The following is a 56,098-nucleotide window of genomic DNA, read 5'->3' as shown; positions in this document are numbered from 1 at the left end:
ATCGCCCACCAGCACCAAACCCGGCCGCTGCGGGGCGCCGAACTTGGCGCCGATGCCGGCGGGCAAGCCATAGCCCAATGTCCCGTAACCCGTTGGGTGCAGCCAACTGCGCGGCGCACGGCTCGGGTAGGCGTAGTTGCCGGTGTAGGCGAGTTGAGTCATGTCGCTGCTGATGAAGGCGTTGGCGGGCAGTTCGGCTTCAATGCGGTCGAGGATGGCTTGGTGAATCGACTGCAGGGGGCCGTGACCCAGCTCAACGGCCTGATGCAATGCCGCCACTTTTTCACTCGCTGCCTGCGGGCTGCGCGGCGTAGTCGGCAAAAGGTCCAACAAGGCCAGCAGCGTTTGATTGGCATCACCGCGCAGCGCCACGGCACAGGGGTAAAAGTCATTGAATTTGCGCGGGTCGATGTCCACCCGCAGCAGCTCGCCGGTGATGGGCAAACGCTCGCGCCAGTAATCGGTGTCGGCCATTTCCGTGCCGACGGCCAGCACCACGTCCGCCTCGCTGATCAGTTGCCAGCCGGGCTCGACGCACAGGGTGGAACCGGCATTCAACGGATCGTTCACCGGCAGCAACCCTTTACCCGCCACGCTGGTGAAAAACGGCGCGGCCAACAGCGTGCTCAAACGCTGCAACGCGTCGCCAGCCTCCAGCGCACCACCACCGGCAATGATCATCGGGCGCTTGGCTGTCGAGAGCCTGGCAGCGGCCTGCTCCAGCGCCTCGTTCGAAGGCAGCCCACGCCCAGGCCGGCGCACTACATCGTTGCTCCAGTCTCTTTTGATCGGCGCGGCCAACACATCCAGCGGCACCGAAATATGCACGGGCCGTGGCCGCTCGCTATCGAATACTGCGTAGGCACGGGCGACCAACTCGGGCAAATCCTCAGCACTGGCCGCCACCGCCGAAAACGCCGTGATCGGCGCGGTGATTGCGCGCTGGTCCTGGGTCTCATGCAGGCTGCCCCAACCCTTGCCGAGGCTAACGGTGCTGTTGACGCTGGAGATCACCAGCATCGGGATCGAGTCGGCATACGCTTGGCCGATGGCAGTGGCGGCGTTGGTTACGCCGGGCCCGGTGATTACAAAGCACACGCCCGGCTTGCCACTGACCCGTGCGTAACCGTCGGCCATAAACCCGGCGCCCTGTTCGTGGCGCGTGAGCACATGGCGAATGCCGCTGCCGGGCAGGCCGCGATACAGCTCCAGGGTGTGCACGCCGGGGATGCCAAACACGGTGTCGACGCCGTAGTGGGCCAGCAAACGCACCAGGGCCTGGCCGCCGGTGAGGGTTTTATCGTGCATGGTTTTCTCCTAGACGAATCAATGCGTCGACCGCCGTGGCGCCCTGGGCACTGACCAGCAATGGGTTCACATCCAGCTCCAGCAACTGCCCGGCGTTGGCGCAGGCGTAGTCGGCCACCGCACGAATCGCCGCGACCAGTGCGTTCATGTCCGCCACCTCACGCCCGCGAAAGCCCTGCAGCAAAGGGGCACTGCGCAGGCTGAGCAAGGCGTGGCGGATGGCATCGTCGGTGGTGGGCAACAACAGGCTGCGGCTGTCTTTGAGCAGTTCCACCAGTATGCCGCCAGCGCCGATGACCAACGCCAGGCCAAAATCGTTTTCGCGCTTGATGCCCACGATCAATTCAGCCAGCGGCGGTGTGGCCATGGCTTCGAGCAATAATTGATCAAAGACCACACCCGGTGCATAGGCCGCGATCTGCCTGCGCATATGGTCCAGCGCCGCTGTCAGCGCGAAGCCATCCTGCAGGTTCAACGCCACAGCGCCCGCTTCGGTTTTGTGCGGTAAATCGGCGCTGACCGCCTTGAGCACCAGCGGGTAGCCCAACAATTTGGCATCGGCAATTGCGCGCCCGGGGGTGCTTAACACCGCCGCTGGCGTGCTTAGGCCGAATGCGCGCAGCGCCTGTTTGGACGCCCACTCATCCAGGGCCAGCCCCTGTCCTTTAAGGATTTGCGGGCAGAGCGGTTCGAGAATCGACTCGCCCCGCGCCAGCAACACGCGACGGTTGTTTTGATAGTCGGCAACCCGGCCCCAGGCGACGAACGCATCTTCTACGCCTTGCAGCGCGGCAATACCGTGAGCATGCAGTTGCTCGCGGGCGTGCGCCGGAAGCAACTCGGGAAACGCCGAGGTGACGAAACCGGTCTTGCCATGACGGCTCAGCGCTGTGCAAAACAGCTCAAGCAGCAGGTCACATTCCTTGCGTTCGCCGGTAAATGGCGCCGGGTAATCCAGCACCAGCATCGCGGCATCCGCGTCGGTGCGCAGGGCGATGTCGAGCATGACCGTAAGCGCCTCACGGTCGCCCCAGATGGCGGTGGTGAAGTCCAGCGGGTTGACCAGGTTGGCGTAGCTCGGCAGCACGCGGGCCAGCTCGCCGCGTTGGTCTTCGTCAAGTTTGGGCAGGGCCAGAGCGTTGCGTTCGGCGTAATCGGCGATCAGCCCTGCATCGCCACCGGAACAGGCCAGTGCGATCAGGCGGTTACCCTTCGGCAAATTGCCGCACGCGGCAGCCTTGAGGGTTTCGACAAAACTCACCGGCCCGCTGACGCGGATCACCCCCAACCGGGCAAACAGGCTGTCGTATAACGCGTCGGAGCCGGACAGCGAGCTGGTATGGCTCAGCGCAAGCTCCGCACCGATCTGCGAAACCCCGGTTTTCAGCGCGATGATCGGGATACCCTTCTCCAGCGCCTTGTGCGCCGCGCGGGCAAACCCCGGTACGTTTTTCAAGCCTTCCAGGTGCAGGCCGATGGCAGTCACGCGTGGCTCATCAAGCAACACGTCCATCAGCTCGGCCACGCCCAGTTGCGCCTGGTTGCCGACCGAGGCCATATAGGCCACCGGCAACGAGCGGTCGCTCATCGACAGGTTGTAGGCGAAGTTGCCACTTTGGGTCAGCACGGCCACGCCCTTCTCCACTGCCTTGCCGCCATGGGCCACCGGCCCCAAGGCCGAGCTATGCAAGTAGTCGAGCAGGCCGTAGCAATTGGGGCCGAGCAAGGCCATGTCGCCTGCGGCGCTCAGCAGTTGCTGTTGCAAGGCTGCACCGCTGGCGCCGGTCTCGGCAAACCCCGAGGCGTAGCAAATGGCGCCGCCGGTGCCGATGGCCGCGAGTTCAGCGACGCAGGTCAACGTCAGCTCGCGGTTGGTGGCGATGAATACGGCATCGGGGCCACAGGGCAAATCGGCAACGCGGCGCACGCAGGGAATGCCGTCGAGGCTGTCATGCTGCGGGTTGACCAGCCACATCTGCCCGTCAAACCCTCCGTCGGCGCAGCGTTTGAGCGCACGCGCCATGCTGCGCCCACCGACGAAGGCCAGGTGCCGGGGCGCCAGCAGCCGCTTGAGATTGTCGCGAATAGCCTGGGACATAAGCGTTCCTCGCGCGATCAGCGCAACAATGGCCGCAACAGCTCACGGGCGATGATATGGCGCTGGATTTCCGAGGTGCCTTCCCAGATTCGTTCGATCCGCGCATTGCGCCAGATGCGCTCCACCGGCCCTTCGTCCATCAAGCCCATGCCGCCGAAAATCTGCACGGCTTCGTCGGCGACCTTGCCGAGGGTTTCGCTGGCGAACAGCTTGGCCATGCCGGCCTCGCCGTCGGTCATGCTGCCCTGGTCCATTTTCCACGCGGTATGCAGGGTCAGCAGCTCCGCGGCGCGGATCTGTGTGGCCATGTCGGCGAGCTTGAAGCTCACGCCTTGATAGGTGCCGATGGGCTGGCCGAATTGCTTGCGGTCCGCGGCCCATTGCAGCGACACATCCAGCGCGCGCTGGGCCTGGCCGACGCAGTTGGCGGCGACCATCACGCGGCCGGCGGTGAGCCAGGCATTGGCGACCTCCCAACCTTTGCCCACCTCGCCAAGCACCTTGGACGCGGGCACGCGGCAGTCGTCGAAGAACATTTCATAGGTGTGATAGCCGCGGTTGCTCACGCACTTGGGGCCACGGCGAATGGTCATGCCGGGGGTGCCACGGTCCACCAGGAACGAGGTCACCGCATTACGCTGGCGGCCGTTGTGTTCGTAGGTGTCGGTGACGGCAAACACGATGGCAAAATCGGCGCTGCCGGCATGGCTGATAAAGTGCTTGCTGCCGTTGATCACAAAGTCATCGCCACTGCGCACGGCGCGGGTCTTGATGGCGTTGGCGTCGGAGCCTGCGCCCGGTTCAGTCAGGGCGAAGCAGTCGATTTTCCGGCCCTGGACACAGGGCAGCAGGTAGTCCTCAATCTGCGCGCCGGTGCAGGCCATCAAGATCTTTGAGGGCCGCGCGACAAACACATGCAACGCCCACGAAACCTTGGACAACTCGCGCTCAATCAGCGCCTGAGACAGATAATCCAGACCTCCGCCACCCACTTCCTCAGGCATGTTGAAGGCATAGAAACCGGCAGTAATTGCCTTATCGCGGATCTGCGCGGCCAGCTGCGGCGAGACCTCATCGGCACGGTCCACGGCTTCCTCATGGGGCAACAATTCCCTGGCAACAAAACTGCGAACCGCGTCCACCAACATGTCTTGTTCTTGGCTGAGCTGGAAATTCATGGCGTTACCTGCGTGGTGTTTTTATTTGCCGGAGAAAGTCGGAACGCGTTTTTCGAGGGATGCGCGCAGTGCTTCGGCGCCGTCAGCGCTGCGCCCGCACAACAGGCCTGCGGCGAGCTCCGCTTGCAACTGGTCGGGCAGGTTGCGCGCGGCGCCTTCGCGGATCAGGGTCTTGGTCTGGGCGAAGGCGAACGTGGGTCCGTTGGCCAGGCGGGCGGCCAACTCGGCGGTGTGGGCGTGCAGTTGGTCATCGGCGACCACTTCACCCACCAGCCCGGCGGCCAGGGCGCGGTCGGCATTCCACATTTCATCGAGGAACAGCAGGCGCTTGGCATTTTCGGTACCGATCAGGCGCGGCAAGTGCCAGCTGGCGCCGGCGTCCGGCGAGTAAGCCATGCCTGTGTAACCGGCCTTGAAACGTGCCGATTGCGCGGCGACACGCAGGTCGCAGCACAGCGTCAGGTCCATGCCGGCACCGACCGCGGTGCCGTTGATTGCGGCAATGGTGGGTTTGTCGAGAGTGTGCAGGCGCGTCATCAAGGCGTGGGCGGTTTCGGTCCAGCCGTAGGTTTCCAGCGCGCCACGGGCCTCGGCGTCAGCCCATTCGGCCAGATCGGCACCGGCGCAGAAGCTGCGCCCGCTGGCGGTCAGCACCACCACGCGCACGGCGGGGTCGACGTTGAATGCGTCGAGCAAGCTGTGCAGGTGTTTGAGGGTCGGGATATCCAGCGCATTGCGTTGCGGGCCACGGTTGAGGGTGATCCAGGCAACGCCTGCTTGCACTTGAGTGAGCACGGGCGAATCGGTGGTCATGGCGTCCTCGAATTATTTTATTTGGCGTGAGGGGTGCGACATGGCGAGATACTAAACGAGTGTTCAGTAAGGTAGCAATCGGCAAACTGCAATTATTTTCAGAAGGGAAAACCGGCCTGAACGCAACGCTCAGGCAGCGAGGAAGGGCTCAGGGTTTGAGCAGGTAGCGCTGGCGACCGCCGCTTTGGAGGCCATCGACCCAGGCCTCGCAGATCTGGATACCCTGCTCCGGGGTAAAGGTGCCGGGGTTGAGCCCGGATTCCAGCCACAGCCCGTCAAGCAAGGCGCTCAAGCCGATGGCCGCGAGATCGGCGTCGAATTGCGCCCACCCCTCCTCCCTGGCCATGTCGGTCAGAGCCGAGCGCATGATCGTGCGATATTCGCCGTAGGAGTGTTCATGGGCCTGGTTGATGGCGGGCGCCGTCTTGACCGCACCCCAGAACACCAACCACGCATCGAGCAGTTGCGGGTCGAGCAACTCCGCCGAAAAGGAGCCGCGGAACAACGCCGACAGCCGCTCGCGCGGGTCGGGCGGGGCCTTGGCCATCGTTTCGCGCAGCAGGCTCATGACCTGGCCGGTAATCGTGCGGTAGGCCTCGGCCACCAGCTCATCCTTGCCCGAATAGTGGTGGCTGATCAGCCCTACCGACACCCCGGCCTCTGCGCTGATTTTGCGGATCGATGCGCCCTGAAAACCGTCGCGCTTGAGACACGTGAGCGTCGCCTGGACCAGGTTGGCCTTACGCAATTGCGGGTCCATCCGGGAAAAGCGGGATTCCTGGGTCATGCGGCGATTTCCTGCGGTTGAGTCGGCTGCACGACTCTACATCAGTCGCGATAGCCCGGCGACATTCGAACCCGCATCCGCAGCTACGCTGCCCAGGCAGGTTGCATGGCATCTGCCCCGCCTCCCGTGGTCGCCCGGGGTTGTTGAATCGTTGACGGTGTTGATCTGGGTGATTACGCAGCCGCCGTTTTAAGCCGATCGGGCAAATGCAGACGTTTCCTACGGGAACTGGCGATAGAGGCGCGGCGGCCATCAGTGGCTGGTGGTGGATTCGCTTGCTATAAAAATGACTACTTCTTTTTCGAGGTTGTTGCCATGTCGTTATTGCATTTGCTGTTTGGGGAGCCGACCCAGGATGACCGAGAGCGGGTGAAGGCCGTTCAATCCTATAAAACCTGGAAGCTCAATGATTGCGGCATTGGTGTCGACGCTGCGGAAATCGCGGAATCGGCGCATTACAAGGAGGCGATGCGCCAAGCCGCACAGATCGAGGTCGACGACTCATGGGCTTGCTGATCATCGTGCCGTTACTGGTCAGTGGCTACATGGTCTGTCTCAGGCATCCTTTCTTCTACAACCGTTTACACCGATTTCAAGGTCAACTGCTCTATTTGCAGGTTGCGAGATTGGGCATGATTTGCCTGATCGTCGCGACACTCCTCAGTGCGTTCATATTTGCTCTGTCAAAGCAGAATATCCAGGTCGCGGGGCACCAGCTCGCGACGGACTACAGTGACTATCTGGGCTCGCTGCTGGTACAACTCGACATTGCCAACGAAAAAAACGGCGCACTGTGGGTATTTCTTATCCAAGCCGGGCTCACGGCCATGCTCCTCCCTGTCTTGTGGGCGAAGCTTTACATTCGTGTGAGAAAGAAACTGCTGAAACTGCAAACGGACGAGCAGTTCCATTACTTGTTGTCACTGGGCGTTCTTGAAGGCAACCCCTTCAGGCGTTTGTTGCGAGAGTCGATCGAGCACCGCGTCGCCTGCATGTTCAGTCTGAATGATCGCAAGGTGTACGTGGGATTTGTAATGTTCATCGGCGTGCCAACCGAGTCCGAAGGTATGGATCACGGCTTTACCTTGCTCCCGATTCTCAGCGGCTACAGGGACAAGGACACGCTGGAGGTCACGTTCACCACCTTTTACGCCAATACACACTGCCCGCCACCCATCCTGCTGATTCAGGAAAACGTCGTCTCCGCCACCCGCTTCGACTTCGCCACCTGGCGTACTTTCCAGGCCCGCAAAAACCGCAAGACGCGACAGGGTCACGTTTTCCAACATCGCCCTGCGCGCCCGGTAAAAGCCCCACGCGCCTGCGCATGAGGCCCCTTAACACGGTTAATCAAACTTCCAGTTCAACCCCACACGCAACATCTGCCCGTCGTTTTTGAACTTGGAGTCATACCCGGTGCCCGCACCGCCGCTGCCCGGGATCACCGCCACGTTCAGCTTGTCTTGACCCAGGTCGTAGTACAGGTATTCGGTCTTGAACGACAGGTTCTTTGTGATCGATTGCTCGATACCCGCGCCCACGGTGTAGCCCATCTTGAAGTGGCTTTGGTCACCGCTGAACTGGGTGTTGCCGGTTGGGCCGAACATGTCGACGCTTTGGCTCGTTTCACCGTACGCCAAACCGGCGGTGCCGTAGATCAGGGTGTGATCGAAGGCATAACCAAAGCGACCGCGCAGGGTGCCGAGGTATTTGATCTTCGATTCGAATTTGTTGTTAAGCGCCAAATGGGTGTTGAGTTGCGCAGTGCCGATATTGCGGCTGTCCTGCAGGTCGGTGTGGGAAATATCCGCCTCGACACCGGCGACCCACTGGCCGAACTGGTAGTTGTAGCCGATCTGCGCGCCACCCAGCAGGCCGTTGCGGTCCAGGTTGACCCGGCCCGGGCGTGCGCCGCCATTGATATTGGCGATGTTCGGGGCAGCCTGGCCCTTGGTGTTGACGTCACCATCGCCGCCAAAACCGTAGCCGGCGCTCAAGCCGCCGTAGAAACCGGTCCAGTCGGTGGGGCCTTCGGACGAATAGGCATCCGCTGCCTGAACAGCTGACGAGGCGGCAACAGTGAGTGCGGTAACAGCAAGTAAACGAGTGATCATGTGAAGCTCCTGAGTTTTTTGGTTTTTGACAGGCACAGCGTTGCCGCACGCCGATGGCTATCGGCGCGAAGCGAAAATTCAAATCAAGGGGTATTCGATACCGGGCCGAGCGGCCCGTTCAGGTATTACTGGCCGAGAAAACGGTAGTCGGCGCTGTAAGGCTCGACGTGCAGTTCACCGGCCTGCTCGCAACTGCCGCTGAACACGCCACCAGAGGTGTGCAGACGCTCAACCGCAACTACTTGCGCCAACCCGCCTGTACCCTGATGTGTCACCACATCCAGGCGCAGCAGCGGGATATCTTTGGTACTTTGGCCCGGCGCCTGGGCGATGACTTTACCGACGACCGCACTGTGGTCATCCAGTTGCCAGGTCGGCCCGGCGAAGTGTCGGCCGACGGTCTTGCCGTTGATCATCAACGTCGCCAACGGCTCGCGAAACTGCCAGGTCAATTGGCCGCTGCTGTCCTTGGTACAGGTGTAGATCTGAACGCCGGTGGCCTGAACCGTCATCAACACTTTTTTCGCAGCGCCGGCGGCAGGTTCCGGCAAATCCTGAGCCTGTGCGCGCTGCGCATCGAACGCGCAGATCACCAGCACAATCAGGCCGATCACCTGCAAAACCAGAAGCGCCAGGCGATTGCGGCGCGCCTCAACATCAGGGTCGGTGCTGCTCATTTTGCCTCTGCCGGCGGAAGGGTCGAGAAGGGTCTGGTTCATCATGTTGGATCCATCAGTAGTCGATAACAGCTGGTTATCAGCGTCTGCAGGATGAACAACCGACCCGAAGTGTTTATTCCCGACTATTTTCCAGCCTGGGCAAAAAACCCTTCGTCTACCAGACCTCGACTTTCAGTTCAAGGCGTTGGCTGGCCGGCATTGCCAGCGCCTTGCCGCTGTGCACCACGCCATGGCGCGGCGATTCACGTTTGAGGTTGGGGACCGGTATCCGCCCACCGCCGCGCACGGTTTGCGCACCGTTCATTTGGAACTTGCCATAGGCAAAGTTCAGCCCTACGCCGTTCTGGCGCTGGAAGTAAATCCACCAACGCCCCTCCTCGAACTTCATGAAGGCAAAGCCCCGTGGGTAAGCATCTTCGCCATAGTCATCAAACGTCATCGCCGTGGCAAAACCCAGTCCGTGGCCGTCGAAACGGTTGAGGTATTCCTTGTTCAGGTAATCGCTGCCACCTTGAACGTGGAAGACGCGGTACGTAGTGTCATCGATATGGTCGATCAGGATCGAACATCCGCTGAAGTCCGGTGTGAACACATACCCGGTGGCACCGGGGTTGGCCGGGATGTCGCAAAAACTGCCCTGAGGCACCCAATGCCCCATCAGCGGCCGCTCGACCTTGCCATGCTCACCTGGCTTGTCCAGGGTGGCCAGGCGATAACCGCCGGCCTTGTGATCATTGACGTCGAATACATTGAGGCCGGCGATCACACCTGTGGGTATACGCTTGGCGGTCATGAAGTGCTGTTGCAGGAAGGTCTTGGTGGAGGAAAACTTGTTCATGCACTTTGTAGTCATAAAGACTCCAGGCAAGGGGAGGATGCAGACGTCTCTCCGATCCCTGAAAACGCCGTTCGAACATCAGAAGAACACCCTCCTGCGATGCTTTATTCCATGATTTCGCTTAATCGAAATCAGCCTTTTCCATGCAGATAATTGTCTTCTTCCTACACCCCTCCAGCCGGTAGCCTTCGGCCCTGCGGCGCCTTGCGCACGCACGAACACCGGCTGCAGATGCAGCATCGGTGCCTGACCCCAAGAGTTCGATAGATGGCGCCCCCGTGAAGAAACGTTCGATAGCCCTGCTCCTCGCCGGCCTGCTCCAGCTATCGCTGGCCCATGCAGCGCCCGCCAACATTGCTGTGATCGCCTATGCGGAAAAACCGCTGAAGCTGATTCGCGCCACCACCCTCTATACCGTGGGGCCCGGCACCCGGTTGCAAGGCGGCGATATTCTGCAAACCGGTGCCGCGGGCATCCAGATCGAAGGCCTTGCGGCTGCCACCCTGGCATTGGGGCCGGACACGCGCATCCTCATCGCCACCAACAGCAAGGCCGCGCAGATCAACCTGCTCAATGGCTGGCTGAAACTGCAACCGGTTGCCGGCAGCAGCCACGCCAACCTCGCCGTCACCACCGGTGGCCTGGCGTTTACCTTGACCAACAGCGCCAGCGTGATCCACGTGGGCAAACGTCAGACCGAAATATTCGTCGAAGACGGCAGCCAAGTGGTCAGCGAGCTGGACAGCCACGGCAAGGCTGACCACAGCGTAACCCTTGGCCACGAAGACTTTGCACAACGTGTGGGCGACGCAGCGCTCAAGATCGTCCCGCGCCCCGAGCAGGCTTTTATCGACGCACTGCCCCCGCAGTTCCTTGACCCGCTGGTGCCACTGGGCAAGAAAACCCCCAAGGCGGCAGAGCCCAACAAAGAACGTGACGTGAGCTATGAAGACATCGCGCCATGGGTCGTCAGCCCGCTGAACCTCAGCCAGCAAATGCTTGCCAGCCGCTTTGCACCGCGACTTAACGACCCGGCGTTCCTGCAGGCGGTGAAAGCCAACCGCGGCGGGGTGCTGGCGTGGGAGCTGGAGCTGCTGCGCCTGGAGCGTCGCAAAAATGCGCGCTGATCCTCTTTACGCCGGTCCCCGAAGGTCCTTATGAAATTGTCACTCGCGGTTAAATTCAACGTGGTGTTTCTGGCGGTATTTATCGTCGGTTTTATTGCCACCAGCCTCTCCACTAACTACATGCTGCAGCAAAGTGCGCGCAGGGAAACCCTGGAAACTGCGCGCATGCTGATGCGCTCGGCCTCCGCCGCCAGCACCTACACCGCCGAGCAAATCGTGCCGCTGCTGGAAAACCGCCTGAAATTCCAGTTCCTGCCGCAGTCAGTGCCGGACTTCGCGGCCATTTCGCACCTGCAGGAACTGCTCAAGTCCTACCCGGACTACGCCTATAAAGAGGCCACGCTCAACCCGACAAACCCACGCGACCTGGCCAACGACTGGGAGAAATCCCTGATCAATAACCTGCGCAGCCAGCCGCAAACTGACGAAATGGTTGGCGAGCGCAACGACGATAAAGGCGCGGCGCTGTACATCGCACGGCCCATCCAGATCAAGGACGGCGCCTGCCTGGCATGCCACAGCACCCCGGACGCGGCGCCGAAAACCATGGTCGATATCTACGGCGCGGTGAACGGCTTTGGCTGGAAACTCAACGACACCATCGGTGCGCAACTGGTCACGGTGCCACTCGACCTGCCACTGCAACGCGCCCGAAGCATGCTGCACAGCTACATGCTGTCGATGCTGGGGATTTTCGCTGTGCTGTTCGTCGCGTTAAACGTGGCCGTGCACCTGTTCGTCACCCGCCGCCTGCGACAGATGTCGGCACTGGCCGACCGGGTCAGCCTGGGTGAAACCGACGTACCGGAGATGGACATCAGCGGCAAGGACGAGTTGGCGCGCCTGGGCCAGTCGTTCGGCCGCATGCGCACCAGCCTGGTCAGCGCCATGAAGATGCTTGAGGAATAGGTCCGCGATCATGCTTGAACAACTGGGCAAATACCGCATCGACAGCGTGCTCGGCAAAGGCGCCATGGGCACGGTGTACAAAGCCTTCGACCCGAACATTGCGCGCACCGTGGCGCTCAAGACCATTCGCAAGGAGCTGTTCGGCGACAGCCAGCACGCCGAACTGGTCAGCCGTTTCAAGAATGAAGCCCAGGCCGCCGGCCGGTTGATGCACCCCAACATTGTCGGGGTGTACGACTACGGTGAGGATGAAGGCTCGGCCTACATCGCCATGGAGTTCGTCGAAGGAACGCCGCTCAACACCTTGCTCGCCGCGCAAACGCCTCGCGACCTGAGCCATAGCCTTGGCTGGATGCGCCAATTGCTGTCGGCGCTGGAGTACGCGCACTCCAAAGGCGTGGTGCACCGCGACATCAAGCCGGCCAACCTGCTGATCACCGCCGAGGGCAAGGTCAAGGTCACCGACTTCGGTGTAGCGCGCCTGGACTCCTCCACCCTGACCCAAACCGGCTCGATGATCGGCACACCCAGTTACATGTCACCCGAGCAATTCTGCGGCGAGTTGATCGACGGCCGCTCCGACGTGTTTTCCGCCGGTATTGTGCTGTACCAGTTGTTGACCGGCGAGCGGCCATTCTCAGGCTCGGCCACCATGGTCATGCAACAGATCCTCAACCAGACGCCCGTGGCACCCTCGAGCCTGAACCTGGCGCTCGACCCGGCCCTCGACGCCGTAATCGTGCGTGCCCTGGCCAAACGCCCCGCCGAACGTTACCCCTCGGCCCAGGCTTTTCTGGATGACCTGGACGCCTTGCTCGGCACGGCTACCGGCACCTGGATCAACGCCGAGATCGACGACGATCGTACCGTGCTGATGCGTCCCAACCAGCCATTGAGCAGTGGCGTCACCCCGCTGCCCACGGCAACGGTGACGATGACCGAGGCGGTGGAAAGCCTGACGCCGTGGAAGCTTGCAGTGATGCCCGAGCTGGAGTCGCTGCTGTCCCATCAGATCGGCCCGTTGGCGCGTTTTCTGGTGCGCAAAAGCCTCAACGGCGCAGACGATTTCGACGCAATCTGCGCGGCGTTACTGCCGCACATTCCGTCCGAGCGCGGCCGTGAGCAGTTTGCCAGTGCCAGCCAGTCACTGTTCCAGCGCCTTAACCCGCCAACCGCCATGCCCGAGCCCGAGCCTGTCAGCACGCCCACTGTCATCGAAACATCTGCCGAGCCCACCCAAGCCACTGACGGTGCACCCGCAGAGATCGACCCAGGCTTTGCGCACATGGCGGAACGCCGCCTGGCCGAACTGATCGGCCCCATCGCGCGCATCATTGTCAGCCGTGCCCTGCGCGCCACGACCCAACGGCAACCGTTCCTGCAACGGCTGGCCGAGCCTATCGAGAGCGAGGCCCAGCGCCTGGCATTCCTCAACAGCTTTGAGCCCCTTCCATGACTGATTCCCCACTCAGCGCCTGCGGGCCGCACTCTCTGGCCACCGCGGTGGCCTATGGGGTCAGCGATGTCGGTTCGGTGCGCCAGAGTAATGAAGACAATTTTCTGGTAGAGCCCGACCTGGGGCTGCTGGCTGTGGCCGACGGCATGGGCGGCCATGAGGCGGGCGCGCTGGCCAGCGCCCAGGCACTGATCAGCCTGCGCCAGGCCCTGAAAGCCCATTCGGTCAACCCGGTGGACCCCGACGCCGACCCGGACGCCACTTGGTCGGACCCGGACATGCAAGCCGCCAGCCAGTTGCACAACGCCCTCGACCAGGTGAACCAGTGCGTCTTCCAGCAGAACGTGGCACGCCACATGAGCGAAGGCAGCGGGATGGGCACCACGCTCACCGGGGTGTGGCGCCCACAGGCCGACGGCCCGTTGCTGGTGTTTCACGTGGGTGACAGTCGTTTATACCGTTACCGCGAAGGAGAATTGAGCCTGTTGACCCGCGACCAGACCTGGTACCAGCAAGCCCTCGAAGCCGGCAAGGTCGATCGACTGCCCGCACGCAACCTGTTGCTGCAAGCGATAGGGCCGGGGCCACGGGTGGAGCCGCAAGTACGTGTGCAACCTGTACAGCCGGGCGACCTGCTGATGCTGTGCAGCGACGGCCTGCACGGCTGCGTACCGCACCTGGAAATGCTCGAGGTGCTCGCCATCGCCCGTCGCGACTCGCTGGACATCGCCTGTCAGCGGCTGATCGACCTCACCCGCGAGTATGCCGGGCGCGATAACGTGACGGTGCTACTCGCCTGGCTCGACCGCTGACCGGGCTCATGGCAGCTTGAACGCCTCGTCCACCGGCACACGATAGCCGGTGGCCAGGCGGTTGGTTTCATTGGCCATGCCCACCACCGCCTGCAGCTCGCCAAACATCGCATCGGTCATGCCGGCCTTGCGCGCCGCAGCGGTGTGGGACGCGATGCAGTACGGGCAATTGTTGGTCACGCTCACGGCCACGTAAAGCAGCTCCTTGGTCAACGGGTCCAGGGCACCCGGCGCCATGATTTCCTTGAGGCTTTCCCAGGTGCGGCGCAAGGTCGGCGGGTGGGCCGCCAGGCATTTCCAGAAGTTGTTCACCTGGTCGACCTTGCGCGTTTGCATGATGTCGTCATAGACCGCGCGCACTTCAGGGCTGGCGTCGGCGTATTCGGTGAGGTGTTGGGTCATGGCGAGTTCCGGGCTGATAGGGGGAGTTCTGAAATACCGCGCAATACCCGTTCCTGGCAAGTGAAGCCGTGGATTTTCTGACGTAATCGACACTCGTGACTTCAGGTCAAAAGTCCTTTTCGGGTTCGACGGTTTTTCCGAAGGAACGACGGGCGGATACTCGACTCCATTGTTCACACCCCCTTCAGGAGTTACTGATGTCTATCCCCAACCCACACGTTCCCGCCTTTGGCCTCGGCACCTTTCGCCTGCAAGGCCAGGTGGTGATCGACTCTGTCAGCACCGGCCTGGAGCTGGGCTACCGCGTGGTCGACACCGCGCAGATTTATGAGAACGAAGCCGATGTGGGCCAAGCCATCGCCGACAGCGGCGTGCCACGCGACGAGCTGTTCATCACCAGCAAAATCTGGGTCTCCCACTTCGCCGAAGGCCAGTTGATTCCAAGCCTTAAAGAGAGCCTGCGCAAACTGCAGACCGACTACCTGGACCTCACACTGATCCACTGGCCATCACCGGAAGATCAGGTACCCGTCGCCGAGTTCATGGGCCAGTTGCTGGAGGCCAAACGCTTGGGCCTGACGCGTCAGATCGGTATTTCCAACTTCACCATCGATCTGATGAAGCAGGCGATTGCCGCAGTGGGTGCCGAAAACATCGCCACCAACCAGATCGAACTGCACCCCTACCTGCAAAACCGCGAGGTGGTGGATTTCGCCACCGCCAATGGCATCCAGATCACTTCGTACATGACCCTCGCCTACGGCGAAGTGCTGAAAGACCCGGTAATCGAGCAAATCGCCGAACGCCATCAGGCCACGCCGGCGCAAGTCACCCTGGCCTGGGCCATGCAATTGGGCTATGCGGTGATCCCGTCATCGACCAAACGCGCCAACCTGGAAAGCAACCTCAAGGCCCCGCAACTGACCTTGAGCGCTGCCGACATCGCACAGATCGCCAGCCTCGAGCGCGGCCACCGCTTGACCAGCCCCAAGGGCCTTGCGCCGAAGTGGGATTAAACCCCGGCCACGGGGGTGCGGGATAATTCCCGCAGCCACGGCAACACCCGCAGGCCTTGAGTGGCCTCGGGTGGGTCGATGAAATCCATGAAATGTTCGAGGTTGACGTTGTCGGGCACCCCGGGCAGCCGCACCTGCACTGCTGGCGTTGCGCCGGCGCGCGCCCCCAGGTCCACGTGGTCGTAGACCAGCACATGGCGCACCTGGGGCTGCGGCTCGCACGTATCGGCCGTCAACCCGGCATTGATGATCAGCACATCAAAAGGCTCGGCCGGGATGGCGGTCAGAATCTGGATTTCTTCGAAGGTTTGCACCGGGACAATTCGGTGATACCCCAATCGGTTCAGCATTTTCTCGATGTACAAACGTTGCAGGTGTTGTTCATCGGCAATCAGGATGGTCAGTGCTTTGTTCGGCATGGCAAACCCCTGGGCAGGCAGTGCTCGTCAGTGAGCGTCGCCCATTCTCCAGACATATCCAGAAGACAAAATCAGGCTTGTTCCCACTTCGCGTAGGAGTTCTCCCAAATCCACCGAATGGCAATCAACCGCCGTCAACGCTGATTGCAAAAAGCGCTCAACCCGGCATGCAGATCGTCCAGCGCCTGACCTGTCGCGTCGGCAGCCTCGCTCAGTGCGTGGTGCTCCTGCCGTACGCTTACACCCTCCAACACCTCGCAGCAGGCGATCAGCGCCTCGGCTTTAACCATTCGCGCGCCACCTTTGATTCGATGGGCGAGGTCATGCAGCGCATGAAAGTTGCCCTGACGTTGCAGAGAGGGCAGCAGCGCACGGTCCGTCTTCAGGCTGTCGAGTAACGTCTGCAAGAGCTCCGTGAGCGCGGCATCATCACCCTCCGTCAGCATGATCAATGTACTCAAATCAAACGCCACCTTAACTTCAGGTGTGGCCGGGTTGGTCGTGAGCGAAGCCAATGCCGACCGTAAGTCGTCCAATCCGGCGGGTTTGAACAGACAACCATCCATGTCCGATTGCCGCCAGCGTTCGGCTTCTTCCGGTTGCGCATTGGCGGTAAACCCCAGGAGCAGGCACGGTACCAGACCTTGCGCACGCTCTTTCTCACGGATACTACGGGCCAGGGTGTGGCCATCCATGACCGGCATATTCAGATCGGTGATGACCACATCAGGATGCCCGGTTTGCCACAGCTCAAACCCTTTGGCACCGTCTTCGGCCGTGGTGACTTGATGGCCCAAATGGCTCAGTTGCCGAGCCAATAGCAGGCGGTTGGCCGGGTAATCATCGATCACCAGGGTCGACAACACACGGGTCTGCGGGGATTGCAGTACGGGGGCTGACACCTCAACCGGCAATGCGTCGCTCCTGGCCAATGCCAACGTTACATCCACCCGTGTGCCCTTATCGAGTACGCTGCTCAACTGCAGATTGCCGCCCATCATTTCACACAGGTTGCGGCTGATCACCAAGCCCAACCCCGAGCCGCTACGGGCCGACTGTTCGTTATTGCTGTCCTGAATAAACAGATTGAACAGCCGTTTCTGATCGTGCGCGCTGATGCCCCTGCCGCTGTCTTCTACCGACAACTCGAGGTTCAGATGGCTGGCATCGGATGACCGCGCACTGCGCCCAATCAATAGCACATGGCCTTGGTCGGTAAACTTGATGGCATTGCTCAGCAGGTTGGATACCACCTGCTTGAACCGCAAGGGGTCAACCAGCACAGTGCAATCAATTGACGGGTTCAGCTCCACCCGCAACGCCACCCCCTTATCCCGCGCCAGCCCCTCGAAGACCCGCGCCACTGAGGTCAGCAACTCAAACAGGTTTGCCGACTCCTGGGTCAGCGACAGATGGCCGGACTCAATCCGCGCAATATCAAGAATATCGCCGATCAACTCCAGCATGCTGCGCGATGCCACCGAAGCAATTTCCAACGCATCTCGGTCGGAGAGACTGAGATTGGCGTTTTCAAGGACCAGTTCGAGCATTCCGTTAACTGCGTTGATAGGCGTACGGATCTCGTGGCTCATGGTTGCCAGAAACGTGGTCTTGGCACGGTTGGCGGCGTCGGCCTCATCCTTGGCCTCCTGCAGTTGCCCCAACAATTGCTGGCGCTCGCTCACATCCACCCAGCCGCCAATCATACCCACGACGTTTTCATCGGCGTCGCGGTACGGCAGCATCCAATGATAGATGGTCAATACCTTGCCGCTGGGCACTTTGAGTATCCGGTCGTTAATCACCGGTGCTCCGTCAACCATCAGCCGCAGATAATCCTCATGGAAGGACTGGGCCTGAGGGGTGTTGCCGGTGTCGGTTTCAATCACTGTCTTGCCGATTACCCCTTCAAGCTTGAAGCCAAACACCGCCAGGTAAGCACTGTTGCAGGCCATCAAGCGGCCCTGGCGATCACGCACGTAAATCGGATAGGGCGTGTCGTCAATCAGTACACGCATGAACCGCATCTGGTCGCTTAACGCTCGTTCGGCCTCGCTACGCTTGCGTATCAGCCTGCGCAGGTAAATGGCCCAGCCCAGGGTGATCAGCAACAATATCGCCGCCAGGCCGAACCCTTGAATGATTGCGCTGCGATGACGTAGCCAATGGTCTTCAATGACTACATCCGTGCGCCAGGGGCTGATCAAATCGTCCATTTCCTGAGGTGGAATGCTCAGCAACGCCTTGTCCAGTATGGAATACAGCTCCAACTGGCCCCGGTTGACCCCGAACGTCATACGCGCTGGCTCAGAGCCCACAGTGCTGGTGACCTGCAACGTGTCACGGTATTGAAGCGCGATCAGGTAGCGCGCATTAACTAGCGAGTTGACCGCCCCCTGCGCACTGCCATTGGCTACCAGCGCCATGGCATGGGTAGGATTATCGGCCTCCACAAACTGGATACCCGGGTAATCACGATTGATCAGTTCTCGCACCGCGTCGCCACGCGGCACCGCGAGACGCTTTCCAACCATATCCTCCAGGGTCATCGTATCGGGGTCATCGACGCGAGTAATCAGTACCCGCGGCGTGGTCAGGTAAGGTCGGGTAAAGCGCACTTGGTCGGAGCCCTCAATGGTGGGCGTCACCACTGCCATCATGTCGGCCTTGCCTGTGCTGACGGCGTCAATCTGCTGGGGCATCGAGCCGCCCGAAACGACGTCGAACTTCAACCCTGTACGCAAACTGATCCGGGACAACACATCGGCACTCAAGCCCTCTTGTTGCCCTTGCGCCGTAAAAGATGCCAAAGGCAGCATCTGGTCAGACGCGACCACCCTGACCCGAGGGTGCCGCTGCACCCAGCGCTGCTCACGGGTGCTCAAGTGCAACCGTTCGGCACCGAGCAGGCCCAGGTTCCCACCGCTCCAACGGCGCAATATTTCCATCTGCTCATCCGCCGGGATCGCCCTCAGCGCCGAATTGATAATGCGCAGCAACCGGATGTTGTCGCGGGAGACGGCGAAGGCGAAGGCGTTGGACTCCAGTTCAGAAAAGTCCGCCATTTGTACATTGTTGAGATGGTTGCGGCTGATCTGGTAATTGGCAGTAATCGAGTCGCCGAGATAAACGTCCGCCCGGCCAAATGCGACAGCTGCGATGGCCTCAAAAATCGAAGGAAACAGCTCTATTCTGGCGTTGGGGTAGAAGGCCTTCACGACGTCGGGCGGCATGTAGTGGTAAAGCATCGCGACACGCTTGCCAGCCAGATCGTCCGTCAGGGACTGGCTGTCACCCGTGCGGGTAACCAGCACCGGCTGATCATTGGCGTAGGAACGGGACAACACCAGCTGCGCATCGGCGGCTTCAAAACCGTTGGCCGAACCGAGTAAATCAACTTTGCCCTGCTTGAGCGCTTCAATCACCTCGTCGCGGGTGTCGTAGTGACGCACCTCGACAGAGATGTTCAGCGCCTGAGCAAGCAACTGCGCATAGTCGGGCGTAATGCCCTCAATGTCGTCGTTGTTATTGGTCGATTCGAGCGGGCGGTACTCGGCACCCGATACCCCCATCAACAAGACCCGCCGCTCTCGCAGCCAGTGCCAATCAGCGTCGCCCAGCTCTGCGGGTTGGCCCTTGAAACTGGAATGCCCCACCAGATTCAGAGGGTGGGGCTCATCAAGGGCAAACGCCATCATCGGCAGCACGCTCACCAGCAAGGTAATGATGAGCCTTCGAATCCGGACAATGGTCATGTTGAATCAGATCAAACCGTTACGCTGGGCGAACTTGGCCATGTGCACCACCGAGTCTATGTTCAGCTTCTCCTTGAGGCGTGTTTTATAGGTACTGATGGTCTTGTGGCTCAGGAGCATCCGTTCGGCGATTTCGTTATTGCCCAGCCCCAGCGCCAGCATCTGCAACACCGCCAACTCTCGGTCCGAAAGCGAGTGAACCAGATCTTCTTCCGTAGATTGCAAATCGTCACGGCGCACCGAACTGCTCGGCAAGCTGGGAAAGCAACTGTAGCCCGACATTACAGCCTTGATCGCCTTTTGCAGGTCGCCCAGATCAGCGGCCTTCCCGACATACCCACTGGCCCCGGCGCGCAAACACCGAGCGGAAAAATGCTCTGCAGAAAACCCTGTCAGCACAAGGATCTTACAAGGCAGGCCCAAGGCGTTGATCCGACCGATAACCTCTAACCCGCCAAGTTTGGGCATGCCCAAATCGAGGATCATCAAATCCGGGCGCTTTTCCCGAGCAGTCTGCATGGCATCAGCACCGTTGGCGGCTTCGTAAATGGTGATGAAACCTTCCTGCTTTAACAGAAACTTGACGGTGCTACGAATAAACGGGTGATCATCGGCTATTAACGCGGTAGACATAAAACTCCCCCTCGGAGGGCAGATACCCTTACACATCACATGGGACACAGGTACCTGTGAGAAATGACAGTTCCGACCAGCGGTACCGCACTCTCTCAGAACGACTGTCAGGCTTTGCCTGGTCCCTTCGCTTGAAAAACAGGTTGATCGCTTACAGCCAAACGGTGGCGACCGTCTAGCTGGAAGCGCGCAACGTTAACAACGAAATGACGTTTCGACCGAAGGGGTAATCCGAACTGCTTGTAGGAGTAATCCTGGGGGCTTACAGCTAATCTAGCCGTGGATGCCGCTTTGCGCGAACAGGCTAGTCCGTCGTACTCGGGCTCCAGAAGGCCTGTACTACCAGCGTAGAAGTGGAAATACGCGCCACCAGCGCATCCAGCTCATCGCCGTCCACCGACGTCGCGGCCAGGGTCGCCTCGATTTCCACCTCTTCGCTGCCGAACGGCCGTACGTCTACGTCACTTGCCGGGTAGTTGCAGCGCGCCAATTCGGCTTCGAGCAGCACCATGACCGCCTGTTGCTGAGTACGCCGCGCAATCACGTACAGAATGTTGGTCACCTCCGCCGACACCACGTCCAACGGCTGGCGGTTGATGTTATTGACGATCGGGCGCAGCAACGTGTTGGCCGCCAGCACAAACAGCGTACCCAGCAGCGCTTCGAGGATCAGGTCAGCGCCGGCGCAGGCCCCCACCGCCGCCGAGGCCCAGAGGGTGGCCGCCGTGTTGAGCCCGCGCACATTGCCTTCTTCACGCATGATCACGCCGGCCCCCAAAAAGCCGATGCCGGAGACCACATACGCGACTACCCGCACCGCGCCTTCGGCGCCGCCAAGACGGTTGGCCATGTCGACAAAAATCGCCGCGCCCACCGCCACCAGCACGTTGGTACGCAAACCCGCCGTACGCTGGCGGTATTGGCGTTCGAAGCCGATCAAGCCACCGAGAACAAACGCCGCCGTGAGGCTGACCACGGTATCGACCAGGGAATTGAGGTTGATGTTGTCTATTGCTTGCATGGGAAATCTCCTTGAATGCAGCAGAGCGCTGATTACAGTGGAGAACCGTCAGGCAGGCGTGTCCATGGCAGCCCGGAACAATCCAGGTGCCTGTCAGCGTCGATGAGAGGGATTCGGGCAGGTGCCAGGACTGGCCGCTGCCGGGATGCCGCTTCTCGCTTTTTGAGGCGAGACAACGGCATCGGAAGAATGCGCGTTACCTTGCCAAGTAGGTGCCGATTACTGAAACCGGCCGACAACTGTCACTCGAACAAGTACCCACTGAGGGTCTCCGCTATTGATGAAAACGCGCGGAGTTTACGCGCCGATGACAGGCGAGTAAACCGTAGGAAATTTACTCGCAAGGATTAGGAAGATTCTTCAGGGAATGTTCAGACACTCATTTATTGAAGTCGTCGCAGACCCAATGTGGGAGCGGGCTTGCTCGCGAAGACGGTGGATCAGTTGAAATATGTGTAACTGACACACCGCCTTCGCGAGCAAGCCCGCTCCCACAGGGGAATCGAACGACTAGTCGACAATACTGATTTTCACGCGCGCGCCGTCGGGCAAATCCTTGATCTCCTGCGCCAGATCACCGGTAAACCTGACCTGCTCGACATGATCAATCCGACGCACATTGCCGATGGCGTACTCGCCACCCAGCACCGGCGAAATGACCAAATGGTAGACCTGCCCCGGCAACAATGGCCCGAGCCCTTCCTCTGCCTGCTCCACCATCGGTTGCAGGTACCAGTCATGCAAAAATGCCTGGTCTCTGGACAACTCATCCAGGGCTTCACGCGTTTGGGCAATCACTTCGCATGTAAGCCCCTCAGGGCACAGCCGCCAATAACGCCCCTGTTCATCCTTGATCATCAAATTGCCAAATGCCGTAGAGCCCACGACTTCAACGGGATCAATACCGACCCAGCCCCAACTGTCGCGTATCGCTTGAATCATGTTCATGCAGCCTCCTTGCGTCAAAAATCTCAATCATCGCGCGTCAGTACTTCCAACAATTCAATCTCAAAACGCAAGGGGCTGTTGGGCGTGATATGCGCGCCCATCGACCGCTCGCCATACGCCAAATGCGCCGGTACAAAAAGCGTGCGCACGCCGCCCACCTGCATGCCCATCAAGCCCTGGTCCCAGCCCTTGATCACGCGCCCGGTGCCGATCACGCACTGGAACGGCTTGCCACGTTCCCAGGACGAATCGAACACCGTGCCGTCTTCCAGGGTGCCGGTGTATTGGGTGGTGATCAGCGCGCCCTTGACCACGGCTTTGCCGTCGCCCACGCGGATGTCGGTGATCTGGAGTTCGTCGCTGCTCATGGTGGCTCTCGTTGTAAGCGCAAAGGCTGGGGTTTTCCCAGAATCGGGTGGGTTTGGCAAGTGTAGGAAGAGTCTGGTTGGCGACATTTCCCTTTAACTTGAAGGACGTTTCCGAGAGAATCCCAACCGCTTGCGCCGCTTATTTTCCATGGCTAGTCTGCGTCGGTCACTGCCCATTCAGTGACCGGGTTTAGTAGCCCACGATGTGATTAGGCGCCAAGCGCCCCCTTCTGCAAGGCGCTTTTTTTCGGCCCTGCGTTATGGTGGCCGTGCGCAGGGCACCTTCGGGTGCGCCGGGTCCTAATCACCGGTCTACTAACCTGTGTACGGTCGCCACCCCGTTTAGTAGCGATGGTGTCGGCTCTCTAACAGTTGATTAGGAGTTGAACCATGGACAAACTCGTCCCCGCACCACCCGCTTCAGAACCTCCGTTTTTCACCACCACAGAAGACTTAAGCTTCGAAGACGCCCTGGCCCACGCCAGCAGCGTGTTGCGCTGTGCCGCCGTCGCGGCGCAGACGGCCTGCGATCAACTGAACGGTGATTCACGCACCTTGGTGATCTCGGTATTGCACCTGGTGGACATGGCCAGTGTGATGGTTGATCGGTCGTTGGAGTGTCTGCACCCACCTACTTAAATCACACTCCCCCTTGTGGCAAGCGGGCTTCTGTGGCGAGCGGGCTTGCCCGCGTTGGGCTGCGAAGCGGCCCCAGTCAATGAGGAATGCGGTGTATCAGGTATTCCTCTGTGGCTGGTTTTGGGGCTGCTGCGCAGCCCAACGCGGGCAAGCCCGCTCGCCACACAAGCCCACTCACCAAAGAAGCTCGTTTGCCACAGAAGCCTGCTCAGCAACAGAATTCGGATCACCACAGAGGGCGTGCAAAACCCTAGAGCCAATGCCAGAACCGGCTCCAGAACCCACGCCCCAAATCATCCTTGCACCCTGCATATTGCGCCGCATACATCTGCGAACGCGCCTGCACTTTGCTGGCCACCGGCGGCAGCCAGGTTTTGGCGGCATAGGTGCGCTGGCGGTAGCCGCCCCAGCCTTCGTGGTAGTTCAGGTATTGGCCATAGGCGTCGTATTTGTAGACGCCGTTGATGGTGTAGGTCTTGTCCATGTACCAGCCCACAAAGTCGATAGCGTCGTCGAAGTCCTGGCGGCTGGCGCCGGTGCGGCCGGTGCTTTTCTGGTAGTCCTTCCACACTTCATCCTTGGCCTGGGCGTAGCCGGCGGCGGTGGAGACGCGGCCCCAGGGGATGATCCACAACAGGTATTTGCGCGGGGTCAAGGCGTTCTGACGAAAGCCTGATTCCTGGTACATGATCGCGAACGGCACCTGGATCGGCACGCCCCAGCGCTTTTGCGTGACCTTGGCGGCGTCGTACCAGTCGTCTTTTTCACGGAAGATGCCGCAGATGTCGTTTGGCGTGCGTGGCGGCGAAGTGCCGCACGCCGCCAGCAGGGAGGTGAGTACTAACAATCCGACAGCTTTGCCTGCGCTCAAGGGGCACCTTTGCGTGATTCGCGTAAAAGGCCGGCATTTTACGCGTTCACGGGGGCTGATGCCGAATTGTCATTACTTTGATTTGATAACGGCAGTGACCTCAAGCTCCAACAGGCCGCCGCCTGGCAAGCCCGCGACCCCAACAGCCGAGCGCGCATGCCGGCCGTGCTCACCAAACACGTCGATGAAAACTTGCGACGCGCCATCGACCACTCTGGAAAAGCCCTGAAAACCCTCCCCGCCATACACAAACCCGCGCAGGAACAGAATGCGCTCGATATTTTCCAGACCAACCGCATGGTCCAGCACACTCAAGGCGCGCAGCGCACAGGTTTGCCCGGCCTGTAAAACCAATTGCTCCGGGGTCTGGTCGGTTACCGGGCCGCTGATCACGCCCTCGCCCACCCGGCACACCTGGCCACTCACGTACGCCACGCTGCCGTGAATCGTCACCGGCACATAGTCACCCTTGGGGCTCGGCGTCTCGGGCAAGGTCAGCCCCAAGGCGCTGATTGTTTCGTGAATGCTCATGACTGCGCCTCGCCAAATTCCACATGCCCGCCCAGCCAGCAGCCCTGCAGCTGCCCGGCCTCGTCGTGACGAAAGCGCAGGGATATCTGCGAAGGCCGGCCCATGGCGCGCCCCTGACGGATATGCACCGGGCGCTCATCGGCCGTCACCAGACCGTTTTCCAGCAGGCCGAAAGCCAACGCTGCCGCCGCAATACCGGTGGCGGCGTCTTCGGGGTAGCCCGAGGATTTGGGAAATTGCCGCGCATCGAACTGGCGGCCTTCAAGGTCGGACGGCGCGTAGGGGTACAAACCGGTCGAGCCAATGCGCTCACACAGTTGTTCCATGCGGCGATAGTCCGGCTTGAGGCCGTCGAGCACCGCCACGCTTTTCAGCGCTATCAGGGTTTTGACGCGGCTGGTGCACGCATTCTGAATCGGCAGCGGCGCCAGCTCATTGGAGGTGATGCCCAGCACCGAAAGAATCTCGGCTTCCACCTCAGGATCGCTCAGGGTTTCAACCTGGCCTTTGGGCTGGCTGATCTCCACCTGAATCTGCGGCGTACCCGCGTCAGTCACTCGCGCATCAACACGACCGCTTTGGGTCCACAGCGCCAGGCGATCCTTGTGCAACATGCCCAGTTGGTCGAGCAGCCACACCGCGCCAACCGTGGCGTGGCCGCACATTTCCATCTCATGGTTGGGCACCCAAAAACGCAGGGCAAAATCAAACTCGCTGCCGGCCGGTGCGGCAAAAACAAAGCCGCATTCATGCCCGTAATCGCGGGCGACCTGCTGCATATCGGCGGCGTTCATGCCGTCTGCCACGGCCACGGTTGGCGCCGGGTTGCCGCCACGGGAGGTGGCGGGAAATACATTGACCAGGTGAACCTCGGGCGTCATTTCGCCTCTCCCTTGAGGGTGGAAACAGTCGGCGCCACGGCGTCGACGATGGAGTTGGTGTAAACCTGCTGCGGGTCGAGTGACACAGGGTCGTTCTCGACGGCGTTCATGAAGCTGATGTTCTTCTCGATGCCGTCTTTTTCGATACGCGGCGTTGCCGGGTAGGACGGCAGTGAAGCGGTCCAGGCCGCATCAAAAATGGCCTCGTCGGTGTGCGCAAAGTAAGGGCGCACCGACTCACGGGCTTTCTGCGGATCAGCCGCGATCAAGTGTTCGGCCTTCCACAAAGCGCGCACCAGTTTCTCGGCCGTCGCCTTGTTGCTGCTCAGCCAGTCTTCGCGGGCAATCATCGCGGTAAAGAGGAAGCCATCCAACGGTTTGTACTCGCCCTTGGCCAGGTCCATCAGCACAAAACCGCCCTGCTTTTCTGCGGTGGTGATGGTCGGCGGTGACAGCGAGAAGCCGTTGATGCTGCCCTGGGAAAACGCCGCGAGCATGTTCGGCGCACCGCCGACCGGCATGATGGTGAAGTCTTTGTCGGGGTTTAAACCGGCGTCCTTGGCGAGGTAACGCACCAGCATATCGGTGGTGCTGCCGGGGCCGGTCACGCCGATTTTCAAACCTTTAAGGGCTTGTGCACGGGCCGCCAAGGGCGAGGTGGCCGTCACGCCGGCTTTACGCGCCGACTCGCCGTCAATCACCACGGTGCTGCCGAACTGGGTTTGCACGGCGGCGAAGGCTTGCACGTTCTGGCCCTTGGTGCGCGCACGCACCGCCACGGCGGGCAGGCCGACATAGGCATCGGCGTCGCGGCCGAGTACCGCGGTCAGTGCCGCGGAGCCGCCTTTTTGAAACACGATGACGTCGACATTCAGGCCTTCTTCGGCGAAGTAGCCCTGCTTCTGCGCGACATAAATCGGCACGTACAAGAAGCCTTCGCTGGGGAACGCGAGGGTAACTTTGGTCAAATCCTGAGCCTGTGCGGCGGGTAAAACGGACACGCACAACAGGCTGGCAATCACGAGACGCTTAAGCATGATAGAGCTCCACAACAGGTAGGGTTAAACCGCGACTTCACGTTCAGCTTCGTTGGCTTTCCACGGCATCAACTTGCGCTCGGCCAGCTTGACCGCCGTGTTCAGAATCAGCGCCAAGGCAATAATCCCCACCAGCGCAGCAAATACCCCGGCGGTGTCGAACTGCGAGGCCGCGTCCGACAGCAGATAACCCAGGCCACGGTTGGCGGCGATAATTTCCCCCACCAGCGCGCCGATCAGCGCATAGGGCACCGACAAACGCAGGCCGGTAAACACCCAGGTAAACGCCGACGGGATCACCACCATGGTCAGCAGGTCGCGTTCCTTGGCGCCCATCAGGCGCAGGATGGTCAGTTGCTCGCGGGACACGTTGCGCACGCCGCTGTAGGTATTGAGGAACACCAGGAAAAACACCACCGCGGCGGTAAGGATGACTTTCATCGGCAAGCCGATGCCAAACCAGAGGATGAACAGCGGCGCCAGCGCGACCTTCGGCAGGCTGTAGAACGCGGTCAAAAACGGGTCGAGAATGTCGGCGAGCAACTTGGCGCGGCCCAGCACCAACCCTGCGATCAAGCCCGCCAGGGAGCCGAAGAAAAAGCCCAGCACGGCTTCCAGCGTGGTGATGCCGGCATGGTAGAAAAATACCCCGTTGAGCAGGATTTTCCACAGGCTTTGCGCCACGGCCGAGGGCCGGCTGATGAAGAATTCAACACCAAACCAGCGGGAGATGCCTTCCCACAACAGCATCAGGAACACCAGAAACAGCAAGCGATAAACCTGGATCATACGACCTCCAGCGAGTGAGCCAATGAAGCGGGATCGGCCGCGCCTGCGACGTCAGGCGCCAAGCGTTTCCACAGTTCGGCGCAGAGCTCCACGTAGCGTGGGTCGGAGCGCATTTGCACCAGGTTGCGTTCACCGGTCAGCGGGATATCGATGATGTGGTCGATGGTGCCGGGGCGGCCGGCGAATACCACGCAACGGTCAGCCAGTGCGATGGCTTCATCGACGTCGTGAGTGACGAACAGCACGGTTTTGTTGAGTTTGCGGCACAGGCGCAGCAGTTCGGTCTGCAGGGTCAGGCGCATTTGCGCATCGAGGGCGCCGAAGGGTTCGTCCATCAGCAGGGTTTCCGGGTCGCTGGCCATCAAACGCGCCATGGCCGCGCGTTTGCGCATGCCGCCGGAAAGCTGGTTGGGGTAGCTTTCGCCGAAACCGGTGAGGCCCACCAGGGCCATCAGCTCTTCAACCCGCGCCTCAACCTGGGCCTTGGGCATGCGGCGAATCTGCAACGGCACCGCGATATTGCCGGCCACCGTGCGCCAGGGCAGCAGGTGGTCGGCCTGGGTCATGTAGCCGACCCGTGTATTCACGCCTTTGACTTCGGCGCCGTCGTAATGCACCTGGCCTTCAGTGGGGCCGAACAGCCCGGCGGTCATGTTGAGCAAGGTGGACTTGCCGCAGCCCGACGGGCCGACCAGGGTAATGATTTCGCCGCGCTGAACGTCCAGCGACACATCGCGCACGGCCACAAATTGGCGGCCCTCGACTTTGAAGCTTTTTCGCACGCCTGAAAAATGAATAAAGGGTCTTGCGCTCACCGCCCCTCCTCGTCCGGTAGGCCGGACTTGTCTGTTGTGTGTGAACAGAGGATGAACGGATGACAGATTTGTGGCGCACGGGATCGGGCCGGATCAAGCGCGGGATCGGGACATGAATGGTTGGCTATCCAACTGAAGAAACCGAATCAACTGTGGGAGCTGGCTTGCCTGCGATAGCGGTGTGTCATTCGCCACCGCTATCGCAGGCAAGCCAGCTCCCACAGGGAACCGCGTCTGATTTCAGGACCGGCGCCACTCATCCGGCGACATGCCCAGCATGTGCTTTATTCAAAGTCCAACTGAAGAAACCGGGTCAACGTGTGGGAGCTGGCTTGCCTGCGATGGCATCACTGCGGTGTCACTGGAAAATCGGGTTGTCTGCATCGCAGGCAAGCCAGCTCCCACAAGGGGCCAGTGTTGTTCAGGGGTTTGGTGGTGTCAGGACCGGCGCCATTCGTCCGGCGAAATGCCCAGCACCCGCCGAAACACATGGGCCAAATGCGACGGCGATTCATAACCCACGCTATTGGCCACTTCCAGCACCGACATGCGTGTATGCCGCAACAACGTCTGCGCGCGCTCCAGGCGCAAGCGTTGCACATACGCCAGTACCGTCTCGCCGGTATGTAAGGCAAACAACCGAGTCAAATGCCGACGCGACATATGAAACACGCCAGCAATTTCATCCAGCCCCGGCGCGTGCTCAAGGTTACCTTCGACATACGCCTTCACATCACGCACCAGCATGGCGCCGTGACGCTCGGTGGAGGAGCGTTGCAGGCTCGGCTGGCTGAGGGAAATCGCCAGGCATTCGAGCAGCAGCAAATGGTCGGCCTGGGCCAGTTGGCGGCTGCGGTCAACGTAGGGGTCGGGTTGGCTGAAGGCTTTTTTGGCCAGCAGCAAATGGTGCAGCGGCGCAGAGGTTTGCCAGATGCCCAGGGTGGGCACGCGCAGCAGGCGGTTGGCGCCTCCGGAGAGATCGCGCAAGGCGTAGTGCATGTAGTCGGGGTCGACGTAAAACGCCAGGTGGCCCTGGCTGGCGGTGAGTGACGAGGAGGAATGGCTGCACTGCGGCGGCACCAGCACGAACTGGCGGTCGACCACCGAGGTGGAGCGCCCGCTGTCTTCATCCTTGAAGCGCAGCAGGCCGTGCTCGGGCACCATCAGCATGAACTCGTCATGGGCGTGAGCCCCGGTTTCATAGGCGCCGTTGGAGTTGAACACGCTGTAGATATCACGCATGGCCAGGCACTGCCGCTGGAGGTTGAAACCTGACACTAGCATGTTTGGTGCCAGTGAAAAGCAGCGTCCTTGCTGCAAACTCTGTTAAGCCAAAGGCACGCGACGGCTCGTCAGCGCGAAGCGACCGACGAAGAAGCTCAAGGCTGCGCCCAACAGCAACATGGCCAGGGTGCTCCAGGCCGCGCGGGAGAGCTGTTTGGCCGCGACTTCACCGGCTTCACGGGCTTTCTGCTCGGCTTGCTGTTTCAGCTCATCGACCTTTTGCATGGCTTGCTGATACGCCTGGGCATAGTTGTCGACAATCTGTGTGGCTTCGGCTTTGCTCTTGCCGGTGCGCGCGGCAACGATGTTGACCAGTGCGTCTTTATCTGCAGCGTTCAACGCCGGCTCGCCGGAGGCTTTGACGCGTTCGAACCACTGCTTCAACTGATCGCCCGCTTGAGCCGGGTTGGTTGCCGCGTCAGTAGCGACCTGCTTGCCATCGGCGGCCGCCTGATCGGTTTTCTCCTCAACATTGGCCGGGTCCAGTTCAGGCTTGCCGCTTTGTTTGAGCAAGGTGTCGAGCTGACCTTGCAGGCTGTTCCAGTCGAGCTGGATGCCCTGCTCGTTCAGTTGCTGCTTGACGCTGTCGCCAATCCCCGGTGCTGCGGCAGCGATGCCGCTACCCGCCGCCGACAGGCCTTTGCCCACTACGTTGCCGGCCGTACCGACCACACTGGCGGCCAGCCCGGCCAGCAGCCAGGTGGTGAGCAAGGTAGTCAGCGTCCAGGTGAGAACACCGTGCAGGCCGCCGCGATCCGGCGCGGTACGCCCGGCCACGAACGCACCCAGGCCGATCGACACCAGTGTGGAAACAAACAGCCAGATCCCGGCGCCCGTGCCGAAACCGCTGAGCGGGTTACCGGCCTTCATCGGGTCGACGGCGCTGGCGCCGATGGCGGTGCCCAGCACGCTCAGCACCAGGTAGGTCACCAGGGCAATTGCACTACCGGCCAATACCGAGCTCCAGGACACGCGAAACAGCGAGCGGTTGGTTTCATAGACAGTGGTCATACAGAGGTCCTTCACAAGTTATAGGAGCAAGGCCATGCGCCTTGATGGGTGTGAGTGTGGCGAAACGACATACGTTCAGTCGTGGCGCAAATGCACCAGCCTTTCTGGTGCATTCGCACTCCTTCCCGGTCAAATTCTCTGCACTATCCTGAAGCCCCAAGGTCGATATTTTCATGCGCTTTTTATTCGGGAGAAATCATGAGCCAATCCGTCCTCGCCACAGAAACCAACCGCCGCCAATTGCAGCAGATCATCTCAGGGCTGTCCGACGGGGTGATTCTGGCGGAGGTCGACCAAACGATTTTGTGGGCCAATGAAGCGGCTTTGACCATGCACGGTGTGGAAGCCGTCATGGCCTTGGGCGCAAACACCCGGGAATACGCCGAACGCTTCGCCCTGCGCTACCGCAACAACCACCCCGTGCTGCTGGAAAACTACCCCCTCGCCCGCGCGGCAGCCGGCGAAGAATTCAGCGATGTGGTGGTGGAAGTCACGCCCTTGAGCGACGAAGACAGAACCTGGGTGCACCGCCTGCGCAGCCTGGTGATCACCGATTCGCGCGGCGAGCCGGAATTGCTGGTGTTGATCCTCAGCGATGCCACCGAATGGGCCAGCGCCGAGCAGCGCTTCGAAAAAACCTTCAACGCCAACCCGGCTCCTGCCGTGATCTGCCGCCTCAGCGACCTGCGCTACATCAAGGTCAACCAGGGCTTTCTGGAGATGACCGGCTACAACCGCGACCAGGTGATCGGCAAATCGGTTTATGAGCTGGACGTGCTGGAACAGGCTGAACGCAAGGACCTGGCCATCCAGCGCCTGGGTGAAGGCGCGACCATCCCGCAGATGCAAGCCGAACTGAAACTGCCCGAAGGCGGCAGCAAGCTGGTGATCGTCGCCGGCCAGCCGCTGGACATGAACGAGGAAGACTGCATGCTGTTTTCGTTCATGGACCTGGAGCCGCGGCGCAAGGCCGAAATCGCCCTGCGCCAGAGCGAGGAGCGCTTCGCCAAGTCGTTCCGCCTGACGCCGGTGCCGACGCTGGTGTGCGGCGCGGCTAACCGCCAAGTGGTGGACATCAACGAAGCCTTCATGAACATCACCGGCTACACCAGCGAAGAGCTGATCGGCAAGTCCATCGAAGACATCGACTTTATCGACAGCGCCCAGGCGCGCGCGCAGATGTTTGCCAGCCTGGAAAAAGCCGGCAACCTCGAAGGCCAAGACCTCAAGGTGCGCAAAAAAGGCAATGAGGTGATCGACTGCGTGGTGTCGGCCGACACCGTAACCATTGAGGGCGTGCCTTGCTACTTGATGGTGATGATGAACATCACCGAGCGCAAACGCTCGGAACTCGAATTGGTGGCCGCCATAGAAGAAGTGATGCAGGACGCGTCCTGGTTCAGCCAGACCCTGATCGAAAAACTGGCTAACGCCAAGAGCGTCAACAGCCCCAACCTGCCAAATGTGGCGTTCACTGACCTCACCGCCCGCGAGCGCGATGTATTGGGCTTGATCTGCGAGGGCCTGGCCGACAAAGAAATCGCGTCGCGCCTGAAACTGGCACCCAACACCGTGCGTAACCATGTGGCCACGGTGTACTCCAAGCTGGGGGTGCACAGCCGCAGTGCCGCCATCGTCTGGGCCCGTGAACGCGGGCTGTTCGCCGGTGAACTGCGTCTGAAAAACAAGCCTTGAAAGTGCAAATGCACTAGTGCGGCTAGTGCGAATTCGCCTTATTACAACGCAGGGCAACCCATACCCTTCAGGACATCAACCTTATGTCCTGAAGGAACCAGCATGTTTACCGTGCCCCAACTGCGCAACTGCATCGAAGAAGGCCTGTCACCGCTGACCTGCGAATTCACCCTGTGTCGCGATGCCTCCTTGACGCTCAAGGTGTTCGACGCCGAAACCGGCCGGGTCGACCTGGTCGTCACCGGCATCAGCACCAACCGGCTGCAAACCCCGCAAGACGTGGAAAAGATGGTGGAAGAGCTGCGCTACGAGCTGCAAAGCAACAACGTCGGCAAGCTCACCCTGGATGATTTGCCTTCAACGACGCCCCAATGAAATAGAACACCCCGCCCGCGACGATAAACGCCCCCAGCATGAAAAACATGCTGTAAGCCGGCAGGCTGGCCAACACCAGCCCGCACAGCACCGGCCCCAGCGCCGCGCCCAGGTTGGACAGGTTCTGCGCCCCGTAATACATGCCGCGCAAAGGGTCTGGGGCAATCCGGTCGATAAACATGTATTCGGCCGGGAACACGATGATTTCCCCCACGGTAAACACCGCCATCGCCAGCACCCACCACAGCACGCTGGTGGACAGCGCAAAGCCCACCAGCCCCAGCATGAACATACCCAGACCTGCGATCAGCCATTGGCTCAAGTGACGCTGCGAGATGCGCCGGCCAATCAGGTACTGCAGGGCAATCACCAGCACGGCGTTGGTGGTCAGCACAGCGCTGACCACGGTGTAGGTGTAGTCCGCCGTGGTCGTGATCACCAGGTATTGCGACAGCCACGCGGTGAACTGCCCATACACCACAGCACTGAGCAAACCGCCAATGGTGAAGCACACCAGCCGGTGATCGCGCAGCAGCACGCGGCCGACGGCAAAGAACGACACTGGCTTTTGCGTGGCCTCGACCGGGGCCAGGGTGCGATCACCCCCACGCCAATAAAGCAGGAAAAACCCCACCCCCAATAGCGCCGACAAGATAAACGGCAGGCTGATATCCAGCTTGGCCACCACGGCCCCGAACGCTGGCCCGACGGCATAGCCAATGTTGGTGAGGGTGTACTTGATGGAAAACACTTCGCTGCGCGCATCAAAGGGCAGCAGGCTGGCAAAACCGGCTTTGACCGCAATATCGATGACCGCGTAGGCCAGGTTGATCAGGATGAGGCAGCCGTAGAACAGCCAGATGCCGTCGGCGAGCACCGTGCCGATAAACCCCAGGACGAACAACACGCTCAAGGCCAGCAGCAGCCGATAGTTGTTGATGCGATCGACCAGGAAACCGCCATACACACTGAGCAGGGAACCGACGATCAATGAACTGCCGATCACCAGGCCGACCTCGGTGATGTCGAGGCCAAAGTGGCGGGTAAGGTAAATGACCAGGTATGGGAAGGTTATCGCCTTGGCCAACGTCAGCAACAACGTGGCAGACAGCAACAGGTTCACGGTACGGGGGTAACTTCTTATTGTGGCAAGCATCCTGCTCTCGATATCGTCTAAGGTAACGCGGCGTTTATGGCCGGTTACCTTAACCCAGAGCAGTCACCACAGGCACTGTCATTTCTTGACGGGGGTGATCTCAAGGATGGTGCCGTTGGTGGTTTTAAGCAGCACATACCGGTCACCGACCCGCGCCCATTGGCTGTCGGCCTCAGGCTGCTTGAGGCCGCGTTTTTTCCAGTCGCTGACGGCCGATTCCTTGCGCATCAGCATGTCCGGGGCACGGTCGCCTTCCTTGAGGTCGCGGGTGTTGATGCTTGAAGGCTTCACGGTTTCCTGAGGGGTATCGCCGGCTTGCACGACGAAACTGGCGGTGCACAGGCTGGCGGCAACCAGCAGGCATGCAGCGAGGGATCTGGATTTCATGGGTGCTCCTTCAATTAATGATGCGTACCCAGGTTCCGACCGCAGGCGCGCGGAATCATTCAGCCTGCTAACCTTGCGCCAGCCTATTGCGAGTCTGCCGACAATGAAAACAGCCCTGACCCGAACCAAGCTCCTCGCCAGCACGCTGGTGGTCGCTGCCGCGATCGGCGGCGCGGCGTATTACCTGATCGACCGGCAGGCGGTCACAGGCCTTGTGGGCGGTACCGAGTACAACGAAGACCAACTGAATGAAGGCGATGTGGCCGACATCCACACGCTGACGCTGCCGGACGCAAAAAAACGCCTGAATTACCTGGTGCTTGATGCGCGAGACAGCATCAACCAGATCGCAATGATGGAAAGCCTGCGCCTGGAAATCTCCCCGGCATCGAAGACCGACAAGGCACCCGCCGAGAAAAAAGAGCTGCGTTATGACGAGCCTTTCGTGCCTTTTCCGGCGGCGCAGCTCAAAGCCGCACTGGAAGCCCTCCAGCCGCAAACGCCCGCATTTGATCAGGTGTTCTTCGACAACCAGTCGGGGCTGAAGCTGGACGTGGAACCCATCCGCGAGGTACTCAAACGCGGCGCCCTGCCGGACCAGCGCCATGAGGAACGTTATGCGGTGCAGACCGTGTATTGGCGCGACGGCACGCAACAACCCTTTGCGACGGCCGGGGTTGAAGACGCCGACGCGCAGGACACCACCAAGGCCGAACTGAAGACCAACAAGCCGGCTGAACGTATCAACGTCGCCCTGACCTATCAAACCTACCCCTCCTTCAGGAAGATCGTGCTGGACGCGGCCCATCCGAAAGCGTCGGGCGAAGAAGGCGACACCTACAAATTGACGGCGCTGGCGGACGACCGCGCGTCCCTGCTGCTGGCCACGCCCAAAGGCAAAACCTTCGTGATTCAGGGCCTGACGGCCGAGGGCAAAACCCTCTACAGTGGCGGCAGCAGTTCCAATTCCTCGCCCACCGCAGAGCAAAAGGCCAACCTGCGCGCCTACTACGACGAACTGCTGCGCGTGCAGGCCAATATCTCCCGCTACGCCACCAGTGCCGCATTGCAGGCGCACCTTGAGCAATTCGTCAAAGGCTTGCCGGACACCGCCAGCCCCCTGACCAATGTGCACGCCACCTACCACTTCGAAGATACCCCGGCGAGCATCGTCATCTACCTGCTCGACCCGGCCCTGCCACAAACCCAGACGTTTGAGATGCACAACAGCGTGCCGGCCCAGGCGCGCTATATCGCCTACGACAACGCCACCGACAAAAACGGTTTTATCGATAACAAGGGCCAGTGGGTGGTCAAGCCACGCTTCGAGCGCATCGAATACACCGAGATGCCGAACGTGTACCACATGCAGGTCGGCAGCACCGACCAGCAAGACGGTTGGAGTGAACTGCACTTCAAGTACTTTGCCTTCACGCCCGGCACGAATGTGCTCAAGGAGCTGCCGTTCGACATCATCGAAAAGCCGATCAACGACGACCTGGTGATCGTCGAGCGCGAAACCAACGGCCCCTACGGCGTGTACGACGTGAAGAAACAGCAGGTCGTGGTGCCAATGAAATACGTCAACGTGCAGGTGGTGGGCGACCTGTTCATTGGCCGCCCGGGGCTGAAAACCTATGAGCGTGAAGCGGATTACGGCGTGTGGAACCTGGCCGGCAAGGAACTGCTGGCGCCACGCTTTTCCAGCATTGAAGTGATCGGCGATTACCTCTACACCGCCACGGGCCAGGGCGCACAAAAAGATGTGTACACCTTGAAACTGCAAAAGCTCAACCCGCCGGGCACCACTACCGTTGGCGCATTTATCCAGGGCCAGCCACAACTGGTGCAAGACCCTAAAAGCCGCAAATTCAGCCTGATCAACCCCCAGGGTAAAACCCTGTCCATCAGCCTGCCTTACGACGAAGTCGAGCCCTTCTCCAACGGCATGGCGGTGGTGAAAAAGGGCAACCGCTACGGCGCCGTCGACACCGAAGGCAAACTGCGCATACCGCTCAAATACACCACCCTCAACGCCTTCCAGAAAAACCTCGCCTCGGCGGAAATGGAAGGCTTCAAGGGCCTGGTGCTGATCGACCGCAACAGCGCCGTGGTGAAAAAACTCGGTTCTTACACCACCTACAACACCCCCACCAACAGCAATGACGCCAGGTACAGCATCTGGGACGCGAACGAAGAAAACCGGGTGAATGTGTTTGACGCCGATGGCGTGCAGGTGGACAGCTACGAGCGCGAGTAGTCCCCCTGTGGCGAGGGAGCTGGCTCCCTCGCCACAGAAAGGGTCGTCGCCATTGCCTGCGTGAAATAAATCCTGTAATTTTTCATGAAATTATTCGACATAAATTTCATGAGCAAACAAGAAGAACTCGACACACTGGCCGTGCTGATCCACGACCTGCGCAAACACAAGAAGCTCACCCTCGCCCAGCTCGCACAGAAGATCGAGCGTTCGGTGGGCTTTGTGTCGCAGGTCGAGCGCGGCCTGTCACGCCCCACTGTGGCCGACCTCACGGCCATCAGCCACGCCCTCGACGTGCCCACCACCTACTTCTACAGCCGGCCCAAGCCCAAGGTGGTGGACTGGGTCACGCGCCCCAACGAGCGGCGCACGGTGTATTACGCCAACGGCATCACCGACATCCTCGTCTCGCCCAGCATGAACGGCGCCTTCTCAATGCTCGACAGCTTGCTGGCACCCGGCGCCAATAGCGGCGAGCAAACCATGAGCGACCGCGCCGAGCAGGCCGGGTTTGTGCTCGAGGGTGAACTGACACTGTGGGTGGAAGGCGAAGCGGATTGCGTGACGCTCCGCGCCGGCGACAGCTTCCACCTGGCCAGTTTCGCCCACTGCCGCTACGCCAACCTGACCGAACTGCCCGCCCGCGTGCTGTGGGTTTACAACTAGGAGCAACACCCGTGAAAAGCCATTCCTCGACGTTGCTGGCCGAAGTACGGACCTTTCGCCAGAACCATCCCGACGTGCGTTACGTTGACCTGATCGCCCTGGACATCCCGGGGCACTTCTACGGTAAGCGCTACCCGGTGGAGATGCTCGAAAAAGTCGCCGCCGGCAGCCCCTTGAAGCTGCCGCAGAACGCCGTGCTGCTGGGGGCTCAGGGCGGGCTGTTCAAGATTGGCGACTACTGCTTCAACGATGGCGACCCGGATGCCAACCGCCGCCTGGTGCCTGGCACGCTCAAGCCGGTGAGCTGGGAATCACAACCGCTGGGGCAGATGCTGATCACTTCCGACGGCACCGAAGCCCCCATCGAATTCGAACCCCGCGAAGTGCTGGCCAAGGTGCTGGAACGTCTGCAACACAAGGGCATCCACCCGGTGGTGGCATTCGAACTGGAGTTCTATTTGTTCGACAAGAAGCTCGACAACGGCTTGCCACAGTTCGCCCGCGACCCGCTGAGCGATGACGCCGACGACCAGCCCAACCTGCACATCGAGCGTCTGTCGCGCTTCAGTGACGTGCTCGACGACATGGCGCAAACCGCCAGGGACCAGGGCATCGACATCACGGTGATCACTGCCGAAATCGGCCCCGGCCAGTTCGAAATCAACTTCGGCCACCTCGACGATGGCCTGCGCGCCGCCGACTGGGCTGCCCTGTTCTGCCGCAGCACACGTGGCGTGGCACTCAAGCACGGTTACCGCGCCAGCTTCATGGCCAAGCCATACCTGCAATTTCCCGGCAGCGGCATGCATGTGCATGTCAGCCTGTATGACGGTGCGGGCAACAACCTGCTGGCGGCGCACCAGCAGCAACCGCTGCGTCACGCCGTGGCCGGTTGCCTGGAATTGCTGCCCCACTGCATGCCGATTTTCTCGCCGAACCACAACGCCTTCCGCCGTCTGGGCGGCACGGTCAACGCCGCCACCCGCGCCAGTTGGGGCTTTGAGGACCGTGACGCCTGCGTGCGCATTCCCGAGTCCGACCCGCGCAACCTGCGCATCGAGCACCGCCTGGCCAGTGCAGACGCCAACCCGTATCTGGTGCTGGCGGCAATTCTCGTCGGCCTGGAGCATGGTCTTGAGGCCAAGCGCGAACCCATCACGCCCCTGAACGAGGACCGCAGCAGCGGTACCGATTTCCCTCTGGAAATGCTCGACGCCGTACGCGCCATGAGGCACCAGCCGGTATTGCGCGATAAGCTGGGCGCCGAGTTTGTCGACGTGTACTGCGAAAACAAACGCCAGGATCACCTGGCCTTCCAGCATGAGCTGCATGCGCGGGAATATCGCTGGTTTCTCTAACCCTCAAGCGGACTCACCGATGACCGACCAAAGCGCCCCGGCCCTCAAGGAAATCTTCAACGTTGAACGCCTGCAACACATCGCTGCCGAGATGACGGCGGTGTACCCGGCGTTCGACGCCAAGGCCTTCCTCAAACATGCCAAAACCGGGCTGGCCGAGCTGTCGGTGATGCAGCGCATGGCGCGGGTAAGCGAGAGCCTGCACGCGGTAATCCCGCTGGATTACCCGCAGACGCTCAAATTGCTTTACGCCCTCGCGCCGCGCCTTAACAGCGGGTTTGTCAGCCTGTTCCTGCCACACTATGTGGCGAGTTACGGGCACGAGGATTTCAAGCGTTCCATGGCTGCGCTCAAGTACTTCACCACGTTTGGTTCAGCCGAGTTCGCCATCCGCCACTTCCTGCTGCTGGACTTCAAACGCACCCTGGCGATGATGCAGGCATGGTCGCTGGATGAGAACGAGCATGTGCGTCGTCTGGCCAGTGAAGGTTCACGCCCTCGCCTGCCCTGGTCATTTCGCCTCGTCGAAGTGCAGGCCAACCCTGAACGGTGCGCGGCGATCATCGACAACCTCAAGGCCGACAGCAGCCTGTACGTGCGCAAATCGGTGGCCAACCACCTCAACGACATCACCAAGGACCACCCGGACTGGGTGTTGGGACTGATCGAAGGCTGGTCACTGGACAACCCGCACACCGCCTGGATCGCCCGCCATGCCCTGCGCAGCCTGATCAAGAGAGGCAATACGCGCGCACTGACGATCATGGGCGCGGGGGCCAAGGCCGAGGTGAAGCTTCACCACTTGAAGGTCACGCCGGCAGTGATCAACCTCGGCGAGCGTATCAATCTGTCCTTCAGCCTGGAATCCATCGCTGCTGCGCCACAGAAGCTGGTGGTCGACTACGCCATCGATTACGTGAAAAGCGCTGGCCACAGTGCAAACAAGGTGTTCAAGCTCAAGGCCTTCAGCCTGGGAGCCGGCGAGCAGCAGCACGTTCGGCGCGAACAGCACATTCGCGACATGACCACCCGTAAGCACTACCCTGGCCGGCATGTTGTGCATGTGTTGGTGAATGGGGAAAGGTTGGGGAGCGTGGAGTTTGAGTTGCGCGCCTGACGCAATCCAGTGAACCCACACAGATCCAATGTGGGAGCGGCGGTGCGACGATTCGACTTGCTCGCGAATGCGGTGTATCAGTCGACTCATTCGGGTCTGATACTCAGCATTCGCGAGCAAGCCCACTCCCACAGTTTTGATCCGGTGTATTCAGTCAGGTTTCTCCCAGCAACAACCCTTGCTCCCGCGCGCACAACTCCACCACGTAATCCCACAACACTCGCAACCGCACTGATTTGTGCAACTCCCTGCGCGAGCTGATCCAGTAGCTGCGTGAAATTCCTTCTCCCGGCAGCAAGGGCACCAGATCTGCGTCCCCCGCTGCCATAAAACACGGCAACACCGCGATCCCCAGCCCCGAACGCGCCGCCTGATGCTGAGCAATCACGCTGGTGCTGTGGAACACCACGCGTGGGTTACGGCAAAAACTGCTGAGAAACTTCAGCTCCTGGCTGAACAGCAAATCGTCCACATAATCGATCCACGCATGGGCTGCGAGGTCTTCGCGTTTTTCGATGGGCGGGTTGCGGTCCAGATAGGCACGGCTGGCATAGAGCGCGAGGCGGTAGTCGGTGAGTTTGCGCGTGACCAGTTGATCGACGCTCGGGCGTTCGAGGTGGATGCTGATTTCCGCTTCGCGGTTAAGGATGCTCACAAAACGCGGCACGGCCACCAGTTCCACTTCCAGCCCCGGATAGCGTTCAAACAGCCCGCCCATGCGGCTGGCGAGGAACATCACGCCCAAACCTTCAGCCACGCCGAGGCGGATCTTGCCCAATGGCGCAGAGGAGTGGGTGAGTTCGTCTTCAGCCAACAACGCGACGTTTTCCATGGCTTCGGCGTGTTTGAGCAGGGCTTCACCGGCGGGGGTCAGCTCGTAGCCTTGGGCGTGCTGCACAAACAGCGCGGTGCCAAGGCTTTTTTCGATGGCTTCTATGTGCCGGGCAACGGTCGCGTGCGTGGTTTTCAGGCGCTGCGCGGCGGTGAGCAGGCGCCCGCTGCGCTGCAACTCCAGAAAATACCGCAGGTCATTCCAGTCGAACATGTCGCCTCACTCCCTTGGACATAAGTATTTCCCAAGCCCCCCTTGTGGTGTGCTGTTTAAAAACGCACAGCAGCTGGGTAAAAACTAACATTTTTAAGACGAAAACTAACAACTAGGATGGAGCCAATAAGAAAAACAAGCGAGACCTCAGATGCCCATTGCAGCTGCTGAATACGATTACGTGGTAGTAGGCGCCGGCCCCGCAGGCTGCCTGCTCGCCAATCGACTGTCCGCCAACCCCGCCCATCGCGTGCTGCTGCTTGAAGCCGGTGGCCGCGACAATTACCCCTGGATCCATATTCCCGTCGGCTACCTGTTCTGCATCGGAAACCCGCGCACCGACTGGTGCTTCAAGACCGAAGACCAGGAAGGCCTGCAAGGCCGTGCCCTGAGTTACCCGCGCGGCAAGGTGTTGGGCGGCTGCTCTTCCATCAACGGCATGATCTATATGCGCGGCCAGGCCCGGGACTACGACGGCTGGGCGGCCGAAGGCAATGCAGGTTGGGCCTGGAAAGACGTACTGCCGCTGTTCAAACAGAGCGAAAACCATTTTGCCGGTGGTTCGGAGTTTCACAGCGACGGCGGTGAATGGCGCGTCGAGCAACAGCGTCTGCACTGGCCGATCCTGGATGCTTTTCGTGACGCAGCGGCGCAAAGCGGCATCGCGCCGATCAGCGACTTCAATCAGGGCGATAACGAAGGCTGCGGCTACTTCCAGGTCAACCAGAAGGCCGGAGTGCGCTGGAATGCGGCCAAGGCGTTTCTCAAACCGATCCGCCAGCGCCCCAACCTTACGGTGCTGACTGAAGTGGAAGTCGACCGCGTGGTGCTCGAAAACGGCCGGGCTTCGGCAGTCGTTGGGCGTCAGCACGACCAACAGGTGACGTGGAAGGCACGCAAGGAAATCGTGCTCTGCGCGGGCTCCGTAGGCTCCCCGGGCATCCTGCAGCGCTCGGGGATCGGCCCGTCCAGTGTGCTGAAACCCTTGGGCATCAATGTGCTGCACGAACTGCCGGGCGTCGGCGGCAACCTGCAGGATCACCTGCAACTGCGGCTGATCTACAAACTGGAAAACGCCCGCACCCTCAACCAAGTTGCCGGGACCCTGCTCGGCAAGATGGGCATGGGCCTGCGCTACCTGTATGACCGCAGCGGCCCGCTGTCGATGGCGCCCAGCCAGCTCGGCGCATTTGCCCGCTCCGGCCCGGAACAAACCTCGGCCAACCTTGAATACCATGTGCAGCCGCTGTCTCTGGAGCGCTTTGGCGAACCGTTGCACGCGTTCCCGGCCTTTACCGCGTCGGTCTGCGACCTGCGCCCGCAAAGCCGTGGGCGTATCGATATCCGCTCGGCCAACCCTGCGGATGCGCCGCTGATCCGGCCCAATTACCTCAGCCATCCGGAAGATCTGCGGGTGGCCGCCGATGCCATCCGCCTGACTCGCCGTATCGTCGCGGCTCCCGCCCTGAGCCAGTTCAAACCGGTGGAATACCTGCCCGGCGACTCACTGCAAACCGAGGAACAATTGCACGAAGCCGCCGCGCGCATCGGCACGACGATCTTTCACCCGGTGGGCACCTGCCGCATGGGCGACGACAAAGACGCCGTGGTCGACGCACAACTGCGCGTGCACGGCGTGCCCGGCCTGCGCATTGCCGATGCCTCGGTGATGCCGCGCATCACGTCTGGCAACACTTGCTCACCTACACTGATGATCGCGGAGAAAGCCGCGCAACTGATCCTGACGCCGAACACAAGGAATCTTGCTCCCGAGAAAGAACTGGTTCATGCAATCTGAATAGCGGCGCCACACCCGGCGCCGACAGTGGAACAACAATAAATAATCACTGTGAGGGACACCCGATGTCAGAACATGCTCAACCCCTGGGCTCGGCAATCGATGCGAGCACCCGCAACGACTCAAAGAAAGTCATCTTCGCCTCCTCCCTCGGGACGGTGTTCGAGTGGTATGACTTTTTCCTCTACGGCGCTCTGGCGGCAGTGATCAGCAAGCAGTTCTTTGCCGGGGTCAACGACACCACGGCGTTTATCTTTGCCTTGATGGCCTTTGCCGCCGGCTTCGTGGTACGGCCTTTCGGCGCGCTGGTATTCGGGCGTCTGGGCGACATGATCGGGCGCAAATACACCTTCCTGGTGACCATCATTCTGATGGGCGTGGCGACGTTTTGTGTCGGGCTGTTGCCGACCTACGCGAGCATCGGCATTGCCGCGCCGATCATCCTGATCGTGTTGCGCATGCTGCAAGGCCTGGCGCTGGGCGGTGAATACGGCGGCGCGGCCACCTATGTGGCCGAGCATGCACCGGCTGGCAAACGCGGCTTCCACACCAGTTGGATTCAATCCACTGCAACCCTCGGCCTGCTGCTGTCGCTGTTGGTGGTGCTGGCCTGCCGCTACTTCACCGGCGATCAGTTCGAGGTGTGGGGCTGGCGGATTCCGTTCCTGTTTTCGATTGTGCTGCTGGGTATTTCCACCTGGATCCGCATGAGCCTGCATGAGTCCCCTGCGTTCCTGAAAATGAAAGAGGAAGGCAAGGCCAGCAAGTCGCCGATTCGCGACTCGTTCGGCAAATGGGAAAACCTCAAGATCGTGCTGATTGCGCTGTTCAGCATTAACGGCGGGCAAGCGGTGACCTTCTACGCGGCGCAGTTCTATGTGCTGTTTTTCCTCACCCAATTCCTGAAAATGGACCCGGCGCTGGCCAACATGCTGTTGATCATCAGCGTGGTGATCGGTGCGCCGTTCTTCATTCTGTTTGGCTGGCTGTCGGACAAGGTCGGGCGCAAACCGGTGTTGATGCTCGGCCTGTTGCTGGCCACCGCGCTGTACTTCCCGATCTTCAAAAGCCTGGCGCACTACACCAACCCGGCGATGGACCAGGCCAGCCATCAGGCGCCGATCACCGTGCTGGCCGACCCGGCCACCTGCACCTTCCAGTTCGACCCGGTGGGCAAGGCGAAATTTGACAGCCCGTGCGACAAGGTCAAGACCTTCCTGGTCAAACAGGGCCTGCCTTACAGCAGCAGCGCTGCCCCGGCGGGCAGCCCGGTGCAGGTGAGCGTGGGCGACGTGCGCATCGACGGTTTCGACGAAGCCGCCTTGCGCGGCGCCGTGACGCTGGCCGGCTACCCAAGCTCGGCGGATGTGGCGCAGGTCAACAAAACCATGGTGGTGGTGCTGATCGTGGCGCTGATCCTGATCGCCGCCATGTGCTACGGCCCGCTGGCGGCGTTGATGGTGGAGTTGTTCCCGACGCGTATCCGCTACACCTCGATGTCGCTGCCCTACCACATCGGCAACGGCTGGTTTGGCGGGTTCCTGCCGACGGTGTCGTTTGCCCTGGTGGTGTACACGGGCGATATCTTCTACGGCCTGTGGTACCCGGTGGTGGTGACGGGGGTGAGCCTGATTGTCGGGTTGTTCTGCCTCAAAGAAACCCGGCATGTGGATATCGATAACAACTGACCGGCGGTGCCCCCACCTTGATCGGGTGGGGGCACACACAAATCGCTGTATATCCATCCAGATAATGGTTGATCAAATCCCTTCTTTTGCCCATCCTGCTCTGCATTCAACTGTGTAATGAATGGGCTGAGCATGCGGCTGTACCTCTGTGAAAAACCCTCCCAGGCCAAGGATATTGCGGCCGTGCTCGGCGCCAGTCGCCGTGGCGACGGTTGCTGGGTGGGGAACGGGGTCACGGTCACCTGGTGCATCGGTCATCTGCTTGAAACCGCCCCGCCCGACGCCTACGACGCCAAATACAAACGCTGGGTGCTGGCCGACCTGCCGATCGTCCCGGAAAAATGGAAGATGCAGGTCAAGCCCAAGACCGCGAGCCAGTACAAGGCCGTCAAGCGTCTGTTGGGGGAAGCTCAGGAACTGGTGATCGCCACCGACGCCGACCGCGAGGGCGAGATGATTGCTCGCGAACTGGTGGAGCATTGCCGGTATCGCGGGCCGATTCAGCGGCTATGGTTATCGGCGCTGGATGACGCCTCTATCCGCAAGGCCCTGGCTGCACTCAAACCCGGCGCCGAGACGTTCAGCCTGTATCACTCGGCCCTCGGCCGTTCTCGCGCCGACTGGCTGATCGGCATGAACATGAGCCGCCTGTTTACCTTGCTCGGGCGCCAATCCGGGTATCAAGGCGTGTTGCCGGTAGGCCGTGTGCAAACGCCCACCTTGCGGCTGGTGGTGGACCGCGACCGCAGCATCGCCGACTTCGTGCCCGTGGCTTACTGGGCTATTGATGTGGACCTGCGCCACGAAACAATGACCTTCACCGCTCAATGGCGAGCGGACGAGGATGCCTGTGACGATCAAGGCCGCTGCCTCAACCCGCAATTGGCCCGCGACGCTGCCGATGCGATGCGAAACGCCGCCATCGCGCGGTTGGTCAAGCTGCGAACCGAGCGAATGCGCGAGGTCGCCCCCCTGCCCTTCGACCTGGGTACCTTGCAGGAAATCTGTTCGAAGAAGCTCGGCCTCGGCGCCCAGGAAACCCTGGATATCGCCCAATCACTTTACGAAACCCACAAGGCCATCACCTACCCGCGCAGTGATTGCGGTTACCTGCCCGTCAGTCAGCACAGTGACGCGCCGACAATTCTCGCAGCACTGGGCCGTGCAGATGCCGCAGTGAATGAGCTGATGCCGCATATCGATGCCCAGCGCCGTTCACGGGCCTGGAATGACGCCAAGGTCAGCGCCCACCACGGCATCATTCCCACCGGGGCCGGAAAGGATGTCAGCCAGCTCACCGGTAAACACCGCGCGGTTTATACGCTGATTCGCGCACGTTATTTGGCGCAGTTCCTGCCCAACCATGAATACGATCGCACCCAGGCAGACTTCGATTGCGCAGGCTTTGCACTGCGTGCGGTGGGCAAAGTCGTGATCGAGCCGGGCTGGAAGCGCGCCTTGCCCGAAGCACTGGCACCGGCCAAAGGGCGTGAAGCGCCAGCGCCGCAAGCCTTGCCGATGCTGGTTCAGGGTCAGGGTCAGGATTACGCGGTCGCCAAGGTCAACCTCAAAGACCTGTGGACTCAGCCGCCCAAACCGTTCACCGAAGGCGACCTGATCAAGGCGATGAAAAACGTCGCCAAGCTGGTGGAAGATCCGCTGCTCAAGCAAAAGCTCAAGGACACCACTGGTATTGGTACCGAAGCCACCCGCGCCGGAATTATCCAGGGCCTGCTGGACCGTGGTTACCTGGTGAAAAACGGCAAAGCGCTATCGGCCACCCCGGCGGCGTTCAGTTTGATCGACGCAGTGCCCCGCGCCATTGCCGACCCGGGCACCACCGCCATCTGGGAACAGGCGCTGGACATGGTGCAGAGCGGCGAAATGAGCCTGGAAGAGTTCGTCGCCAAACAGGCGGCCTGGATGAGCAAACAAGTGGCACGCTGCAACGGCATGCGCATGACCATCACTGGTCCGGCCAGCCCGGCAGGTCGGGGTGCCGCGCCGTGGAAAAAGAAACGCAAGGCGGCCCCACGCAAGACGGCAGCGGCCCCCAAGCGCGCGAAAAAGCCTTCAAACGCCGGGTAAATACCAAAAAAAACCGGTGAATGACGTTTTTCGACGGGTTTGATGCCGCTTTGGACCTTGCTCCGCCACAGGCCGTCTAGGATTCTGTAGGGGACCGTGTCTACTAACAACAATACCGGAGTGGCCGCCATGAAAACCGTCGCAGAAGTGCTCAAAGCCAAGGACCAGAAGAATCAGGACGTCCACACCATCCAGTGGGACCACACCGTGTTTGAAGCACTGGTGCGCATGTCGGAAAAAAACGTCGGGGCATTGCCGGTCGTCAAGGACGGGGCGGTGGTAGGGATCATCAGTGAACGTGATTACGCACGCAAAATCATGCTCAAGGGGCTGTCGTCGGTCACCACCAAGGTCCATGAGGTGATGAGTTCTCCTGTTATTACCGTCGACAGCCATAAAAAGGTCGATGAATGCATGAACATCATGACCGACAGTCACCTGCGCCATTTGCCGGTGGTCGAAGACGGCAAACTGCTGGGGCTGTTGTCCATCGGCGACCTGGTCAAAGAAGCCATTGCCGAGCAGGCCGATATGATCAGACAGCTGGAGCAGTACATCCGCGGCGAATAGGAGAACCCATGCTCGACACGCTGGAACATCAAGAAGACCACCTCGACACCCTGCACCGGGCTATGGCCGAACGGCGCTTTCTGGTGCTGACCGGTGCGGGAATCAGCACGTCGTCGGGCATCCCGGACTACCGCGACAGCGAAGGTGTGCGTCGGGGCAAGGCACCGATGATGTACCAGGAGTTCCTGGCCACTCCACAAGCGCGGCGCCGGTACTGGGCCCGGGCCATGCTGGGTTGGCCAAGAGTGCGCATTGCGCGGCCTAACCCGGCGCATTTTGCGCTGGCGACACTGCAACAGCGCGAGCGCATCAGCGGGCTTATTACGCAGAACGTTGACACCTTGCACGACCAGGCCGGCAGCCATGATGTGATCGAGTTGCATGGCAGCTTGCACCGGGTGCTGTGCCTGGATTGTTTGCAGCGCAGCGCCCGCGATGTGATCCAGCGGGTGATGGAAGATGAGAATCCGTACCTGGCGGGCGTCGATGCCGTACAGGCACCGGACGGCGATACGCTGCTCGATCCGGTTTTTGAAGAACGCTTCAAAGTCCCTCACTGCCCCCACTGCAGCGGCCAGCGCTTGAAGCCGGATGTGGTGTTCTTCGGCGAGAACGTCGCCCAGGCCACGGCAGCCAATGCGATGGCTGCGGTAAATCACGCCGAAGGTTTGCTGGTGGTCGGCTCCTCGCTCATGGCCTATTCGGCCTTTCGTCTGTGCAAGGCGATGGTCGAGCAAGGCAAACCGGTGATTGCTATCAACCTGGGCAAAACCCGAGGGGATGAGTTGTTGCAGGTGAAGATCGAGGCGTCGTGCGAGCGGCTGTTGCCGCTGCTGGTCGAAAGGTTGCGTTAACGAGAACACTGCAAATCCGAATGTGGGAGCTGGCTTGCCTGCGATAGCGTTGTGTCAGCAACGTAGTTACCACTGATACACCGCTATCGCAGGCAAGCCAGCTCCCACAGGGTTCCGGTGCTGAATTGTCCACCGAGATCCTGAGACCCATTGCACAAAAAATGACGCCCAAGTCACGTTTTCCGGCATTCTCCCGTCACCACAGCGATTTATGTAGTGCTCAAAAAAAATCACTACATAACCGTTGACGTAACCTTTTTGTCCTTGCATTATCGAGACGTCTCCCGGATCGGGAGCGTTGGTAACAAGCGTTTTGAAAGAGCTCGTCTGACCGCCGAGCTGTTTTTCCCGGATGTGCACTGCCCACAAGGCAGATTGATGAAGCTGACCGACCCGCAAGGTTCGGTACAAGGAGCTCAAACGCTGCTTGTCTGCGTGAATGAAACCATCACGTAGCCGTTCATCAGCAAGACTACATGCATCAGGTTCAAGACCCTGCCCGTACTCGGCAGACCGTTACTGACGCCCGGCTTTCAGAGCCGGAGACAACTAAGCAGTATTAACGAATCAACTGATAGATCGCCAACTGGTCAAGGGGCTTACACATGAATCTGAACAACCAACCAACTATCGATGAATTGGCTGAGATGTTCGCAGCGCAGAAAGACACTCTCGACGATCATGTTCTGTGGATCGGCAAATCGGGCGAAGTGCAACTTGACTGCCTGGCGCCCAATACCGAAGAAGCTGAATTTGACCGTAACAACCGTGAGCTGGCAGCGCGCCTGAAGGTGTACCGCCGCGGCCAGGGTTATGTCGGCAAGAAGGCTGCGGCAGATCGCAACTTTATCGAACAGGTCTTTCACACACTTAATAACGAATGGCAGCACCTCAACGGCCAGTCGCGCGTTAAAGTGATTGATAGATACTGCTGATAAAACAGCATTAAACATTTAAGCCCGCTCGTTTATTCGAGCGGGCTTTTTAATAGCCAATCCTGATCAAGTTTATAACAAAGCCGGAAATCGCCCCTTACTCGCTTCATCACGGAAAATATCAAACAACACCTGCGCCGCTGCCGACAGCTCATGCCCAGGCTTGGTTAACACGCCAATCGGCCGCTCGATCACTGGATCGCTCAGGGTGATGCAATGGGCACCCGCCTCCTCCATCTGCCGGGCGCACAATGCGGGTACGGCGCTGACGCCCAAGCCACTGGCAACCATCTTGCCTACCGTCGTCAATTGATGGCTTTCCAACGCTACCGGCAATTTCATCTGCAAGGCATTCAAGTGATCTTCCAGCATCACGCGTACCGTAGACGGCCGTTGTAAGGTGATGAAGGGTTGCTCCAGCAGGGTTTTCCAGTCGATTTGCGTGCGGTGTGCCAAAGGTGAATCACCGGGCACTACAGCGATAAACCGGTCTAGGTATAAAGGCGTGAATGCCAGAGAGGATCCGTCGGACGGCTCGAACGCCACGCCCAGTTCCACCTGGCGGTCGCGAACCATCTCCAGCACCTGCTCGTTGATCAAGTCGTGCACCGTCACATTCACCTGAGGGTAACGTGCGCGAAATATCTTCAGGATCGGCGGCAGCAAATTACCTGCAAACGACGGCATCGCCGCCACTGTCACGCGCCCGCGCTGCAGGGTAAAACGCTGACGCAACTCATCTTCGGCATTATCCCAATCCGCAATCAACCGTCGTGCCAGAGGCAGCAGGGATTCACCTTCAGGCGTCAGCGCCACGTTGCGCGTGTTGCGGCTGAACAAGCGCCCGCCCAGACCTTCCTCCAGCCCCTTGATGGTCAAGCTCAACGCCGATTGGGAAAGGTGCAAGCGCTCGCAAGCGGCGGCAAAACTCAGGCTCTGGGCCACGGCCAGAAAGGCCCGCATCTGTTTGACGGTCATGGCGCTACTCCGGAGGGCGAATCGACTATGCTGTTTTTTAAATCAATCAACCTTAAAAAACAACTTAACAAATCAATCCGGCAGCGCAACACTCAGGTCACTGGCTGGACCACACACAATAAAAGAGGTGCATATGGCAGGTTTCGATAAACGCGTGGCGTCCTATGAAGAAGCGCTGGCAGGCCTGGAAGACGGCATGACCGTACTGTCCGGCGGTTTCGGCTTGTGCGGCATTCCGGAAAACCTCATCGCCGAAATCAAGCGCAAAGGCACCCGCGATTTGACCGTGGTTTCCAACAACTGCGGCGTCGACGGTTTCGGCCTGGGCGTACTGCTGGAAGAAAAACAGATCAGCAAAGTGATCGCTTCCTACGTCGGTGAAAACGCCCTGTTCGAGAAACAGTTGCTCAGCGGCGAAATCGAAGTGGTACTGACCCCTCAAGGCACCCTCGCAGAAAAAATGCGCGCAGGCGGTGCTGGCATTCCGGCCTTCTTCACCGCTACCGGCGTTGGCACCCCCGTTGCCGAAGGCAAGGAAACCCGTGAATTCAATGGCCGCCCTTACCTGATGGAAGAATCCATCACCGGCGACTTCGCCATTGTCAAAGGCTGGAAAGCTGACCACTTCGGCAACGTCATCTACCGCCACACCGCGCAGAACTTCAACCCGCTGGCCGCTACTGCCGGCAAGATCACCGTGGTTGAAGTCGAGGAGATCGTCGAGCCAGGCGAGCTGGACCCGGCGCATATCCATACCCCTGGGATCTACGTCGATCGGGTCATTTGCGGCACTTTCGAGAAGCGCATCGAACAGCGCACCGTGCGCAAATAATCCGCCTTCGGCCCGAACAATAAGGACACATGAAATGGCTCTTACCCGCGAACAAATGGCTCAACGAGTCGCCCGTGAAATGCAGGACGGTTTCTACGTCAACCTCGGCATCGGCATTCCGACCCTGGTGGCCAACTACATTCCCGAAGGCATGGAAGTCATGCTGCAGTCGGAAAACGGCCTACTGGGCATGGGCCCGTTTCCTACCGAAGAAACCATTGATGCCGACATGATCAATGCCGGCAAGCAGACGGTGACGGCGCGCATCGGCGCGTCGATTTTCTCCTCCGCCGAATCCTTCGCAATGATCCGCGGCGGCCACGTCGACCTCACGGTACTCGGTGCGTTTGAAGTAGACGTACAGGGCAACATTGCCTCGTGGATGATCCCCGGCAAACTGGTCAAAGGCATGGGCGGTGCCATGGACCTGGTGGCCGGCGCAGAAAATATCATCGTGATCATGACCCACGCGTCCAAGGACGGTGAGTCCAAGTTGCTCAGCCAATGCAGCCTGCCGCTGACCGGCGCCAAGTGCATCAAGCGTGTGTTGACTGACCTTGCATACCTGGAAATCGAAAATGGCGCTTTTGTCCTCAAGGAACGCGCACCTGGCGTCAGCGTTGAAGAGATTGTGAGCAAGACCGCCGGTAAACTGATCGTCCCGGACCACGTTCCAGAAATGCACTTCCAGTGAGGACAGATTCCATGCAAGACGTCGTGATTGTTGCTGCCACCCGCACCGCCGTGGGCAGCTTCCAGGGTTCGCTGGCGAATATTCCGGCACCGGAACTGGGCGCGGCTGTCATCCGTCGCCTGTTGGAGCAAACCGGTCTGGACCCGGCTGAAGTCGATGAAGTTATCCTCGGCCAAGTACTGACTGCGGGCTCGGGCCAAAACCCTGCGCGCCAAGCGTCGATTCTCGCCGGCCTGCCCCACGCCGTACCCGCCATGACCCTGAACAAGGTCTGCGGCTCGGGCTTGAAGGCTCTGCACTTGGGCGCTCAAGCGATCCGTTGCGGTGACGCAGAGGTGATCATCGCCGGCGGCATGGAAAACATGAGCCTTGCCCCGTACGTGTTGCCCGCCGCGCGCACCGGTTTGCGCATGGGCCACGCCAAGATGATCGACAGCATGATCACCGACGGCCTGTGGGATGCGTTCAACGACTACCACATGGGCATCACCGCCGAGAATCTGGTGGACAAATACGGCATCAGCCGTGAAGCCCAGGACGCATTCGCTGCCGCATCGCAACAGAAAGCCGCCGCCGCCATCGAAGCCGGGCGGTTTGCCGATGAGATCACGCCGATCCTGATTCCCCAGCGCAAAGGCGACCCTATTGCCTTCGCAGTGGACGAGCAACCACGCGCCGGCACCACCGCCGAGTCCCAGGCCAAACTGAAACCCGCTTTCAAGAAAGACGGCAGCGTTACAGCCGGCAACGCCTCCAGCCTCAACGACGGTGCCGCCGCGGTACTGCTGATGAGCGCCGACAAGGCCAAAGCACTCGGCCTGCCGGTTCTCGCCCGTATCGCCAGCTACGCCAATGCCGGTGTCGACCCGGCGATCATGGGTATAGGCCCGGTCTCGGCCACCCGCCGCTGCCTGGACAAAGCCGGTTGGAGCCTGGGCGACCTGGACCTGATCGAAGCCAACGAAGCCTTCGCCGCGCAATCCTTGGCAGTGGGTAAAGAGCTGGAATGGGATGCGGATAAGGTCAACGTCAACGGCGGCGCCATCGCCATCGGCCACCCGATCGGTGCCTCAGGCTGTCGCGTGCTGGTGACCCTGTTACATGAAATGATCAAGCGCGATGCCAAGAAAGGCTTGGCCACGCTGTGCATCGGTGGCGGCCAGGGTGTAGCCCTCGCCCTCGAACGCAGCTGATTCAAAGAGCAACATGGACAAGGCCCGGTTCCACGAAAACCGGGCCTTTTCTTTACTTTGCAATATTCCTGAATAAATACGAATCCACTGTGGGAGCTGGCTTGCCTGCGATAGCGGTATACCTGCGCCGGATAGGCAAGCTGGTCCACCGTAATCGCAGGCAAGCCAGCTCCCACAGTGGGCCAGCGTTGTCAGTCGTTCCGTGGCACCGCAAACACCGCATTCGCCCGCGCCACTACTTTCTCTCCCACCTGCAAGCTCACCGTGGCAAACGCCATTTGCCGGCCGCGCTTGTGGTGCTCCAATCGCACCACTATCCACTCCCCCACCTGCACGGCCCCAAAGTAATCGATCGTCATGCTTGCCGTAATCAGCGGCAACGGCGGCTCGCTGGAAAACGCCATCGCGTAACCCATACCCACATCTGCCAGGGTCGCCAACACCCCGCCATGCACTGTGCCACGCCCATTGGCATGGCGATTATCCGCGCGCAGGCCGATTTCCAGTTTCAGGCCTTCGCCTCGGCAATACGCCGGCCCCAGCAAATCCAGAAGCGGGCTGCTGCGCGGCAGTGAAACAAAACCTTCAGGCACGGCGTGAGCGATCATGGTGAATTCTTCCCTGGCGACAAAGTCGAGATTTAACTCAACCTGCCGTCATCCGCTACCACCATCAGCCCAACCAATCATGGGTAATCAGTTAACGCTTCATACACCGCTGATAGCGCTCATCCACGCGTTTGGCGAACCACGCCGTGGTGAGGTTGCGGGTGATCTTCGGGCTCTTGAGCACGATGCCCGGCAAAATCGCCCGTGGCATTGGCTTGCCTGCAGCTTTGTCCGCCAACGCAAACACGCGTTTGTAGAGCGTCGTCTCTTCAAAATCCAACTGCTCGCCCTGCTCCAGCTGACTGCGGATGCTGGGGTTGCGCATGTCCAGTTTCGCGCCCAGGGAACGCACCGCCAGCTCGGTGGTGCCCGGCAACAATGAACCGTAGCGAATCAAATCCCCATCCAATGCCAGATCGGTACCTGTGACACGGCTCACGGCGGCCTGGAACGCAGCGTTACGGCTCGCGTACCAACCGGCATTGAAGTCGGCGAAGCGGTACAGCGGCTGGTCGTAATTCACCGGGTAACCGAGCAAATGGGCGATGCCGAAATACATCCCGCCGCGGCGGGTGAAGACCTCCCGGCGAATCGAGCCATCGACCGTATAGGGATAGCCCCGTGCCTGTTTTTGCGCAAACTCGATGCTGACCTGCATGGGGCCGGCGGTATGCACCGGGTTGAAGCCGCCGAACAGCGTATTGCCCAAGGGCACCATGCTGATGAAGTCATCAAATATCCCGCTCAGGTCTTTTTCGGTGCGCGCGGCGTTCAGGCGGTCGGCGTAAGACTTGCCCGTAGGCGAACGCAATTGCAGCGTGGTACGCACGACAAAAGCCGGCACGTGGACTTTGCCGGCACGTCGCAGGATTTCATCCTGGGCGATCTTGCCCATGTTCGGCACGGGTGGGTCGACCTGATAGGTGGACTCCTGCTCGGTCACCGCGAGCACGGCGCAGATATTTTCGGTGCCGGGGTAGATCTTCTGGGTGTCGAAGGCCGTGTAGATATCCTGCGCCCAGCCATTGCGGTCTACCACTGTTGCGGGCAGCAAGCGCACGATCTGCGCCTTCACCTCGGCCTCGCTGCGCTCAGGCTGTTGCGGGCCGCGTGAAGTGGAGCAGCCAGCCAGCACCAGCAAGGTCGTGAGAAACAGGATCAGTCGGCTTGAATACATGAGGCTTCCTTGGATTACGACAGGCTGGGCAATGCGGATATCGACAGGTAAGTCTAACCGGGGTTCGCCGACCTGCTGCACTGTCTAGTGGTGACCGAACGTGACAGGGCCCGGTCAGCCATTTTCACAAGGAAATCGGTGCCTGATATCAAGAGCACGGCATCTGTTGAAATGTCCCACGCATTACCCAGACAAGCTCTACATAACTTCCCTGAAAACCTCTGCAAAGTCCTTCGCCTGATCACACAGTGCGAGGGATTGCAGATGGTTTTTTTTGTTAGTGCCCTGATTGTCGGGGCTGCCTCTTGATCGCCGCTACCAGCCAAAACATTGGCTTTCTGGTACTGGCCGCCATGGATTCGAAAACGCGCGACGTCGAAGCCGTCCTCAGCGACTTTCGGCGCTGCCTCAATAGCTACGACAGCTGGGCAGAAAGCTTCTTCAGCTTTTCGGCACTCGATGTCGAGCAAGTGTTCAAGGTCGGAGATGAAGTGGCGCTGGTTGCGCCGATCAACCATTCCCTCTTCCCCAGCAGCATCGTTGCCACCTGCAAGGCCAAGGGTACGTTGACCCTGGTGCACATGTTCCAGAGTTCGCGGTTCGTGCCCATCGGCAATACGCCGGTCGTGCTGCAACGTGTCGATCCGGCTGGCGGCCCGTTGGGCGAGCCCATTCATAAAACCATCGGCCCGAGCGGTATCCTCGAAGTCACTGAGTGCGATCGCAACCAGCTGTACCGGGTCAACTTCTACCCCAATGTCTCCAAAACCCATTACAAGGCGTTGTACGCCTCCTATCAGTCGGTTATTGCGCCGCTGGAGGGCTGGTTGCGCAGTGAGTGGACGACCACTTTCGAGCCACTCTGGGAGAACTATTCCGAAGCGAATTTCCTCAAGCGTTACCTATTGCTGCACCAAGCCTATGCCCGTGGATTTGGCGAGGCTTTGAACACGCTCTGGGACACCTTCAAGCAGCTGTGCGAGTGGATTGCACACCCACTGATCCATGCCGAAAAACTGCTGCACTACCTGACCCAAACCGACTTTGAAAAATTGTTGGCACTAAACGCCGAAACCCTCGCGAAAGGTTTGCTGGTGCTCAGTGATGAGCCGCTGATGTTTATCTATCTCTCGGCGCTGGTCAGCTGGATACGGATGCTGCCGCCGCCGTATATGAACGAGTTCCTGGGGGAGATCAGCGTCGAAGTGCTGATTACCTTGTTGCTGGGTCTCGCCACCTGTGGAATGGGCATGGTGGTGCGCATCAGTACCAAGGTGCTCAGTGGTATCAAGTCTCGCCGGGCGCGCAAGTGGCTGGAACATATAGCCGTGCAGTTTAATAAATCCAGCGTGGATGAGCATGTTGAACTGGCCAGGCCGATCTTGCTGGGTGGGCCGCCGATTTCAGTCAAGACGATTCCGGCGGCGTCGTTGAAGACTGGGGATCAGGTGGTTTCAAACCCGGTTACAGCGGTTCGCAGCCCATCGCAACGCACGATGTTGGTCAGGCAGGAACATGTCGACGATGTGCCTGCGTCGGGAAAAAACCCCGCAGGCGACGCATCGGCTTCAGCCGGTAAGACCGCTACCAACGGCTGCCCGGTGTCGATGGTGACCGGCGAGGAATTGCTGGCACTGACCGACGGCACGCTGGACGGGATTTTGCCGTTTGAGTGGACGCGGTTGTATCGCACCAGTGCCGCAGAAGTGGATTGCGGGTTGGGGTTTGGCTGGAGTCATTCGCTGGCGCAGCGGCTGGCGGTGGTGGGTGATTCAGTGGTCTGGACGGATCACGAGAATCGTTCGACTGAGTTTCCGCTTCCGACTGTCTCCCGCCCTGCGATCACCAACAGTCCTGCTGAGGCCGCGATTTATCTGGGTTCGTTGCCTGATGAGCTGGTGCTGGCTCAGGGCTCGCGGTTCTATCACTTTCGCGATGGTTCGCTGACGGCGATCAGTGATGCGTATGACAACCGGCTGCGGATTTCGCGGGATTTTTTGGAGCGGGTTGAGCGGCTGGATAACGGTGTGGGGCGCTCGCTGCTTTTGCGTTATGAGCTGGGCCGCATTGTTGCGGTGGATTAC

General features: G+C 60.3%; 53 protein-coding genes (1 of these 53 cut by a window edge). 24 read left to right on the top strand and 29 right to left on the bottom strand.

Annotated elements, in window-relative coordinates; all coding sequences use genetic code 11:
- The 5 genes from BFW87_RS22145 to BFW87_RS22125 form a co-directional block, all read right to left on the bottom strand.
- On the bottom strand, window positions 1–1,308 hold the 5' portion of the coding sequence (locus tag BFW87_RS22145) for a 5-guanidino-2-oxopentanoate decarboxylase (RefSeq protein ID WP_078741846.1). Its footprint begins 300 nt before the window's first position; 1,308 of the gene's 1,608 nt are visible here — the first part of the coding sequence; the start codon lies at window positions 1,306–1,308; the stop codon falls past the left edge of the window.
- Complete coding sequence (locus tag BFW87_RS22140; protein ID WP_078741845.1) at window positions 1,298–3,406, bottom strand: acetate--CoA ligase family protein; 2,109 nt, start codon at window positions 3,404–3,406, stop codon at window positions 1,298–1,300. Before BFW87_RS22140 ends, BFW87_RS22145 begins: the two co-directional genes overlap by 11 nt.
- A gap of 17 nt (window positions 3,407–3,423) precedes the next feature.
- Window positions 3,424–4,584, bottom strand: a complete 1,161-nt coding sequence (locus BFW87_RS22135; protein ID WP_078741844.1) for an acyl-CoA dehydrogenase family protein — start codon at window positions 4,582–4,584, stop codon at window positions 3,424–3,426.
- A gap of 21 nt (window positions 4,585–4,605) precedes the next feature.
- Window positions 4,606–5,397, bottom strand: coding sequence for an enoyl-CoA hydratase/isomerase family protein (locus BFW87_RS22130; RefSeq protein ID WP_078741843.1), 792 nt, complete (start codon window positions 5,395–5,397; stop codon window positions 4,606–4,608).
- A 148-nt stretch (window positions 5,398–5,545) separates the two neighbouring features.
- Window positions 5,546–6,184: a TetR family transcriptional regulator C-terminal domain-containing protein gene (locus tag BFW87_RS22125; protein ID WP_078741842.1), complete on the bottom strand. Its 639-nt coding sequence runs from the start codon at window positions 6,182–6,184 to the stop codon at window positions 5,546–5,548.
- Window positions 6,185–6,499: 315 nt separating this feature from the next.
- Here BFW87_RS22125 and BFW87_RS22120 point away from each other — a divergent pair, with 315 nt between their 5' ends.
- Together BFW87_RS22120 and BFW87_RS22115 are read left to right on the top strand one after the other, a co-directional pair.
- Window positions 6,500–6,700 (top strand): hypothetical protein, encoded by a 201-nt coding sequence (locus BFW87_RS22120; protein WP_078741929.1) that lies wholly within the window; start codon window positions 6,500–6,502, stop codon window positions 6,698–6,700.
- Window positions 6,688–7,515, top strand: coding sequence for a hypothetical protein (locus BFW87_RS22115; protein ID WP_078741841.1), 828 nt, complete (start codon window positions 6,688–6,690; stop codon window positions 7,513–7,515). Before BFW87_RS22120 ends, BFW87_RS22115 begins: the two co-directional genes overlap by 13 nt.
- 15 nt (window positions 7,516–7,530) lie before the next feature.
- Here the strand turns inward: BFW87_RS22115 and BFW87_RS22110 are convergent, their stop codons facing one another.
- The 3 genes from BFW87_RS22110 to BFW87_RS22100 all read right to left on the bottom strand — a co-directional run bounded on the left by BFW87_RS22110 (window position 7,531) and on the right by BFW87_RS22100 (window position 9,831).
- The gene (locus tag BFW87_RS22110; RefSeq protein WP_078741840.1) at window positions 7,531–8,298 is read right to left on the bottom strand and encodes an outer membrane protein; all 768 of its coding nucleotides are present in this window, start codon (window positions 8,296–8,298) and stop codon (window positions 7,531–7,533) included.
- 125 nt (window positions 8,299–8,423) lie between these two features.
- Window positions 8,424–9,017, bottom strand: coding sequence for a DUF3455 domain-containing protein (locus BFW87_RS22105; protein WP_254865928.1), 594 nt, complete (start codon window positions 9,015–9,017; stop codon window positions 8,424–8,426).
- Window positions 9,018–9,132: 115 nt separating this feature from the next.
- Window positions 9,133–9,831, bottom strand: a complete 699-nt coding sequence (locus BFW87_RS22100; protein WP_078741839.1) for a hypothetical protein — start codon at window positions 9,829–9,831, stop codon at window positions 9,133–9,135.
- Between the two features lie 263 nt (window positions 9,832–10,094).
- Here BFW87_RS22100 and BFW87_RS22095 point away from each other — a divergent pair, with 263 nt between their 5' ends.
- From BFW87_RS22095 to BFW87_RS22080, 4 genes are read left to right on the top strand one after another with little or no spacing between them, the layout of a single operon-like run.
- Window positions 10,095–10,943 (top strand): hypothetical protein, encoded by an 849-nt coding sequence (locus BFW87_RS22095; protein ID WP_078741838.1) that lies wholly within the window; start codon window positions 10,095–10,097, stop codon window positions 10,941–10,943.
- 30 nt (window positions 10,944–10,973) lie between these two features.
- On the top strand, window positions 10,974–11,852 hold the full coding sequence (locus tag BFW87_RS22090) for a c-type heme family protein (protein ID WP_078741837.1): 879 nt from the start codon (window positions 10,974–10,976) through the stop codon (window positions 11,850–11,852).
- Window positions 11,853–11,862: 10 nt separating this feature from the next.
- Entirely contained in the window at window positions 11,863–13,308 is a 1,446-nt protein-coding gene (locus BFW87_RS22085; RefSeq protein WP_078741836.1) for a serine/threonine-protein kinase, read from the top strand.
- Complete coding sequence (locus tag BFW87_RS22080) at window positions 13,305–14,120, top strand: PP2C family protein-serine/threonine phosphatase (RefSeq protein WP_078741835.1); 816 nt, start codon at window positions 13,305–13,307, stop codon at window positions 14,118–14,120. The genes BFW87_RS22085 and BFW87_RS22080 overlap by 4 nt, the downstream gene beginning before the upstream one ends.
- Window positions 14,121–14,126: 6 nt before the next feature.
- Here the strand turns inward: BFW87_RS22080 and BFW87_RS22075 are convergent, their stop codons facing one another.
- Complete coding sequence (locus tag BFW87_RS22075; RefSeq protein ID WP_078741834.1) at window positions 14,127–14,522, bottom strand: carboxymuconolactone decarboxylase family protein; 396 nt, start codon at window positions 14,520–14,522, stop codon at window positions 14,127–14,129.
- Window positions 14,523–14,719: 197 nt separating this feature from the next.
- On the opposite strand from BFW87_RS22075, the gene dkgB reads away from it, so the two are divergent.
- Window positions 14,720–15,538, top strand: a complete 819-nt coding sequence (dkgB, locus tag BFW87_RS22070; RefSeq protein WP_078741833.1) for a 2,5-didehydrogluconate reductase DkgB — start codon at window positions 14,720–14,722, stop codon at window positions 15,536–15,538.
- Here the strand turns inward: dkgB and BFW87_RS22065 are convergent.
- From BFW87_RS22065 to BFW87_RS22035, 6 genes are all read right to left on the bottom strand, one after another.
- Window positions 15,535–15,957 carry a chemotaxis protein CheY gene (locus BFW87_RS22065; protein ID WP_078741832.1) on the bottom strand — a complete coding sequence of 141 codons (423 nt, stop codon included), beginning with the start codon at window positions 15,955–15,957 and terminating at the stop codon, window positions 15,535–15,537. The genes dkgB and BFW87_RS22065 overlap by 4 nt on opposite strands.
- A 134-nt stretch (window positions 15,958–16,091) precedes the next feature.
- Window positions 16,092–19,712: a transporter substrate-binding domain-containing protein gene (locus BFW87_RS22060; protein ID WP_078741831.1), complete on the bottom strand. Its 3,621-nt coding sequence runs from the start codon at window positions 19,710–19,712 to the stop codon at window positions 16,092–16,094.
- Between the two features lie 6 nt (window positions 19,713–19,718).
- Entirely contained in the window at window positions 19,719–20,345 is a 627-nt protein-coding gene (locus BFW87_RS22055) for a response regulator transcription factor (protein ID WP_078741830.1), read from the bottom strand.
- Between the two features lie 304 nt (window positions 20,346–20,649).
- The gene (locus tag BFW87_RS22050; protein ID WP_078741829.1) at window positions 20,650–21,366 is read right to left on the bottom strand and encodes an MgtC/SapB family protein; all 717 of its coding nucleotides are present in this window, start codon (window positions 21,364–21,366) and stop codon (window positions 20,650–20,652) included.
- A 510-nt stretch (window positions 21,367–21,876) separates the two neighbouring features.
- Window positions 21,877–22,314, bottom strand: a complete 438-nt coding sequence (locus tag BFW87_RS22040; protein ID WP_078741828.1) for a T6SS immunity protein Tdi1 domain-containing protein — start codon at window positions 22,312–22,314, stop codon at window positions 21,877–21,879.
- Between the two features lie 23 nt (window positions 22,315–22,337).
- A complete protein-coding gene (locus BFW87_RS22035; RefSeq protein WP_078741827.1) occupies window positions 22,338–22,682 on the bottom strand; it encodes an FKBP-type peptidyl-prolyl cis-trans isomerase in 345 nt (114 codons plus the stop codon).
- A 390-nt stretch (window positions 22,683–23,072) separates the two neighbouring features.
- Here BFW87_RS22035 and BFW87_RS22030 point away from each other — a divergent pair, with 390 nt between their 5' ends.
- The gene (locus BFW87_RS22030) at window positions 23,073–23,321 is read left to right on the top strand and encodes a DUF6124 family protein (protein ID WP_078741826.1); all 249 of its coding nucleotides are present in this window, start codon (window positions 23,073–23,075) and stop codon (window positions 23,319–23,321) included.
- A 250-nt stretch (window positions 23,322–23,571) separates the two neighbouring features.
- Here the strand turns inward: BFW87_RS22030 and BFW87_RS22025 are convergent, their stop codons facing one another.
- From BFW87_RS22025 to BFW87_RS21990, 8 genes are all read right to left on the bottom strand, one after another.
- Complete coding sequence (locus tag BFW87_RS22025) at window positions 23,572–24,192, bottom strand: transglycosylase SLT domain-containing protein (protein ID WP_078741825.1); 621 nt, start codon at window positions 24,190–24,192, stop codon at window positions 23,572–23,574.
- Between the two features lie 72 nt (window positions 24,193–24,264).
- Entirely contained in the window at window positions 24,265–24,723 is a 459-nt protein-coding gene (locus BFW87_RS22020; RefSeq protein ID WP_078741824.1) for a RidA family protein, read from the bottom strand.
- Entirely contained in the window at window positions 24,720–25,604 is an 885-nt protein-coding gene (locus BFW87_RS22015) for a PhzF family phenazine biosynthesis protein (protein WP_078741823.1), read from the bottom strand. The genes BFW87_RS22020 and BFW87_RS22015 overlap by 4 nt, the downstream gene beginning before the upstream one ends.
- Entirely contained in the window at window positions 25,601–26,641 is a 1,041-nt protein-coding gene (locus tag BFW87_RS22010; RefSeq protein ID WP_078741822.1) for an ABC transporter substrate-binding protein, read from the bottom strand. The genes BFW87_RS22015 and BFW87_RS22010 overlap by 4 nt, the downstream gene beginning before the upstream one ends.
- Before the next feature lie 24 nt (window positions 26,642–26,665).
- A complete protein-coding gene (locus BFW87_RS22005) occupies window positions 26,666–27,430 on the bottom strand; it encodes an ABC transporter permease (protein WP_078741821.1) in 765 nt (254 codons plus the stop codon).
- Window positions 27,427–28,245 (bottom strand): ABC transporter ATP-binding protein, encoded by an 819-nt coding sequence (locus tag BFW87_RS22000; protein ID WP_078741820.1) that lies wholly within the window; start codon window positions 28,243–28,245, stop codon window positions 27,427–27,429. Before BFW87_RS22000 ends, BFW87_RS22005 begins: the two co-directional genes overlap by 4 nt.
- A gap of 438 nt (window positions 28,246–28,683) precedes the next feature.
- A complete protein-coding gene (locus BFW87_RS21995) occupies window positions 28,684–29,487 on the bottom strand; it encodes an AraC family transcriptional regulator (protein ID WP_078741927.1) in 804 nt (267 codons plus the stop codon).
- Window positions 29,488–29,571: 84 nt separating this feature from the next.
- Window positions 29,572–30,540 (bottom strand): hypothetical protein, encoded by a 969-nt coding sequence (locus tag BFW87_RS21990; RefSeq protein ID WP_078741819.1) that lies wholly within the window; start codon window positions 30,538–30,540, stop codon window positions 29,572–29,574.
- A gap of 198 nt (window positions 30,541–30,738) precedes the next feature.
- On the opposite strand from BFW87_RS21990, the gene BFW87_RS21985 reads away from it, so the two are divergent.
- Both BFW87_RS21985 and BFW87_RS21980 read left to right on the top strand, forming a co-directional pair.
- A complete protein-coding gene (locus BFW87_RS21985) occupies window positions 30,739–32,235 on the top strand; it encodes a PAS domain S-box protein (RefSeq protein WP_078741818.1) in 1,497 nt (498 codons plus the stop codon).
- Window positions 32,236–32,337: 102 nt separating this feature from the next.
- Complete coding sequence (locus tag BFW87_RS21980) at window positions 32,338–32,610, top strand: DUF1652 domain-containing protein (RefSeq protein ID WP_078741817.1); 273 nt, start codon at window positions 32,338–32,340, stop codon at window positions 32,608–32,610.
- On the opposite strand, the gene BFW87_RS21975 is transcribed toward BFW87_RS21980, so the two are convergent.
- Together BFW87_RS21975 and BFW87_RS21970 are read right to left on the bottom strand one after the other, a co-directional pair.
- A complete protein-coding gene (locus BFW87_RS21975; RefSeq protein WP_078741816.1) occupies window positions 32,573–33,766 on the bottom strand; it encodes an MFS transporter in 1,194 nt (397 codons plus the stop codon). The genes BFW87_RS21980 and BFW87_RS21975 overlap by 38 nt on opposite strands.
- A 78-nt stretch (window positions 33,767–33,844) precedes the next feature.
- Entirely contained in the window at window positions 33,845–34,153 is a 309-nt protein-coding gene (locus BFW87_RS21970; RefSeq protein WP_078741815.1) for an RcnB family protein, read from the bottom strand.
- Between the two features lie 103 nt (window positions 34,154–34,256).
- Between BFW87_RS21970 and BFW87_RS21965 the strand changes: the two genes are divergently transcribed.
- The 4 genes from BFW87_RS21965 (at window position 34,257) to BFW87_RS21950 (ending at window position 39,554) form a co-directional block, all read left to right on the top strand.
- On the top strand, window positions 34,257–36,413 hold the full coding sequence (locus BFW87_RS21965; protein ID WP_078741814.1) for a WG repeat-containing protein: 2,157 nt from the start codon (window positions 34,257–34,259) through the stop codon (window positions 36,411–36,413).
- 108 nt (window positions 36,414–36,521) lie between these two features.
- Window positions 36,522–37,079, top strand: coding sequence for a helix-turn-helix domain-containing protein (locus BFW87_RS21960; RefSeq protein ID WP_078741813.1), 558 nt, complete (start codon window positions 36,522–36,524; stop codon window positions 37,077–37,079).
- A gap of 11 nt (window positions 37,080–37,090) precedes the next feature.
- Entirely contained in the window at window positions 37,091–38,437 is a 1,347-nt protein-coding gene (locus tag BFW87_RS21955) for a glutamine synthetase family protein (protein ID WP_078741812.1), read from the top strand.
- A 19-nt stretch (window positions 38,438–38,456) separates the two neighbouring features.
- Window positions 38,457–39,554, top strand: a complete 1,098-nt coding sequence (locus tag BFW87_RS21950) for a DNA alkylation repair protein (protein WP_078741811.1) — start codon at window positions 38,457–38,459, stop codon at window positions 39,552–39,554.
- 154 nt (window positions 39,555–39,708) lie between these two features.
- Here the strand turns inward: BFW87_RS21950 and BFW87_RS21945 are convergent, their stop codons facing one another.
- Window positions 39,709–40,599: a LysR family transcriptional regulator gene (locus BFW87_RS21945; RefSeq protein WP_078741810.1), complete on the bottom strand. Its 891-nt coding sequence runs from the start codon at window positions 40,597–40,599 to the stop codon at window positions 39,709–39,711.
- Window positions 40,600–40,750: 151 nt separating this feature from the next.
- Between BFW87_RS21945 and BFW87_RS21940 the strand changes: the two genes are divergently transcribed.
- From BFW87_RS21940 to BFW87_RS21915, 6 genes are all read left to right on the top strand, one after another.
- A complete protein-coding gene (locus tag BFW87_RS21940) occupies window positions 40,751–42,397 on the top strand; it encodes a GMC family oxidoreductase (protein ID WP_078741809.1) in 1,647 nt (548 codons plus the stop codon).
- Window positions 42,398–42,462: 65 nt separating this feature from the next.
- On the top strand, window positions 42,463–44,085 hold the full coding sequence (locus BFW87_RS21935) for an MFS transporter (RefSeq protein ID WP_078741808.1): 1,623 nt from the start codon (window positions 42,463–42,465) through the stop codon (window positions 44,083–44,085).
- Between the two features lie 132 nt (window positions 44,086–44,217).
- On the top strand, window positions 44,218–46,173 hold the full coding sequence (locus BFW87_RS21930) for a DNA topoisomerase III (RefSeq protein ID WP_078741807.1): 1,956 nt from the start codon (window positions 44,218–44,220) through the stop codon (window positions 46,171–46,173).
- A gap of 129 nt (window positions 46,174–46,302) precedes the next feature.
- A complete protein-coding gene (locus BFW87_RS21925) occupies window positions 46,303–46,743 on the top strand; it encodes a CBS domain-containing protein (protein WP_078741806.1) in 441 nt (146 codons plus the stop codon).
- Between the two features lie 8 nt (window positions 46,744–46,751).
- Entirely contained in the window at window positions 46,752–47,597 is an 846-nt protein-coding gene (locus tag BFW87_RS21920) for an NAD-dependent protein deacetylase (protein ID WP_078741805.1), read from the top strand.
- Window positions 47,598–48,202: 605 nt separating this feature from the next.
- Window positions 48,203–48,532, top strand: coding sequence for a hypothetical protein (locus tag BFW87_RS21915; protein ID WP_078741804.1), 330 nt, complete (start codon window positions 48,203–48,205; stop codon window positions 48,530–48,532).
- 72 nt (window positions 48,533–48,604) lie between these two features.
- Here BFW87_RS21915 and BFW87_RS21910 read toward each other — a convergent pair whose 3' ends face one another.
- Window positions 48,605–49,510, bottom strand: coding sequence for a LysR family transcriptional regulator (locus tag BFW87_RS21910; protein WP_078741803.1), 906 nt, complete (start codon window positions 49,508–49,510; stop codon window positions 48,605–48,607).
- A gap of 133 nt (window positions 49,511–49,643) precedes the next feature.
- Between BFW87_RS21910 and BFW87_RS21905 the strand changes: the two genes are divergently transcribed.
- The 3 genes from BFW87_RS21905 to BFW87_RS21895 are packed head-to-tail and all read left to right on the top strand — an operon-like array spanning window position 49,644 to window position 52,229.
- Window positions 49,644–50,342, top strand: coding sequence for a CoA transferase subunit A (locus tag BFW87_RS21905; RefSeq protein WP_017135012.1), 699 nt, complete (start codon window positions 49,644–49,646; stop codon window positions 50,340–50,342).
- Window positions 50,343–50,376: 34 nt separating this feature from the next.
- The gene (locus tag BFW87_RS21900; protein WP_017135011.1) at window positions 50,377–51,036 is read left to right on the top strand and encodes a CoA transferase subunit B; all 660 of its coding nucleotides are present in this window, start codon (window positions 50,377–50,379) and stop codon (window positions 51,034–51,036) included.
- A gap of 11 nt (window positions 51,037–51,047) precedes the next feature.
- Window positions 51,048–52,229 carry an acetyl-CoA C-acetyltransferase gene (locus tag BFW87_RS21895; RefSeq protein ID WP_078741802.1) on the top strand — a complete coding sequence of 394 codons (1,182 nt, stop codon included), beginning with the start codon at window positions 51,048–51,050 and terminating at the stop codon, window positions 52,227–52,229.
- A 191-nt stretch (window positions 52,230–52,420) separates the two neighbouring features.
- Here BFW87_RS21895 and BFW87_RS21890 read toward each other — a convergent pair whose 3' ends face one another.
- Together BFW87_RS21890 and BFW87_RS21885 are read right to left on the bottom strand one after the other, a co-directional pair.
- Complete coding sequence (locus tag BFW87_RS21890) at window positions 52,421–52,837, bottom strand: PaaI family thioesterase (RefSeq protein WP_078741801.1); 417 nt, start codon at window positions 52,835–52,837, stop codon at window positions 52,421–52,423.
- A 91-nt stretch (window positions 52,838–52,928) separates the two neighbouring features.
- Window positions 52,929–54,014 carry a DUF1615 domain-containing protein gene (locus BFW87_RS21885; protein WP_078741800.1) on the bottom strand — a complete coding sequence of 362 codons (1,086 nt, stop codon included), beginning with the start codon at window positions 54,012–54,014 and terminating at the stop codon, window positions 52,929–52,931.
- 353 nt (window positions 54,015–54,367) lie between these two features.
- Between BFW87_RS21885 and BFW87_RS21880 the strand changes: the two genes are divergently transcribed.
- Window positions 54,368–56,098 (top strand): DUF6531 domain-containing protein (locus tag BFW87_RS21880; RefSeq protein WP_254865926.1); only part of this gene is annotated, 1,731 nt, incomplete at its 3' end.

This window comes from Pseudomonas fluorescens, assembly GCF_002022275.1.
GTDB lineage: Bacteria > Pseudomonadota > Gammaproteobacteria > Pseudomonadales > Pseudomonadaceae > Aquipseudomonas > Aquipseudomonas fluorescens_AJ.
The sequence above is the reverse complement of the archived record's forward strand: the minus strand, read 5'-3'. Positions and strand labels throughout refer to the sequence as shown.

What these genes read in the sequence shown, in the direction of transcription:
- BFW87_RS22140 (WP_078741845.1), bottom strand. Translation starts at nt 3,406, where the DNA reads ATGTCCCAGGCTATTCGCGACAATCTCAAGCGGCTGCTGGCGCCCCGG.
- BFW87_RS22135 (WP_078741844.1), bottom strand. Translation starts at nt 4,584, where the DNA reads ATGAATTTCCAGCTCAGCCAAGAACAAGACATGTTGGTGGACGCGGTT.
- BFW87_RS22130 (WP_078741843.1), bottom strand. Translation starts at nt 5,397, where the DNA reads ATGACCACCGATTCGCCCGTGCTCACTCAAGTGCAAGCAGGCGTTGCC.
- BFW87_RS22125 (WP_078741842.1), bottom strand. Translation starts at nt 6,184, where the DNA reads ATGACCCAGGAATCCCGCTTTTCCCGGATGGACCCGCAATTGCGTAAG.
- BFW87_RS22120 (WP_078741929.1), top strand. Translation starts at nt 6,500, where the DNA reads ATGTCGTTATTGCATTTGCTGTTTGGGGAGCCGACCCAGGATGACCGA.
- BFW87_RS22115 (WP_078741841.1), top strand. Translation starts at nt 6,688, where the DNA reads ATGGGCTTGCTGATCATCGTGCCGTTACTGGTCAGTGGCTACATGGTC.
- BFW87_RS22110 (WP_078741840.1), bottom strand. Translation starts at nt 8,298, where the DNA reads ATGATCACTCGTTTACTTGCTGTTACCGCACTCACTGTTGCCGCCTCG.
- BFW87_RS22105 (WP_254865928.1), bottom strand. Translation starts at nt 9,017, where the DNA reads ATGAACCAGACCCTTCTCGACCCTTCCGCCGGCAGAGGCAAAATGAGC.
- BFW87_RS22100 (WP_078741839.1), bottom strand. Translation starts at nt 9,831, where the DNA reads ATGACTACAAAGTGCATGAACAAGTTTTCCTCCACCAAGACCTTCCTG.
- BFW87_RS22090 (WP_078741837.1), top strand. Translation starts at nt 10,974, where the DNA reads ATGAAATTGTCACTCGCGGTTAAATTCAACGTGGTGTTTCTGGCGGTA.
- BFW87_RS22085 (WP_078741836.1), top strand. Translation starts at nt 11,863, where the DNA reads ATGCTTGAACAACTGGGCAAATACCGCATCGACAGCGTGCTCGGCAAA.
- BFW87_RS22080 (WP_078741835.1), top strand. Translation starts at nt 13,305, where the DNA reads ATGACTGATTCCCCACTCAGCGCCTGCGGGCCGCACTCTCTGGCCACC.
- BFW87_RS22075 (WP_078741834.1), bottom strand. Translation starts at nt 14,522, where the DNA reads ATGACCCAACACCTCACCGAATACGCCGACGCCAGCCCTGAAGTGCGC.
- dkgB (WP_078741833.1), top strand. Translation starts at nt 14,720, where the DNA reads ATGTCTATCCCCAACCCACACGTTCCCGCCTTTGGCCTCGGCACCTTT.
- BFW87_RS22065 (WP_078741832.1), bottom strand. Translation starts at nt 15,957, where the DNA reads ATGCCGAACAAAGCACTGACCATCCTGATTGCCGATGAACAACACCTG.
- BFW87_RS22060 (WP_078741831.1), bottom strand. Translation starts at nt 19,712, where the DNA reads ATGACCATTGTCCGGATTCGAAGGCTCATCATTACCTTGCTGGTGAGC.
- BFW87_RS22055 (WP_078741830.1), bottom strand. Translation starts at nt 20,345, where the DNA reads ATGTCTACCGCGTTAATAGCCGATGATCACCCGTTTATTCGTAGCACC.
- BFW87_RS22050 (WP_078741829.1), bottom strand. Translation starts at nt 21,366, where the DNA reads ATGCAAGCAATAGACAACATCAACCTCAATTCCCTGGTCGATACCGTG.
- BFW87_RS22040 (WP_078741828.1), bottom strand. Translation starts at nt 22,314, where the DNA reads ATGAACATGATTCAAGCGATACGCGACAGTTGGGGCTGGGTCGGTATT.
- BFW87_RS22035 (WP_078741827.1), bottom strand. Translation starts at nt 22,682, where the DNA reads ATGAGCAGCGACGAACTCCAGATCACCGACATCCGCGTGGGCGACGGC.
- BFW87_RS22030 (WP_078741826.1), top strand. Translation starts at nt 23,073, where the DNA reads ATGGACAAACTCGTCCCCGCACCACCCGCTTCAGAACCTCCGTTTTTC.
- BFW87_RS22020 (WP_078741824.1), bottom strand. Translation starts at nt 24,723, where the DNA reads ATGAGCATTCACGAAACAATCAGCGCCTTGGGGCTGACCTTGCCCGAG.
- BFW87_RS22015 (WP_078741823.1), bottom strand. Translation starts at nt 25,604, where the DNA reads ATGACGCCCGAGGTTCACCTGGTCAATGTATTTCCCGCCACCTCCCGT.
- BFW87_RS22010 (WP_078741822.1), bottom strand. Translation starts at nt 26,641, where the DNA reads ATGCTTAAGCGTCTCGTGATTGCCAGCCTGTTGTGCGTGTCCGTTTTA.
- BFW87_RS22005 (WP_078741821.1), bottom strand. Translation starts at nt 27,430, where the DNA reads ATGATCCAGGTTTATCGCTTGCTGTTTCTGGTGTTCCTGATGCTGTTG.
- BFW87_RS21995 (WP_078741927.1), bottom strand. Translation starts at nt 29,487, where the DNA reads ATGCGTGATATCTACAGCGTGTTCAACTCCAACGGCGCCTATGAAACC.
- BFW87_RS21990 (WP_078741819.1), bottom strand. Translation starts at nt 30,540, where the DNA reads ATGACCACTGTCTATGAAACCAACCGCTCGCTGTTTCGCGTGTCCTGG.
- BFW87_RS21985 (WP_078741818.1), top strand. Translation starts at nt 30,739, where the DNA reads ATGAGCCAATCCGTCCTCGCCACAGAAACCAACCGCCGCCAATTGCAG.
- BFW87_RS21980 (WP_078741817.1), top strand. Translation starts at nt 32,338, where the DNA reads ATGTTTACCGTGCCCCAACTGCGCAACTGCATCGAAGAAGGCCTGTCA.
- BFW87_RS21975 (WP_078741816.1), bottom strand. Translation starts at nt 33,766, where the DNA reads ATGCTTGCCACAATAAGAAGTTACCCCCGTACCGTGAACCTGTTGCTG.
- BFW87_RS21970 (WP_078741815.1), bottom strand. Translation starts at nt 34,153, where the DNA reads ATGAAATCCAGATCCCTCGCTGCATGCCTGCTGGTTGCCGCCAGCCTG.
- BFW87_RS21965 (WP_078741814.1), top strand. Translation starts at nt 34,257, where the DNA reads ATGAAAACAGCCCTGACCCGAACCAAGCTCCTCGCCAGCACGCTGGTG.
- BFW87_RS21960 (WP_078741813.1), top strand. Translation starts at nt 36,522, where the DNA reads ATGAGCAAACAAGAAGAACTCGACACACTGGCCGTGCTGATCCACGAC.
- BFW87_RS21950 (WP_078741811.1), top strand. Translation starts at nt 38,457, where the DNA reads ATGACCGACCAAAGCGCCCCGGCCCTCAAGGAAATCTTCAACGTTGAA.
- BFW87_RS21945 (WP_078741810.1), bottom strand. Translation starts at nt 40,599, where the DNA reads ATGTTCGACTGGAATGACCTGCGGTATTTTCTGGAGTTGCAGCGCAGC.
- BFW87_RS21940 (WP_078741809.1), top strand. Translation starts at nt 40,751, where the DNA reads ATGCCCATTGCAGCTGCTGAATACGATTACGTGGTAGTAGGCGCCGGC.
- BFW87_RS21935 (WP_078741808.1), top strand. Translation starts at nt 42,463, where the DNA reads ATGTCAGAACATGCTCAACCCCTGGGCTCGGCAATCGATGCGAGCACC.
- BFW87_RS21930 (WP_078741807.1), top strand. Translation starts at nt 44,218, where the DNA reads ATGCGGCTGTACCTCTGTGAAAAACCCTCCCAGGCCAAGGATATTGCG.
- BFW87_RS21925 (WP_078741806.1), top strand. Translation starts at nt 46,303, where the DNA reads ATGAAAACCGTCGCAGAAGTGCTCAAAGCCAAGGACCAGAAGAATCAG.
- BFW87_RS21920 (WP_078741805.1), top strand. Translation starts at nt 46,752, where the DNA reads ATGCTCGACACGCTGGAACATCAAGAAGACCACCTCGACACCCTGCAC.
- BFW87_RS21915 (WP_078741804.1), top strand. Translation starts at nt 48,203, where the DNA reads ATGAATCTGAACAACCAACCAACTATCGATGAATTGGCTGAGATGTTC.
- BFW87_RS21910 (WP_078741803.1), bottom strand. Translation starts at nt 49,510, where the DNA reads ATGACCGTCAAACAGATGCGGGCCTTTCTGGCCGTGGCCCAGAGCCTG.
- BFW87_RS21905 (WP_017135012.1), top strand. Translation starts at nt 49,644, where the DNA reads ATGGCAGGTTTCGATAAACGCGTGGCGTCCTATGAAGAAGCGCTGGCA.
- BFW87_RS21900 (WP_017135011.1), top strand. Translation starts at nt 50,377, where the DNA reads ATGGCTCTTACCCGCGAACAAATGGCTCAACGAGTCGCCCGTGAAATG.
- BFW87_RS21895 (WP_078741802.1), top strand. Translation starts at nt 51,048, where the DNA reads ATGCAAGACGTCGTGATTGTTGCTGCCACCCGCACCGCCGTGGGCAGC.
- BFW87_RS21890 (WP_078741801.1), bottom strand. Translation starts at nt 52,837, where the DNA reads ATGATCGCTCACGCCGTGCCTGAAGGTTTTGTTTCACTGCCGCGCAGC.
- BFW87_RS21885 (WP_078741800.1), bottom strand. Translation starts at nt 54,014, where the DNA reads ATGTATTCAAGCCGACTGATCCTGTTTCTCACGACCTTGCTGGTGCTG.